Origin of the sequence: Algibacter sp. TI.3.09, from assembly GCF_038154905.1 — a bacterium.
In the GTDB taxonomy this organism is placed as follows: Bacteria; Bacteroidota; Bacteroidia; order Flavobacteriales; family Flavobacteriaceae; genus Algibacter.
In genome coordinates, this window is the sequence record NZ_JBAKAN010000004.1 from 173015 (window position 1) to 230685 (window position 57671).

Sequence of the window (57671 nt, forward strand, 5' to 3'; positions counted from 1 at the left end):
CTGGAAGTTATGAGTATTTCGATAGCACTTCCCCAATTATAACTTCAGGTACTATCACAAACACCATGCGTGCTAACCCCGAGGAGACTCTTAAATTTAATGTTTTTGAAGAAGTTGCAGGTGCACAAACCTATAATCAGACGGAGGTTGTAGAATTAACCATGTATGATGGAGCAATCAGTTCTACTGAATTTCAAAATGAATATAATAGATTGTCTACAGAATATGCAGATCTTGTTCAATCGGAATTTTCAGTAAGTGATGTATTGCCTTTAGAACGCACAGCTTTACCTAAAGACTCTGATGTTGTTATCAATTTTTCTCAAAACATAGATAGTAACTCAGAGTATCCTAAAATATTCATTGATAAAAGTGAAATTGAAGCTTCGGGTACGTGGAGTTTATCATCAGTAAGTTCACTTACTTTTAGTCCTTCAGGTAATTGGCCAGCCAATGCTTTGGTGTCTTTGCAAATTCAAGAAGGATTAAAGTCTACCGACGGTGTTGCTATTGGTTTAGCAAAAGGAGATACCTATAATTATATAGTTGAAGGTGATGTGGTTTATCAGTATGAAACTATTGAGTTTGCAGAAATGGCGACTGTAGATTTTCCGATAGTAGGTCATAAATTGCCATTAAAATTAACCACGCCAATAGTAGATGAGAATACAACCGAAAAGTTTCCTGTGCATATTTGGGTGCATGGTGGCGGTTGGTCTGGAGGTTCTGCCGAAACATCAAATGCAGCGGCTTCTCCTCATAAAGATTATCTCGCCGAAAATTTAGGTATGGTAACCTTATCAATTGCTTATCGATGTTCGGGGTCTAGTGGTACTTTTTCTTTGGCGCGCGAAGATGTGGCGACAGCATATCAATGGGCTTTAGATAATGCCGATACATATAATTTTGATATGACTAAAGTGTTTTTTAGTGGAGGTTCTGCAGGTACGCCATTAGCGGCTTTAGCAGCACAAGATCATGAAGGTGTACTTGGGTTTATTGGTTTTAACGGAATCTACGATTTTGTAAACGATGCTGGCGATTTTGGAGCAGGAAATTGGTACAAACAAGATGTGCCAAGCGAAAATGAGAACTCAGCAATTTTTCAATTAAGTAACAATCCGCCAGCAACAATTATGATGCATGGAGATGCCGATACAACAATTTCATATACGCAAAGTACTTTGTTTGCCGATGCTATTAATGCTACTGGAGGTAATGCAGAGGCTGTAATATATCCAGGAGAAGTGCATGCGTTTTTCAATCCGGGAAAACCCGCTTACGAAGATGTTTTAATCGAAATGGTTAATTTTATGTCCAATTTACTTAGAAACGACATAACTTTAAGTACTGAGGTTTTAAATAAAGCTTCTAAAATAATGATTTATCCTAACCCTGTTAAGCAAGGTGATACGCTTAATATTCATTTAAATTCTAGTTTTAATGATGAAGAAGTACAGGTTCAAATCATTAATCAATTAGGTCAAATTGTTTTTGAAAAAGGGTTGCTTCCAGATTGGGATACAAAAAACCTTTCTATAGAAACTAATGGTTTATCAAGCGGATGCTACATTCTTAAAACTTCAGGTAATTTGGTTTTGGAAAACATCAGATTCATGATTGAATAATTAGAGCATTCAATTCTTGTTGCTCCGTTTTCCTTCATTCACCATAGCATTGCAACATATTGATTCCTTAATTGAGAATTTTAAATTCATAAAAGACCTTAGATTTGGTTTTAGTAGAAAGTGCTTATTTCATTTAAATTATATTTTTTGAAATAAGCGCTTTTAAATCAACTAAATAAACCAAACTAAACTTTAAATTATGAGGATAAAAAATTACTCAAAAAACATTAAAACACTACTAATAGCCATATTGGTTTGCTGCTCCAGCATCACGGTGTTTGGCCAGAGTATTTACACCAACGATATGGATTATGTAATAGGTGATGTAAAACAGCGATTTATTACTAAAGATATTACTACAGAAACAGAAGCCGATAATTTGTTAATTGGTTTTACAACAATGAAAGTGAATGGTATTCGTATTCCTATTTTTCCTGCAGGTTGGGATTATGATGAAGAGATTATGACGTACTTTTTTGAAGAAGCAAAAGCACAAGGTTTTCTTGTTTTAGCCAACCCAGCTCAAGATTCTGGTGCACGAAGAATTGCTAGTGGAACACTCCTTAGTGCAGATCTTATTGCTACTAACAATAATCCTGAAGCTACAGCTACTGTAATCAGTACGGTTTCTCAATTTGTTTTAGATTATCCAGGGCTTAAGTGGATTAATCCATTTAATGAAGACGGAAGACCAGGTGGCGCATGGACTGCCGCTCAAATTAATGAGATATATAGCGGCGTTAAAACAAATATGGAGACGTATTATGCCAATGGAGATATTCCAAATGTTCCTGAATTAATTGGTCCATGTTCTTGGGGAATTCCCGCTTCAATAGATATGCTTACCGGTACCAATATGGGAGAATATATTACCGTAGCAACAAGTCATAATTTAGGATCTAATGATGCTTCTTGGTCAACTTTTATTGCGGCTGCAAATAATAATACTACGGGAGGAGTTTCTAATCCGTTACCAGTTTGGGATTCCGAAGTTAATAATAGTATTGGTCGAGATGGCAATACAACCACTCGAATAGATGCAGCTTTAGCGAATAATGTAGATGGTTTAGTGATATACAATTCCGGAAATAATATATTTAAAGGTAGTGGAGAATTGACGGCTCTTAACGAACTGTATATGTCTAAGTATTTAAAGGAAGAAACGGTTGATGACCTTGGAGTTAATATAGCTCCAAACGGAACTGCTTCACAATCGTCAGTTGGATATTCTGGAGCTACTGCCGATAAGTCTATAGATGGTATTACAGATGGTAAGCTTAGTGACAATTCTTTGTCTATTATTAGCGGAAACGACTCGCCTCCTTATTGGCAAGTCGATTTAGGTTCTAATAAAAACATACAATATATTAGAGTGTTTAATAGAACAGATAATTGCTGTAAAAATAGGCTAGAGAATTTTACAGTGTCTATTATTAATAGTGATGGAATAACAACTTACTCTAAATCATATACTAGTTATCCAGACCCTTTTGTGCTTATGGAAGCCAATGAAGCAGGGCAAATAGTTAGAGTTGAATCGGATTCTACAGATGGTACAGCATTAAATATAGCTGAGGTTGAAGTTTATGAGCAGGCTCAATTATCGATAGATAATCTTTCCAGTTCATCTCAAGTTTTAATTTCTAATACCGTTGTAAGCAATGGTGTTTTAAATGTAATTTATTCCGAAGATCTTAAAAATAAACCTATCGAATTAGATGTTTATTCCATTACAGGGAAGCTTCTCAAACATGAATCAAAATTAAGCGAAAACATCGATGTTAGTCATCTTTCAAAAGGTGTTTATATTCTTAAAGTAAAGTCTTATAAAAATCATTTTACAGAAAAATTCATCATTAAATAAGATGCTTTTTTGATATACGTATATAGAATAAAACGAGTGTTATTGTGAAAGCAAATACACTCGTTTTTTTAATAAAATCTAAATAATTTATGCTTTTTCTATTTTAGAAACAGGTCTTTTTTATCTTGTTTAATTTAAGTGAATTCATTCTTGTTCTCTTGTTTTCCTTCATTCACGCTCATATTGCAACATATTGGTTCCTTAATTGAGAATTTTAAATTTCTAAAAGACCTTAGATTTGATTTTAGAGGGAACGGTGTATTTCAACCTTATTGAAATTTTTCGAAATAGTCATTTTTAAATCAACTAAATAAACCTAACTAAACTTTAAATTATGAGAATAAAAAATTACTCAAAAAACATTAAAACATTATGCATTGCTTTATTGATTTGCTGTTCCAGTTTTACGGTATTTAGCCAAACTATTTACACCAACGATATGGAGTATGTGTTAGCTGATGTAAAACAAGTTTTTATTACCAATAAAGTGTTGACAGAAGCTCATGCCGATAATTTATTAACAGCATTTACCGAAATGAAAGTAAACGGAATTCGTATTCCGCTTTTTGGTAGAGATACAAATGGTGTAGATCTTAACCCGAATAAACCCATGTTCGATTATTTTTACACACAAGCATTAGCGCAAGGTTTTGTGATTTTTGCAAATCCAGCTCAAGGTGGAGGTGGTGCGCGTGTAGCTAACAATATGCTTAATGGTACTGTGCCTTCAGTTAACGGTGTGCAAGCGGCAACAGATGAATTAATAGCAAGAGTTTTAGAATTTTCAGCGGAATACCCTGATTGTAAATGGTTAAATCCTTTTAATGAAGATGGACGTGCAACTAGTAGTACTTGGAGCGTAGACCAAATACATGAAATTTATTCAACACTTTATAATAATGTAAATGGCGCGGAACTTATTGGGCCTTGTACTTGGGGGCTTCCTGCGGCTATCGATATGTTTAATAATACCAATATAGAAGATTATATTACGGTTGCTGCATCTCATAATTTAGGTTTTAATCATGGGCAATGGTCTACGTTTATCAACTTAGCAAAAACTAAAAATTTACCAGTTTGGGATTCTGAAGTAAACCATAATGATGCTAAAGGCACAGGAACGCGTTTGGAGAAGGCCATAGAAAATAAAGTAGATGGGTTAGTGTTGTATAATGCTGCAAATGCCATAAACTTAAATAATGGCACTTTAACTAATGCGGTTTATACTTGGATGGATTTGTATTTAAAAGATGAGGCGCAACCTGTTAATATTGCTCCAACTGGTATCGCTACGCAATCTTCAACCAATCCTTCATTCAATAAAGGGCCCGAATTAGCAATAGATGGCGATACCAATGGAAACTTTGGTGGAGGTTCTGTTACCGTTACAAATGGTGAAGCAAACCCATGGTGGCAAGTCGATTTTGGTTCAGATAAAGGTATTGGAGATATTAAGGTGTTTAATAGAACAGATGGTTGTTGTAAGGCTAGAATGTCCAATTTTACAGTATCTGTTATAAATAGCAATAATGAAACGGTGTTTAGTAAAACCTATGCCGATTATCCAGATCAATATATTATAGTAGAAACAGGGGGTGTTATAGGGCAAGTTGTTCGCATAGATCTAGACAACGGAACCAATGCCTTAACTCTAGCCGAAGTTGAAGTTTATACAGCAGATGTTAGCTTATCTACCAGCGATGCAGAAAAGGTAGAGGTTAAAATTTATCCAAACCCAGTATCAGAGAAGTTAATGATATCTACACCTAGTGCTATCTTTAAAAATTACACATTATATACTGTTAACGGACAAGTTGTTTTAACTGACGAAATAAATACTAAAGATGTTGAGGTTAACGTAAGTGCCCTTTCTAAAGGTCTTTATTTATTAAAATTAGAGGCCCTTAATGGTTCTAAAATGTTAAAAGTAGTTAAGGATTAACTTTCGACACATAATTTTTTACCTTAGCGAATAAACACAGTGGTTTCAACATATTTAATTTCAAATAGTACGATTAAAAGATTCTAATACAATGATAAAAACGTCAAGCACACTCTTAGTTTTAATGTCTGTTTCATGTCTTGTTTTTTTAAGTTTTTCAGATGAAACAAGACAGCAGAATAAAATAAGTTCTGATACGGAGTTAATGAAACCTAAAAAGCCAAACATCATCTATATTCTAGCAGACGATTTAGGATATGGTGATTTAGAATGCTTTAATCCTAACGGAAAAATACCAACGCCAAATCTTAATAATATGGCTGGTAATGGTGTTATGTTTACGGATGCGCATACATCGTCTGCTGTTTGTACACCAACACGATATGGTATTCTTACGGGGCGCTATAATTGGAGAAGCCGTTTAAAAAGTGGTGTGCTTGGAGGGTATTCTAAATCGTTAATTAAAGAAGATCGTGTTACTGTAGCGACCATGTTGCAAACGCAAGGTTACAGCACGGCTTACATTGGTAAATGGCATATGGGTTGGGATTGGTCTTTTGAGAATGAAGAAACAGAGGCTACGCTTAGTAAGTTACATAGCACTCCAGAAGTAGATTTTTCAGCACCTATTAAAAATGGACCGTCAACACATGGATTTGATTATTCATTTGGGTTTTGCGGATCTTTAGATATGGCACCTTATGTATTTGTTGAAAATGATATACCAACTATGGTGCCTACAAAAACTACTATTTCGGTAGACGAAAAAGGTGTTTGGAGAAAAGGACCAACGTCCGATGATTTTGTTCACGCTAATATTTTGCAAGATTTAACAGATAGGGCTGTAAATTACATAGAAGAAAAATCAACTGAGAAAGATCCGTTTTTCTTGTATTTTCCTTTGCCTGCACCGCATACACCAATTTTGCCAACTACAGAGTTTTTAGGAAGAAGTAATACCAATATGTATGGCGATTTTGTAATGCAGGTTGATGATGTGGTTCGTCAAATACGAGAAACATTAAAGAAACAAGGCATTTCAGAAAACACATTAATTGTATTTACTAGTGATAATGGGTGTTCGCCAAAAGCAGATTTTGAAGAATTGGCAAAAGTAAAACACGACCCAAGTTATGTGTTTAGAGGCATGAAAGCCGATATTTACGAAGGCGGACATCACGTACCACTTATTGTAGAATGGCCAAGCAAAGGTTTAAAAAACTCTAAAACAGATAGAACTATTTCTACTGTCGATTTTTTTGCAACTTGTGCTGAGGTTTCTGGCTATAACATTAAAGACACCGAAGCGGAAGATAGCTATAGTATGCTACCTTTAATTGTAGGAGCTAGTCAAGATGATATTAGAGAATATACGGTTTATCACTCTATAAACGGGTCGTTTGCTATAAAACAAGGTGATTGGAAGTTGTGTTTAACCAACGGTTCTGCTGGTTGGAGTTACCCACGACCAAACGAAATAAAAAGTCAGAAATTAGATTTACCCGAGATGCAACTTTTCAATTTAAAAAATGATATTGAAGAAACTAAAAACTTAATAGCGGAGAACCCAGAAAAAGCTGTCGAGTTAAAAACTGCGCTTAAAAAAATAATATTAGATGGGAGAAGTACAGCAGGGGAAAAACAGCAAAACGAAGGCATGGAAGGCTGGAAACAAATTGAAAGTATAATTAATTAGGACGAAAATTAAATTAAAATCTACAAAATGAAACAAGTTTCTCTAACGTTTTCAATGCTTCTGTTTATTGCGTTTTTCAATGCTTGTAGCGTTAAACCAAATATAAAGGTAAGCTCTCCCGATAAAAAGGTAGAGTTAACTTTTGAGAATAATGAGCAAGGTTTAACATATCAATTAAACCAGAATAACGAGGTCTTGGTAGGTGTGTCTAGTATTTCGATACTGCCTAACATTCCTGTAAAAATATTAAATACAGAAATTAACTCAGTCGATACCAAATGGAATCCGGTTTGGGGGCAGTTTAGTGAAATTAGAGATTTTTATAATGAAATTGTAATTCATATTGAAGTTGGCGGAAAAACAGGGAAGTTACTCTCTCGTGTTTATAACGATGGTGTTGGTTTTAGATTTGAACTGGATAATGTTACCGCAGAAGATCAATTAGATTTTTATGCTGAATATAATTTAGAAACTAATGATGAATTCTATTATACAGCCGGAGAACACCCACCTGTAGGGCCTGTTGCTATAGGTAGTTTATCTGATGAGCAAGCAAAATTGTCAAAAATGTTGCTTCCTGTTGTTGTAGAAAAATCGAATAAGAATCATTTATCTTTTTTAGAATCCGATCTGTATTCATCTAAAGGTTTTAGCACCATGACGATGAATTTTAATAAAAAATCAGGAACGTTAGTATCTAGTAGTAAACCAAAATATATAAGCGAAAAAGTGGTTACGCCATGGAAAGTTATTTTGTTTGGAGACTCGGCAGGCGATTTAGTAACCAGTACTGTTACTGTAAATTTGGCGGCACCTTGTGAAATAGAAAACACCGATTGGATTAAGCCTGGTAAAACCATGTGGGATTGGCGTGTGCATGGCTATACGGCGCCCGATGGTTTTGTGTATGGTATTAACACAGAAAGCTACAAACGTTTTATAGATTTTGCAGATAAAAAAGGGATTGAGTATTTTTTAATTGATGCATCTTGGTATAAACGTGCTACTAAAGGGCATTTTGAGTTAACTCCCGAGTTAGATTTAGAAGCTGTTATAGCTTACGCTGAAGATAAAGATGTTGGACTTATTTTGTATTACGATCGTAAATTTGGCGAATATGGAGATAAGGAGTTGTTTCCTTATTTTCAATCTTTAGGTATGCATGGTATTAAATATGGTTTTATGGGGAACAATGTTCAGTTTTCTCGTGATGCTATTAGCCAAAGTGCTGCTAGTGAATTACTAATCGATTTCCATGATAGTCCAGTGCCTTTTACGGGTGTTAGGCGTACATTTCCAAACGCTATTACCCGCGAGTATTGCCATGCACAGCAAGATTCTCGTAAAGCGTTTACTCCCGAAACTTTTATTAAAATGGCTTTAGTTAATGCTATACAAGGGCCTTTGGATATGAATAATGGTAATTTTGATATCACCGGAATTAACGCCGGAAAACGACAAAAAGGCCCAAAGAAATTAAACTCTTATTTATCTACAGTGGTGTCTGAGGTAGCTAGAACTCTAGTTGTTTTTAGTGGTTTAGTTTGTATTCCCGATGCTCCAGAAGCTTATGAGGCTAAAGCCGATTTATTCGAGTTTATTCAAAAAATGCCTGTTGGTAAATGGGATGAGTCTCGAATTCTAAATTCAAAAATGGGAGAATATATTACTTCAGCACGACGATCTAAAAACGATTGGTTTGTTGGTAGTGTTATGAATCAAAAAGGAGGTGTTTTGGATATTGACTTAAATTTTCTTGAAGAAGGAAAAAACTATGAGGTTACATTTTACGAAGATACACCCGAAACCGATTGTAAAACAAACCCAGAAGCTTACCAAATAAGAAAGGCTAAAGTGAGAAAAGGAGATGTTATTAAAGCTAATATAGCTCCAGGTGGTGGACATTGTATGTGGATAAAATCAGAATAAAAAAGTATATTTAACGCTCAAACCTATTCTAAATGAAAAATCAACCACCCTATTTATTACTATGTGCTTTTACATTGTTATCAATGAGTTTATTTGCGCAAAAAATAAGAATTACAGAAGCTCCCGAAGATTATCAGTTATATGCTCGCGATAGCAGTAATACCGCTGAGGTTTTAATCTCTGGTAATATTAAGGGAACTCCAGATTTTAAAGAGTTTTCATTAAAAGTATTTAAAGATAATGTGCTTTATAATACACAAAAGGACAGTCTAGTTGATAAGCAGTTTTCAGTTTCAACTAAAATAAATTCAGGCTTACACGAGTATCGATTTGAGTTTTATATCAAAAAAAATAATGCTGATAGCCTATACTTTTTTGCCGATCATGTAGTCTGTGGTGATGCTTATATTATAACAGGGCAATCTAACTCTCATGCAAGTAGTAGCTTGTCGACTTACAGTAATCCGTATTGCAGAAGTTTTGGCGTTAAAACAGGTTACGAAACTTACAACGACGACGATAGAAAAGTACGTTGGGGTATGGCTACAGGAAATTTAGAAGGTCTTGATGGTGTTGGAGGATGGTTTAAAAAGAACCCATTTGCTGTTGGTGCTTGGGGTATGGAATTAATGCGGTTAATTGTCGAAAAACATCAGGTGCCTGTTTGTATTATTAACGGTGGTAGCGGTTCATCTTCAATAGAAAAAAACATGTTATATCCAGAGCAACCATCTTTAGAAACTAGCTTTGGTCGTTTAGCATATCGTGTCGATCAAGCAGGATTGAAAGATAAAATTAAAGCCATTTTTTGGCATCAAGGCGAGTCTAATTCAGTAAGCACAGAAAGTTATCAGGCGTATGCAGCTAATTTCGATATGCTTTTGAATGATTGGAAACGTGTTTATACAAGTTTAGAAAAAGTTTATTTATTTCAAATTCATCCCGGTTGTGGTCGTAATCCCGAGAGTTATCTTTCTGAAATGCGCGAAGTTCAAAACAAAATAGATGATAAGTACGAGATGGTAAATATTATGTCCACACTAGGCGTTACAGGTCATGATGGTTGTCACTTTTCTTACGATGGTTATTTAGAATTTGCCAAACGTATTTACCCTTTATTGGCACGCGATTATTATAACGAAAAATTTGATTTCATTATAACACCTCCGAAATTATTAAGTGCGAATTACACAGGTTCTAAACAGATTATACTAAACTTCGATCAGGCTATACTTCTAGAAGAAAAGCGTGAAGTAAATGGTGCAGTTCATTATTTAAAAGATCAGTTTTTTGCTTCGGAAGATTCAAATTTAGAACAAATGCCTCTTGAAGTTAAAAAAGCGGAAGTTAAAGATAATTCACTTATTCTTACATTAAAAAAAGCGTCTAACTATAAATTTATAACCTATTTACCAAGTAAGTTTTATGTCGGTACTAGCGATATTTATAATGGTCCGTGGCTATCTGGAAGTGAAAATAATATTGGTGCTTTAAGTTTTGATAGAAGGCCAATTACTCAACTTTAAGATTAAAATCTACTAAAATAATCTTCATTCATAGAGTAATAATTGGTACTGTTTCTATAATTCTCATGTTATGGTTAGGTCGTTCTTTGTGGAATTTGGCTTAAATCATGAGATTTCATGTATATTTATGATTGTTAGTTTGTTGTGTTTGTGTTGAAACTGTTTTTATAGTTTTTTATGTATTCAAATTCAACATTTATACCCCCTAATTGATAATTATAAGTTTTTGTTTTATACTAACTTTGGTAATTGCCGAACATACACACAGAACTGAATAGTTCTGTGCGTATGTTTTCAAACAAAACAAACTAAAAGAAAATCCATAACTGTCTTTATACCTTTTACTAATGAAAAATATTTTTGTAATTATAGTAATGCTCTTTTTAGGAATGGGTACTGTTTTTTCTCAATCGAACATTAAATCCGTAACAGCATCATATTCTCCAATTGAAGCATTAGGTTTTGAAGAGGGCATAAAACGAGGTGACCCAAGTGATGTTATAAAAGTAGGGGCTTTGTATTATGTTTGGTATTGGAAAGTAGGAGATCATGTTAGGTGGGCAACATGGTATGCAACCTCACCAGATGGATTTGTTTGGACAGAGAAAGGAGAAGTTTTACCTCCGGGAAAAGATGGCAGTTGGGATGATGAAGGTTGTTTTACACCTGGTATTTTAGTTGCTAACAATAAATATTATCTTTTTTACTCGGGAGTTAATAATCCGTATAGAACTAAGGATCTTGAAAAATCTAAAACAAGAATAGGTATAGCTGTTTCAGATTCTCCTGATGGTCCTTGGGCAAAACTTCCAACTAATCCTATAATGGTTCCTAGTGATAATGTTACTGAATTTGATAGTCACAGAATTGATGATGCTAGTTTAATTGTTCGTAACGGAAAGTATTGGCTGTATTACAAAGGGCGCCAATGGGGTAAATCTCCACGTGAAACCAAAATGGGTGTTGCTATAGCCGATAATCCTGAAGGACCATATGTGAAATACGAAAACAATCCTGTTGTAAAAGGCGGTCATGAAGTTTTAGTTTGGCCTCAAGGCAAAGGTGTTGCCACACTTATAGGAAAAGAAGGTCCAGAGGATGTACGTAAATCTATTATGTATGCCGAAGATGGATTAAATTTTAAAAAAACACACGATTTTACAAATAAAAATGTGCCGCTTGCTCCTGGGGCATATCGTCCTGAAGCGTTTACTGATAATGGTAATGGGAAGTTGATAGAATGGGGTGTACAGAGAGTTATTAATAAAAAGGGACAGTTTCTTGAAAGATTCGATTTAAAGGAGGCTCCAGAGAATCCTCAGTAAAAAAATAAAGTGTTTTATCAATCGGATATATAATTTGAATTGTTACGAAATTAAAATGATAAAAAGTTTAATGGATTTTAAAACACCTATTTTAATAGGAATATTATATTTTGTAGTCACAAGTTTTAGTTATGCTCAAAGCAATGAGAACATATCATTAAATGGCAAATGGTCTTTTAAAACAGATCCTTATGCGAAAGGAGAATCTTCTCAATGGTTTGCAAATGATTTAGATACGGCGTCTTGGGGTACTATGGCTGTTCCTGGTAATTGGGATTTGGTAAACGAATATTCTGAATATGTTGGAGATGCGTGGTACACTAGAACTTTTACTGTTAAAGAAATACAAAGCACAGAGCAATTGCGTTTGGTGTTTCAATCTGTTTACAACAATTCCAAAGTTTGGGTAAACGGGCATTTAGTTGGAGAACACGATTTTGGCTTCTTACCTTTTCATTTTAATATTTCGGAATATATAAACCCTGGAAAAGAAAATAGGTTAACCGTATTGGTTAATAACGTTTTTAAGAGCGGTGCTATGTGGAATTGGGGTGGTATCAGAAGGCCAGTTTGGTTAGAGTTAACACCTAAAACACGTATTGAGTTTCAACATATAGATGCAGTGCCAAACTTAAAAAAAGGAACGGCTCAATTAGATGTGAAAATTGTGAGTAGCAATGCTAATAATACGCCTAGAAACGTACTATTTAATATAGACATTAAAAGTAACGGAAAGATTGTAGCTAAAGGTGAGGTGAAAACAATAATTCCTGCGAATACCAATAAACATATTATAAACTGGGCTTATCACTTACCAAAATCTAAAGTGAATTTATGGCATTTTGATTTCCCTAATTTATATGAATCTACTGTTGCCTTATCCGAAAACAAGGAAATTTTACATACAAATTCAGATAGATTTGGTATTCGAAAATTAGAAATAAATGGTTTAAAATTACTATTAAATGGAGAAAGTATAAGGCCGGTTGGGTTCAATGTAGTGCCAGAAGATCGATTTACAGGAAATACATTACCTATAGAACGTATTAAAGAAGATGTTGATTTAATGAAAAGTTTGGGAGCCAATATGGCTCGATTGAGTCATGTAAATTTACCCAAAGAATACATCGATTATTTGGATGAAAAAGGAATTATGATTTTTGAAGAAGTTGGGCTTTGGGGAAAAGATGTTTTGGTAGATCCAGAACATCCAAAACCAAAAGAATGGTTGCAAAGAATCATCGAAAATAATTATAATCATCCAGCAGTTATAGGCTGGAGTGTAGGTAATGAATTGGGTATGGCATCTAAAAACCCAAAAGTAGATGCTTATATAAAGGGTGCTATAGAGATGGCTGAAAAATTAGATCCAAATAGAATAGCTGTTTCCGTGTCTAATTCGGCTAATAATTCGCCTAAAGAAGCAACTATGTACTCCGATTTAGCAATGTTAAATGGATATCAGAATTGGGGTAAAAAGGCAGATGGAACCTGGAAAAACCATAAGAAACCAATTTTTATGTCTGAGTTTGGGTACGAATTAAACTCTGAAGATCCGAGTTTAGGTGATGTTCCTGCAGAAAAAATATTGAATCAATTACGAAATAAAGAATATGTTTTGGGTGCTTCCTTATGGACGTTTAATGATTATAGAAGTACATATCATGGTAAAGATGGATGGAAAACACCAGCTTCGCAAAATAGAGCGTGGGGAATTGTAACTTCTTTTAGAGATAAGAAAAAAGGCTTTTATAGCGTTCAAAAGGAATTTAGTCCCATTAAAAACCTAACAGTATCCAATATAAACATCGTAAAAGGACATGCAAAAGTCACTCTTCAACCAAGAGAAAAGTTAGATATACCTGCAAATATATTGAGAGGTTATAAAGTAAAGTATACGCTTTTTGATTTGGATTTTAAACCTGTAGAAACAAAAACAGAAATTATTAAAACTATTTTTCCAGGAGATAACACATTTGATGTTTTATTAAAGTGGAATACCAAAAACAACTTAAGCATGATAGAAGTTAGTTTCTTAGATCCGCAAGGTTACAAAGTTTACACAGATGTTGTTAAGTTTCAAGTTCCAAAACAGCCTGTTATAACATTTGCCAATACAGCTAACAATGGTATTCGTGTTTTTTTCGAAAAAAGTAAAGATGCCGAGGCGTATTATGTTAGATATGAGAAAGATGGTTTGATTTTCAATACTAAGAAAACAACAAATAATTTTATTGATATTGAGGACAAAAAAATAAAGCAAGGTGATGTTTTGCAATATCAACTCATTGCTGTCAATAATAAAGGAGAAAGCGTATCTTCAGAAGTAAAAGAACTTATAAAAGATGAAGATGAACTTCCACCAATTATTTGGAATACAAAACGCACCGAAAATGGCGTTTTTATTGCTTATAGTGTAAGTCCTTATGATTATTTATATGAAGTCCGTTATGGTACCAATCCTAATAAGTATAATCAAAAATTAACAACAAAAGTAAGAGGAGTGCTTAACATTCCTAATATTAAAAAAGGAATTCCTATTTATTACAAAATGCGAGTTATCAAACAATGGGGATTTGCTAGCGAATGGACACAAGAATTAAAGAGTGAATAAAAGCTTTAAGTAAAATGAATTATAATAAAAAAGTAAAAATGAAAACACAACAAATATTATTAACTGCATTGCTATTTGTTTTTCTTAGCTGTAACACCCAAGCTCAAAAAATGAAAATAGAGTATGTTGGTAATGCTGCATCACAAAAAGATATGCATGTTTGGGGATCTTCGCCAGTGCAAGATAAAAATGGTAAAACACATTTGTTTGCCGCACAATGGTCTACCGCTTCGCAACCCGGAAATTTTAGTGGTTGGTTTAAAGATTGTGAAATTGGGCATTACGTGGGCGATAGTCCAGAAGGGCCTTTTGAGTATGTAGGTATCGCTGTGCCAGATAAAGATGGTTTGTTTAATTCGCCACACAACCCAACGGTTAGTAATATTGATGGGCAATATCAGCTTTGTTTTATTGTTAACGAAAACAACGATTTAAAAACACAACGTATTGTGATGTATGTTGCCGATGATTTGAATGATACTTGGCGACCAGCAAAAGGAGCAGAAGCCGATGGTACTATTTTACGCCAAACTAAAAACCCAGAAGTGTGGAATTATACAGCAAGGTTAGGGGTTTCTAATCCATCATTAATAAAATACAATGGCAAGTACTTTTTATATCATAAATCCGTAGTTAGAAAAGAACCTAAAGGCTATGTGTACTCTTATGGTGTTGTGGTTGCAGATCATGTTGAAGGTCCATATATACAGCAACCAACAAGAGTAACCGAAGAAAAAATGCCGCTTGAGGATGCTTACGCGTTTACTATGAAAGATTCTGTATACATGATTAGTCGTGATTTTAGAGCATCTTTAGGAAATAGCGGAGGTGGTTTATTATGGAAATCGGGTGATGGTTTTTCGTTTCCTGCTGAAAAAACAGAACGTGCTTACGAAGATTTACAACACTATGTAGGAGAAGAATATCTAAAAGATGCTGTGTCATACCGAGGTAAAAAAGATGGCCATTTAGAGCGCGCACAAATCCTTTTTATAGACGATAAACCAGCCTATTTATATTTAGCAACAGGAGTTCAGGTAAAGCCAGGTTATGGTAGTAGTTCTCATGTTTTTAAAATAAATTTTGAGTAAAACTAGTACAAAGCAATAAGCTTGAGTTTACATGTTTTTTTTTGATGCGTTTACACGGAAAGGTTTCGGAGCCATTAATTTCAAAGTAGAAAAAACATTCAAGAAAAACGAACCTGTTATTTTAAAAATTCATAATAATATCAAATAATTAATACATGCGTTATATAAACTTTCAAAAAGGGCAGTTCAAAATTATTATAGCTATTATAATTACTGTTTTTTCGGTAGGATGTAAATCAAAAACATCGAAAGAGAAAGAAGTTGAATTCGTACAAGAAACGGATTATGTTTCTTTTGCAGACGATGTGAGTTTCATGAAAGATTATATTGATATTATTCAACTTTCCGATGCATCGGGAAAATCAAAAATTGCGGTATCACCAGCTTTGCAAGGTCGCGTCATGACGAGTAGTTCGTCAAGTGCAGCAGGTAGAAGTTACGGTTGGATTAATCGGGAACTCTTCAAATCTAAAGACACGCTAGATCATATTAATGTTTTTGGAGGAGAAGAACGTTTTTGGATAGGCCCAGAAGGTGGGCAGTTTTCAATATTTTTTAAAAAAGGAAGCAGTTTCACTTTAGACGACTGGTATACCCCAAAACTAATAGATCTTGAGCCTTTTACTATTGAAAAATCATCTGCTAATTCAATTACATTTTCTAAAAAAGCATCATTAGTTAATTATTCGGGGTTTAAGTTCGATTTCGATATTGAACGTGAGGTTAAAGTTTTATCAACTCAAGAAACTTTTCAGGAACTAGGTATTCCAGATGAAGATAAAGTAAACGTTGTGGCTTATAAAACCATAAATTCTTTAACCAACACAGGTGAAGCGCATTGGGAAAAGGAAACCGGCTTGTTGTCTATTTGGTTGTTGGGTATGTTTAATCCATCGCCAGAAACAACTATTGTTATTCCATATAATTCAGGAGATGAAGTAGATCTTGGCGCACCGGTAAACGATGAGTATTTCGGTAAAGTACCTGCAGAACGCTTAATAGTAAAAGAAAATACCATGTTTTTTCAAGGTGATGGCGAATTTAGAAGTAAAATTGGTTTATCACCAAAACGTGCTAAACAAGTTTTCGGGTCTTATGATGCTTTGAGCCATACATTAACTATTGTAAAATACAACAAACCCAAAGATGCTACAGATTATGTAAACTCTCTATGGGAACTTCAAGATAAACCATATTCGGGCGATGTTATTAATTCGTATAACGACGGTGCGCCAAAACCAGGCGAAAAACCATTGGGGCCATTTTACGAATTAGAAACCTCTTCACCGGCATTACATTTAAAGGTTGGTGAGCGCGGTACACATATTCAAACAACTATACATTTTGAAGGTTCTGCGGAACAATTAACCAAAATTTCTAAAAAAGTATTAGGGGTTTCAATTTCAGAAATTGTAAATGTTTTTAGTAATAAATAATTAAGGAGAAATTAAATATGAGAAAAATAACATCGGGATTAATTATTGTTTCATTCATGGCATTTTTTATGATGTCTTGTAATTCTTCAAAAAAAAACAAAGTTGAGGTTGCAGAAGTTAAAACAGAAACATCTTCAGTTAAATTTACCTATCAAGATATTACCGGTATCGGTAAAGATTCGCTTTATAATAGACGCGATAATAGCGATATTATTAAAGTCGATGGCACGTATTACGTTTGGTACAGCCGTATGGATAGCCCTGTTACATCGGGATATTGGGCTACTATTTGGTATGCAACGTCTCAAGATGAAGGTCGTACTTGGGAAGAGCAAGGCATGGCTCTTGGTTTAGGAGCAGAAGGTGCGTTTGATAGCCATTCCGTTTTTACTCCTAATATATTAGTACGTAATAATAAATACTACATGTATTATACAGGTGTAAAACCAACTCCTGGGAATAAAAATAAGGTTTTCGAAGGCAATTCTACTACCGATATCACGGCAATAGGCTTAGCAGTTTCCGATAATCCAAACGGACCATTTAAACGTGTAGCAAACAATCCGGTTTTGGAGATTAGCGATGTCGATTCAGATTTTGATAGCTTTCGTATAGACGATGCGAGTTTGTTGGTTCGAGACAATAAAGTTTGGTTGTTTTACAAAGGCAGGTCTATTGCCGATGGTAAAGCCGGACCAAGTAAAACAAAAATGAGTGTGGCTTATGCAAATCAGCCAGAAGGCCCGTTTAAAAAGCACGATGGCCCATTGTTAGATAAAAGTCACGAGGTGCTTATTTGGGGTAAAGATGGAGGCATAGTGTCGTTGGCATCAATCAATAAGACTTTAAATATTTCTGCCGATGGTGAGTATTTTACTGTCTTGCAAGATAGCTTGAAAAACATTCCAAAAGCTCCAGGATTATATCGTCCGCATTTAGAAAATGGAAATCCGGAAATTAATGTGCCAGGTTGGGGCATTGCAATGATTCAGAAAAAAGGATGGGCTTATTTAGTGAGATTCGAAATGAATAATTAAGCTTTTTATAGATAAAACTAACCTTTGCTTTACCTATTTCTGTTTTGGAGTGTAAAGCCAAATAAAACACATATGAAATATATAGTCGCATTCTTTTGTTTTTTGATGCTTTTTAATTGTTCTGAAAAAAAAGAGGAATCACCAAAAACACCTTTGAAAATATGGTTTAATCAACCTACCGAAAAATGGAATCAGGGGCTGCCGATAGGTAATGGTAGTTTAGGCGCCATGATTTATGGGAACCCGAAAAATGAAATTATTTGTTTAAATGAAGAAACCATTTGGACAGGCGGAAAAGACTATAATCGAGATAAAAAAGATGCCGGAAAATATATAGATACCATCCAAAAACTTCTTTTTGATGAGGCGTATATGGATGCAGAAACATTGGTTCAGGATAAAATTCTGAACGATCGTTTACCATGGGGTGAAAACACGTATCAAATGCTTGCCAATTTATTTATTGAAACTCCGGGTTTAGATTCTATATCAAATTACAAACGCGAGCTGGATATTAATACATCTGTGGTAACCACATCTTTCAATAATAATGATGTTTATTTTAAACGTGATTATTTTTCTAGTTTTCCAGACCAGGTGATGGTTTATAAATATACGGCAGATAAAAAAGGAGAAATTAATATGTCGGCTTGGGTAAAAAGAAATGCTCAAACTAAAATATCTGTATCTGAAAATAAAATTGAATTTTCGGAACATGTAGGTAATGGCCATGGTGTGAAGTTTCATGCTACCCTTCATTTTGAAACAGTAGGTGGTACATCCGAAGTATTAGAAGGAAAGTTATTGATTTCTAATGCCGATGAGGTTATTGTAAAAGTAATTGCAGCGAGTGATTATCGCGGTTCTAATCCTGAAATAGACTGCGAACAGATTTATAGAAACATAGCTTCTTCTTCATATAAAAACATTTTAGATAGGCATACAGAAGATTATCAATCATTATTCCATAGACTCGCTTTTAAACTATCTGATAATACAGGAGAAGGTTTACCAACCGATGAGCGTTTAAAGCAAGTTAAAGCAGGAGCAGAAGATAATTACTTAACACAGTTACAATATCAGTTTGGTCGATATTTGCTAATTAGTAGCTCACGCCCGGGGACTTTACCAGCCAATTTACAAGGCATTTGGGCAGACGGGTTTACGCCGCCTTGGAATTCTGATTATCATATTAACATCAATGTGCAAATGAATTATTGGATGGCCGAAATGACAAACCTTGCCGAATGTCACGAGCCATTTTTAGAATTTATTGGAAACTTAAGAGAAATGGGGCGTATTACGGCTCAAAAAACATATAACGCTAGAGGTTTTGTAGCACACCACACAAGTGATGCTTGGCATTCTACAGCAGCTTTCGGGAAAGCGAGACATGGTATGTGGCCTATGGGTGCGGCTTGGTGTTGCCAACATTTGTTTACGCATTATGAATATACTGAGGATAAAGATTATTTAAAAAATGAGGCGTATCCAATAATGAAAGAAGCCGCTTTGTTTTTTATCGATTTTATGGTTAAAGATCCAAAAACAGGACTTTTAGTTACGGGACCGTCTATTTCACCGGAAAATAATTTTTTAACTAAAGATGGTGAAAAAGCAACCTTGAATATGAGTCCGACGATGGACAGAGAAATAGTGTTCGAACTCTTTAATAACTGTATTGCTTCCGCAGAAATTTTAAATATTGATAAAGAGTTCAGCGATTTGCTTAAAAGTAAAATAGCACAAATGCCACCGCTTAAAATTGGTAAAGATGGTCGCTTGTTGGAATGGGTTGATGAGGTTGAAGAAGCGATGCCAGGACACCGACATATTTCGCATCTGTATGGTTTACATCCGTCAAATCAAATTTCAAAAACTAAAACACCCGAACTTTTTGAGGCAGCTAAAAAAACTATTGCAGGTCGTTTATCTAAAGGTGGCGGACATACAGGTTGGAGTCGCGCTTGGATTATCAATTTTTACGCACGTTTGTTAGAAGGCGATAAAGCTTATGAAAATATTTTGACATTACAGCGAAAATCTACTTTGCCGAATTTATTAGATGTGCATCCGCCATTTCAAATTGATGGAAATTTTGGTGTGGTTTCAGGTATTACAGAAATGTTAATGCAAAGCCAGAATGGTGAAGTGCATATACTGCCGGCTTTACCTAAAGCTTGGGCCTCGGGAAGTATAAAAGGTCTTGTTGCCAGAAAAGGTTTTGAAATCGACATGACTTGGGAGTTAGGTAAACTGAAAACATTAGTGATAACTTCTAAATTGGGGAATACTTTAAACTTGCGTTATCAAGATGAAGTAAAACAAATTGAGACTAAAAAAGGAGAAGTTTTAGAGTTTAATTATTAAAAGCAAGATGGAAGCAATTACCCATCCAAATGCCATTAAAATAGTACTAATGAAAAGCATAAAAATAACAGTTTTGGCCGTTGCCGCTTTATCTATTTGTCTATGTTCTTGTAAAGAAATTGATAAAAAAAATGAAACGGTTAAAATCGAAAGCATAAAAGATAGCGTGCAAGTGCCGACTGCAATGTCCGATCATTGGAAGTTTATAGGAGAATCTATAAATGAACCGGGTTACGATGTTTGGGGAAGTTCGCCAATAAGAGACGAAGCAGGAAACGTGCATCTTTTTAGTGCCAGATGGTCTTCTGCTACGCCGTTTAAAAAGGCGTGGAGATATAATAGTGAAATTGCTCATTATGTCTCTAAAAGTCCTGAAGGACCATTTAAGTTTGTGGAAGTTGTAGCGCAAGGCAAAGGAGATAACACCTGGAACGCTGCTGGTTTTCATAACCCAAGTATTAAAAAAATTGATAATCAATATGTATTAGTGTTTATAGCTAACGATGGTGATGAAAACCATGGTCCGAGCCAAAGAATAGGCATGCTTGTGAGCAATAGTCTTAATGGACCTTGGGTAGAGAAACCAAATAAAGACGAACCTTTGTTGAGTCCGCCTAATGATGACTCTATTTGGTGTTTTGATAGTGGTCTTGGTGTAAATAACCCGGGACTTATAAAACACCCAAACGGAAAATATTATCTGTATTTTAAGGCCATGGCTGGTCCAAAAGGTAAAGGCGGAAAGGTGAGTATGGGACTTGCTATTGCAGAAAAATTAGAAGGCCCGTATGTTATTCAATCCAAACCTATTACAACAAACGAGGTTAGAATAGAAGATGGATATGCCTTTATCTGGAAAGGTAAAATTTGTTTGTTAACTACAGATAATCACGGCATTTTAGAAAAAGGTGGCGGTTTACTTTGGGTGTCCGATGATGGACTTCAATTTAAATCAGAACCACTTTCTGGGTTTCATAATTTTCAAAGTTTTTATTTAAATGGAAATGTTCCAGAAGGAGCAAATCCGCGTTATGGAAAGCATGTTAAATTAGAACGTCCACAATTGCTTATGGATGCAAATAATGAGCCTGAATATTTGTTCTGTCCAAGTGGTGTTGCGCTCGATGGTAGTGATGGTACGAATAACTACGTTCTTAAATATCAGAGGTAAAACGTAATCAAGAAAGAATAAGTTATATCTAATAAAAAAAGTCCGATTCACTAGAATCGGACTTTTTTGTGCTTAAATGATTATTAAGGTTTTCTTATTGCTTAGCGATACGCTTTACAAATTCGCCTGTATCTGTTTTAACTTGAAATAAATAAATGCCGGTGTTTAAGTTTGATATATTAATTTCAGACTGCACATTATTAATAGTTTTATTCAATAAAATTCTACCGTTTAAATCGAAGACTGTAATGTCTGCATGTTGCGATTGTGTGTTTTGTATAGTCACAACATCTTTTGCTGGGTTTGGGTAAAAATCCCATCCTTGTGCAGCTTCATGAGTGTTTACATTTAAAACAGGGGCACCAAAATCTTTCCATACATCTCCTGTAGTATAATCGGCAGCATTAACAGTAGAAGGAATTGTTAAAGTCGCTCCAAATACATCTGCAAATATTGATGTGTTTACAGAAGCGCCGTCTGGGTTATATTCAAGTGGTATAAATGTGGTGTATTCTACAATTATATTGGCTAAACTTGTACAGCTTTTAAACATATTATAGTTGTTTTCGGTAAGCGAAGTTAATGTAGCAGGAAAAGTAATAGACTCAAGTGATGAACATGAGTTAAAAGCACCCGTATTAATCACTTCAACCACAGGGAAATCTATAGTTTTAAGATCGCTTGCCTGCCAAAATACTAATCCCGAAGTAGGATCTGATGCATTACCTACATGAGTTAACGAAGGAAAACTTAAAGCTACTGCAGCCGTTTTTCTAAAAGTTTGCGCTCCAAGAGAAACTAAACTGCTAAAATCGGCATTTGTTAGTTTACCCGTGTTTTCAAAGGTATTGTTTCCGGCAATAGTTGCGCCACTCACGTTTAGAGAGGTTAAAGTGGTACAGTTTTTAAACGTATTGTTGCCAAGAGTACCTGTAACGCCACTAATGTCTACAGTAGTTAATGCAGAACAATTTAAAAAAGCACTATTACCAATAGAAATGGCATTTGGCAAACTCACCGTTTCAAGACCAGAACATGCATTAAAAGCTTGCAAACCAATAGCGACTGCAGCCGTACTTGTTATCGATGTAATGTTGGTATCGGTATTAAATACGCCAGAAGGAAGTAATGTTACATTGTAATTATACGTGCCATCGGTAACTGTAGCAGGTATATTTAAATTGGTTACAGTATAGCCTATAACTTTTACTTCGGTAGTTGTTGCCGTAACCTCATAGGTGTAATCGCCTGCTGTAAATGTTGCACCTTCTGTTTGTGCATAAGTGAATGTTATACTTAGTAACGTAATAAATAATAGTAATGTTTTTTTCATCTTAAAAAGTTTTAAATGTTTAGTTATTGGATAATAGCTAAGTTATTTAAAGCTTTAGGATTCAAATGGTGTGTTTTGTAGCAAGTAAGTGGCGAAAATGTTGCGGTTTACCCTTAATGTAATATTTTATTTACGTATTGAACGCGTTAATTCTATTGTGGTAAATAAAACTTTGTTATTTAGTTTTGAGCATTATAGCTTTTTTTTCGCTTTCAAACTCCGGATTGTAATCTGGGTTTTGCTTGTTTGGTATGGGCGCATTGGTTTCAATTCTCCAAGTGTCTAGTTTTTTGTAAAGCGCATTGGCTTTTTCGGGGTTTATATCTGCAAGATTATGTTGTTCGCCAAGGTCGTTTTCTAAGTTGTATAATTCTAAAGCGTTATCTTCAAAATAATGATGCAGTTTCCATGAGCCAGAAATAATTACCGAACCAGGTCGTGTTCTAAACAAAGGGTCTCGACTGCCATCGTTCCCTTTACTATAGTTTTGTAAATACACAGGGAAATGAAAAAACAAATCTCTTTGCGTTGCAGCTTCTCCGTGTAAAACAGGATTTAAATCTATACCGTCTAGTAGAATATTAGGTTTTTGTGGATTCGCAATAGTTTGCAGTGTTGGGTAAAAATCTAAATTAGAAACAATTTGGTTAGAGACGGTATTGGGCGCAATATGCTTGGGCCACTTGATTATTAAAGGCACACGAATACCACCTTCATAATACGATCCTTTTCCAGCTCTTAAAGGATCTTGATGCGAGACTTGGCGAATGCCACCATTATCCGAAGTGAAGATAATAAGCGTGTTTTCTTCTAAATTATTTTCTTTTAAAGCATCTAATAATCTACCCACATTCTCGTCCATAGAAGCTACCATAGCAGCGTACTTGGGATTGTTTTGTCCGTTACTCCCTTTTTTCTTTTTAAACTTTTCAACTAAGGCTTCTTTTCCCATTAAAGGAGTGTGCACGGTGTAGTAAGGTAGGTAAACAAAGAAACTGGTGTCTTTGGCTTTTTCTACAAAAGCTATGGCTTCGTTGGTTAATCTATCGGTTAAGTATTCCCCTTCTGGGCCGTTTTTTATAAAATCGATATTATAAGGTGAAAAATAACCATCTTTTCCGGGGTTGCCTTTGCTGCTGCCTCCAACGTTGTAATCTATACCTTGATCTAGCGGATTATTGCCAACATGCCATTTTCCGAAGTTAGCAGTTAAATAACCGCCCGATTTCATCATTTCAGGTAGTGTGTAAACCGTGTTTTTAAGGTGTTGTGTATTTTTTATAGGTATTAGTTTTCTTGTTTTTTTATGACCTCTGTCCGATGGGCTAACAGTAAACACACCGTGTTTTGGTGTATTTAGTCCCGAAATTAAACAAGCACGACTTGGGGCGCAATTTGCGGCACCAGCATAGGCATTATTAAAAACGAGGCCAGCTTTGGCTAGGGCGTCAATATTTGGGGTTTCGTAATAAGTACTTCCTGTAAAACCTAAATCTTTCCATCCTAAATCGTCAATATTAATTAAAATAATGTTTGGCTTTTGTGGTTGTGTTTTTTGAGCATACCCACAGCTAGTAATCATTAATAAAAAAAAGGTGAATACTATTTTTTGAGTATGTGAAAACATTGATTTCGGTTTTAGTTGGTGTTTATTTTACTTATATATTCTAGTAAATAAATAGAGTTTTGAGTTGCAAAACGTAGATAACAAGGTCTTTCTTTTTTTTGAAATGGACAGGTTTTATATAGGTAAAGATGTTGTATATATTGAGTTAAAATGTTGCTGGATAGCGTGTTTTGTTCAGTAAATCAGCCTTTTGCAACATTTGTAGGTGGTATACGAGAATTTTTGTAATCATTTTTATACGACATTTGAAATAGTGCTGCAGTATTTCTTTGCAGTGCAAACAACTATAACTAAACTATATAATTTATGAAGAACATGAAAAAGCTGATTGCTCTAGTTTTATTGTGTTACAGTTTCAATCCATTGGCCGCGCAGGTGGTAAGTGGTACTGTAACAGATAAAACCAACCAGCCATTACCAGGAGTCAACATTATTGTTGAAGGCGCAAACAGAGGCGCAACCACAGATTTTGACGGAAATTATTCCCTTAATGTCGCATCGACAGATGTTTTACAATTCTCTTACGTTGGGTTTGTAACCCAAAGTATTACCGTAGGAAATAAAAAAGTACTTAATATTGTTTTAGAAGAAGATGCCCAGCAGCTTAACGAAGTCGTTGTTATTGGCTATGGCACAAGTACCAAAAAAGATTTGGTATCATCGGTATCTCAAATTAAAGCCGATGCTATCGAAAACCAACCTGTAGCCCGACTAGATCAAGCCTTGCAAGGTAGAGCTTCGGGCGTAGATGTGGTTTCTAATAACGGTACGCCAGGTGCAGGAACAACCATTCGTATTCGTGGTAATAGTTCTATTGAAGGGAACAATAACCCGCTTTATGTTATCGATGGTTTTATTGTAGGTTCTGGTTTTAACCTGAACACTATTAATAGTAACGATGTAAAATCTATCGAGATTTTAAAAGATGCCACAGCCTTATCTATTTATGGTGTTCGTGGTGCTGCCGGTGTTATTTTAATTACTACAAAAGACGGTAAAGGTATGCCAGCAGGTAAGCCAAGAGTATCTTTAAATCATTACACAAGTATTCAGCAAACGGCTAATGTTATCGATATTTTAGGCGGACAAGACTATGTGGATTATATTAATGAGTCGGGGCAGTTTTCTCCAAATTTAAACAATGGTTTTGGTGGCACAGATACCACATTGCCTTTAACATATGCTAACCCAGGAGAAATACCAACAACAGATTGGTTAGATTTAATAAGCCAAACGGGTGTGGTTAGAAACACCGATTTATCCATTTCAGGAAATTCTGATAATTCAAACTATTACATTTCTGTAAATCATTTTGATCAAGAAGGTATTGTTCGTGGTTCTGGCTTAGAGCGTGTTGTTTTTAGAACCAATGTAGATGTTAACGTTAGCGATAAGCTTAAAACAGGTGTGCGTTTAAATTTAACAAATTATAAAATTGAAAACAATAAGGTCGATTATGCAGGTATTGTTTCGTCGGTTTTACCAATACGAACGGTTTATGATGACGACGGAAATTATACAGGTGAAAACCCAATAAGTTCTTCGGCACAAAGAAATCCAGAAGCCGATATTCAATTAAGAACCGATCATGATATTATTACCAAGTTAATTACAAACGGTTATGTGGAGTATGAAATATTAAAGAATTTCAAATTCAGATCTTCAATAGGAGCCGAGTTAACTTATAATAAAGAAAACAACTATGTGCCTGGTGCATTACCAGAGCAATTTAATGGTGGTTTTGCACGTGTAAATACAAATTTCCAGAAAAGTGTTTTGAATGAAAACACCTTCTTGTATAATTTCGATTTAGATAAGCATGCTTTTAAGTTTTTAGGTGGTTTTACATGGCAAAAAATGAATAATGAGTCTGTAAGAACCGAAGCTGGCGGCTTTGCCAACGATGCTTCAACCTTTAATAACTTAGAAGCCGGAGATCCCGATCAATACTTTGTAGATTCTGGGTATAGCCAACGTACACTACGCTCTTATTTAGGTCGTATAGAATATGGTTTTGATAGTAAATATTTGGTGACTTTAGTAGGTAGATATGATGAGTCTTCTGTGTTCGAAGCCGGCAATAAAGGCAAGTTTTTCCCTTCTATTGGTGCAGCTTGGAATGTAGACGAAGAAAGCTTTTTAAGCGATTCAGATGTTATTAATAAATTCAAACTTAGAGTCAGTTATGGTTTAGTGGGCGAACAAGGTGTAGATCCTTACAACTCATTAAGCTTTTACAACCAAACCCAAACCGTATTTGGTGAAACTATTGTAAACGGTGTGCAAGTTGGCCGTTTAGCTTCCGATGGTTTAGAATGGGAAACCACTAAGCAATTAGATTTAGGTGTGGAGTTGGCGTTCTTAAATAATAAAATTTCATTAGAAGTCGATTATTACAACAAGCGTACAGAAAACTTATTATTATCTGTGCCAATTTCCGGGCAAACCGGTGTAGCGAGTACCTCGCAACTTCAAAATTTAGGTGCTATTGAAAATAAAGGATTGGAGTTTTCATTAAATACTACCAACATTCAAAACGATAATTTTAGCTGGAAATCTACAGTATCATTATCACTCAACAGAAGTAAAATATTAGAACTTAACGGGCAAGGCTATATCGATTTACAAACCACAGGAAACCAAGGTGGTACTTCGGCGCGATTAATTGTTGGCGAAAGACTTCCGGTTTATGTTGGTTTAAATTATTTAGGAACTTATAAAACTTCCGATGAAATTATTGCCGATGGTCGCGAAGGTTTATCATTTGTTGGTGGGCCGCGTTTTGAAAATTTAGACGATAATCCAACTTGGAATAATGAAGATCTACAAATTCTGGGCAGTCCAGAAGCCGATTTCTATGGAGGTATTAGAAACTCATTCACTTATAAAGATTTGTCTTTAGATGTCTTTTTTCAAGGAAGTTACGGTAACGATATTTTCAACATCCGGTCGCAATCTTCGTTCTACGGTAGAGGAGATGAAAATTTAGACTCTAGAGTTATTAACCGTTGGATAGAAGGCGAAAATGAAACGTCGGATATTCCAAGAGCAGGTGCTTCAACAAGTTTATTTAACCCAAACAGTCAGGTTAACATCGAAGACGGGTCGTATTTAAGACTTAAAACCATGTCGTTGGCTTACAATGTGCCCTTAGAAAGTTTAGGCTTGTCTAACATGCTAAGTAAATTGAATGTTTACGTTACCGGAACCAATTTAGCGTTATTCTCTTCATTTAAATTAGGAGATCCTGAAGTAAATAATTTTACAGCAGGTAGCGGTACAGGTTCTGTTTCTCAAGGTTTTGCTTCTGGGCAATATCCTTATGCACGCTCGATTACAATGGGCTTAAAAGTTGAATTTTAAAACATACACACAATGAAAAATATATATAGTTTTAAACTTAAATACGGCTTGTTGGCTTTTGCAATATTATTGCTTACCGCATGTGGTAAAGAGTTTTTAGAAGAAGAAGTAAGAACGGAAACCTCGCCAACCAACTTTTTTAATAACGATGCCGAAGGCGAATTGGCGGTTAATGGTGTGTATCAACTTTTACACGATAATAATTTGTACAGACAACGTGGTTTAGACGATTATTACACCCATGGTGCCGATGTTGTTGGACCAAGTAGAAATGTAAACGGAACGATCCATAATTATTTAATTGCCGAAGGTGTAGCCGACGGAAATGGCCCATGGACGCAGCTTTACCGTATTGTAAATAATGCTACAGAGTTTTTAGAAAACATAGACGGCAACGAAAAAATAGATACTCGCGATCGTTATGTAGGCGAACTGCTTTTTTTAAGAGCTTTAGCCTATTATCATTTAACCAATTTATGGGGCGACGTGCCTTATTACAGAGATGTAATTCCTGCGATAGAACGATCTAATTTAGGACGTTTTGATAAAGACGTGATTAGAACCGACATGAAAACCGATTTAGAACGTGCCATTACTTTACTGCCTGCCGAGTTGTATTCTGGGTCAGATTCTGGGCGCGCTACCAAATGGGCGGCATTAGCCTTAAAAGCAAAGTTTCATTTATTTGATAAAGAATGGCAAGATTGTAAAGATGCCTGCGATGAAATTCTAGACTTTTCGCCACACCAATTGGTGCAAGATTTAGACGATTTATTTGCACCACGCAACGAGTTTAACATCGAATCTATTTGGGAAGTCGATTTTGTCTCTCTACAAGGTGGGCCATTAAACACAACCAGAACAGACGATTACAATCCGCGTATTAGAGACGAGCCAGCACGTAGAAATAACGATACCATTATAGATGGCAATACGGTAACACGTGTAGATTATTTTCAAACGGAAGTATTACAAGCAGACAATGAAGACATGACGGGTTACGGATGGTCTGTGCCTTTACCAGAAATTGCAAGACGCGAAAATTGGCAAACCGGCGATTTACGTTACGATGCTAGTATTGTAACCAAATACAAAGGTTGGGAACTTTCTTTTCCATATTACAAAAAGAACTGGAACTTAGATCAGGCGGAATCCTTAAGAGGCGATCATCCAGAAAACTTTATTGTGTTTCGTTTAGCCGATATTTATTTAATGGCAGCCGAAGCAGAAAACGAATTAAACGGCCCAACAAACGCTTACGATTATGTAAACAAAGTGAGAGAGCGTGCTTTCGAGCCCGACCAACCTTGGAGTGGTTTAACTCAAGATAGTTTTAGAGAAGCCATGTACGATGAGCGTAAGTTCGAGCTATGTGCAGAAGGGCACAGGCGTATGGATTTAATTCGTTGGGGTATTTTGCTCGATGTGGTTAAAACCGTAGAGCATCGCTCTTTTAATAATCCGGCGGCAAACATACAAGCGCACCATGTGCTTTTGCCTATCCCGCAGCAACAATTGGAACTTAATTCTAATTTATTAGAATCCGATCCAACCAATAATAACTACCGCTAATTTGTAATAGTTATAACAGTAAATATTAAAAAGGGAATTGAGTTAATCAATTCCCTTTTTTCATGCCAAAATATATCTCAAGTTTAGAAGAAGAACCACAGCTCTAAGCAACCCTAAATATGTTAAAAATGAATTTTAAAGCGCTTTACGTTAACAGGTTTGCAAAATATATTTATATTTAGCCTGCAATACACCTTAAGCTAGTGTTTTGCCATTCTTCCCTAAAGAATATACATAGAAAATATAATCACCAAGTTTAGCATATTAGACTAAACCTTGTTTGCACGTTCCGTTGTTTTAATGTGAATGGGGTGGGCTCTGTTTTGGGTTTTGTGCTGATTTAATTAGTGATTTTATGAGAGGTAATATCTTTGTTTTTTACTCCTTGGTATTTTTAAATTAATAAAAAAAAACACAAAATGTACATAAAGAAGTTGAAATTTCAGAATTATGGACCAATATCTAATTTAGACATAATACCAAAGTTTAAGGAAAACGGAAATCCAAAACCTATTGTTTTTATTGGTAAAAATGGTTCTGGAAAAACTCTTTTATTGGGCAATATTTTAGATGGACTAATTGAATTAAAAAGACAGAAATTCAACGACCTTTTAGAAGTTGAACAAAACAAATATCTTAAAGTTGGCAAAAAAGACTATATAAAGTATGGAGAGGATTATTCGAATATAGAAATCATATTTGAAGATGATGATAGAAATGCAAATTATATAGATTTAATGTCTCGAATTGATAATGCTGATTTTGTGGAAAAATATTCCGGTTTAAATTTAAAAGGTACAACGGACCCGAAATTTGTTAAAAATGGATTTTATAAAAGCCTAAATATTAGTAATGTTGAGTTGTTAGATACTTTTAGTAATAATATAATTTCGTTTTTTCCTCATAGTAGATATGATCATCCTGCTTGGTTAAACAAAGATACTAATATTGGATTTTCATTTAAAGAGAAATTTCTTGAACGGTCGCATAAAAGTATTATTAAACACAATGTAATAAAAGAAATAGAAACTTGGATTCTTGATTGTTTACTTGATAGGGAGATTTATGAAAAAGCATTTGCTAGTGGAAATAAGGGAGTGAAAATATTTCTGGGATATCGAGGGAAAAATAATGATATACTTAACCTGATTAATGAATTGTTGAGAATAATTTATAAAAGTAAATTTCCAAATATTCAAAGAGCAAGAATTGGAATTGGAGCAAAAGATAGAAGAAGTATATCTATTCACATTGAAGAATCTGATGGAGAAGAATTGACAGTCTCACCTTCCTTTTCGCATATTTCTTCAGGAGAAGCAATGTTGCTTGCGTTATTTACGTCATTATTGAAAGAATATGATGATCTAGGAGCACAAGTCAGAAATTTGAATGACGTAAAAGGTATTGTGATTGTAGATGAGATTGATTTGCATTTGCATATTGAATTTCAAAAAACAATCTTACCAGAATTAATTAAACAGTTTTCAGGAGTTCAGTTTATCTTAACAACACACTCGCCATTCTTCCTTTATGGAATGGAAGAATTATTTAAAAAAGAATGGGAGTTAATCAATCTACCATTTGGTAATAGTATTTCTTTAAATGATTTTTCAGAGATGAAAAGTGCGTACAATATTTTTGTAAAAGGATTTAACGAATTGCAAATAACGCTAAACACTGTAAATGAAAAGTTGAAAAATTTAACCAAACCTTTAATAATCACAGAAGGTAAGACAGATTGGAAACATCTTAAAAATGCGTTAAGAAAATTAAATGCTGAATCTAAATTCTTAGATTTAGATTTTGATTTTTTAGAATATGAAGAAGAAATTCAAATGGGAGATAGTCATCTAAAGCAGTTATGTGAACAAACGTCTAAACTGGATAATGATAGGAAAGTTATATGCATTTTTGATCGTGATGATAATAATATAATTAGAGATATGAATTGTGGTAATACGTTTAAAGATTGGGGGAATTCTGTTTATTCATTTTGTATACCAAAACCAACACATCGAGAAGATTATAATAAAATTTCTATCGAATTCTATTATACTGATGATGAAATAAGGGCTTTAGAACCTTCAAATAGCACAAGGTTATTCTTTACTAATGAAGTTGAAGAGGTGATGATAAAAAGTAAAACAAATCATAAGAAAGTTAAATCAGAAATCAGAATATTAGCAATACCAAAGCCAGAGGAAGAAAAGGAGAAGAGGATATATTGTGAAGATGTTAAGTTAATCATTAATACTGCTGGAGAACAAGTAGCGCATTCTAAAAATCTTTTTGCAGAAAAAATATTGAATCAAGAGGACGGCTTTAATGAATTTAATATTACGGAGTTTGAAAAAATATTTGAAGTAATTGAGGATATCCTAAATTAAAAAAGACAGTTTGATACACTATAAATTTATTGAAGGATTAGTATTATTAACTAATAAAGTGGGGCGTAAATTTATTGTAATTTGATAAAGATTTTAAGAATGAAGTATTTAAAAAGAATAATAGCAAATAATAAAAAGTTTTTTGTTGATACAATCTCATTTTATTATCCATTTTCGGAAGTTTTTTTAATACAACATTCGGATAAAATAAACTGGAAAAACCTATCACGTAATGATAATGTGTTATGGTCTGAGAATTTACTTAAGTTACAAAGTAATCAAATTGATTGGTTAGAGCTTTCAGAATCCTTGTGCATAAAATGGGATCAAGAATTAATTGATGATAATATAGAGAAATGGAATTGGAATAATAAAAAGGATTTTTGGTTATTCGGACTCTCTGGAAATGAAAGTTTACCTTTTTCAGAAAGCTTGATAGATAAATATTCAGAGAAATTTGATTGGACTATATTGTCATTCAATAAGAGTGTTCCTTTTTCAGAGGAATTAATTGAAAAATATATAGATAAGTGGAACTGGTCAGTCCTTTCGCGTAATTCTGGATTAAATTTATCTGAAAAGTTAATTGAAAAATATATAGAGAAATGGAATTGGGGAAATCTTTCACGAAATGAAGGTTTACCGCTAAATGAAGACTTAATTAAGAAGTATAGTGATAAAATAAATTGGTCTGAACTGTCAAAAAACTCTTCTTTATCTAATTCAGAAAATTTTATTAATCTTTATTTAGAAAATTGGGATTGGGTTGAGTTATCAGCTTGTATTTCGCTGAATGAATCCTTAATTCGACAATTTGAAAGTTATTGGGAATGGAATGAGCTTTCGTGTAATGAGACACTGAATCTATCATCAAGCCTTTTAAAAGACTTTGAAAAAAAATGGAATTGGGAATATCTTTCTCAAAATTCCTCTTTATCTATCTCAATAAAACTTATCGAAAGTAATATAGATAAATGGGATTGGGAAGGTTTGTCCTTAAATCATAATAAAAATTGGACTAAAGAATTGATAGAGTATTTTAGGGATAAATGGCATTGGGTTCGGCTTTCTGAGAATGAAAGCTTGCCTTGGTCTAATTTGTTGCTTGAAAAGTTTAAAGAAAATTGGTTTTGGGTTTCAGAAATAAATAACAGTAATTTAAACGATTATGGAAACTATTTTGGCTTGTCAACCAATTTAAGTGTTTATCAATTATTATTTGAAAACCTTAGTGAAGTTCAGATATGCGAATTGTTGAATTCGGAAATAGTTAGTGCAAATGCTTTTGATAACTATGATAGTCGTAAATCAGAAGAATATTTTTCTTATTTGAAATATGAAGATAATAATGAAAATTTTTATAATTATTCTATCGATGATCCTAATTATAATGATGATTTTGATATTGACCAACAAGGTCCTAATTTTAGTTTTTAAATGAGACTCCTGAAATAACTGTTTGCAACACTAAACTAAAAAGCACAAGCTCAAAACCCCACACAACCTCATAATTCTAGTTGTACTTGTTTTCAGCTGCTGTTCTCAACAAAAGCATCTGTTTTCAAAAGAAGACTGTACAGCCAGATTATACAGTGCATAAATATATTCAGTTGTAAAAACATTAGTTTTAAGATAAGCTAAAGTGAGTGATATTTATTTTTAATAGTTACTTTGGCTTTAAAACAAATGAGGAACAAATGAAAAAGTTAATACTGATTGCTATATGCGTTGTTTTTGTAACATCTTGCAAAGACGAAGCAAAACAAAATTCTAATATTGAAACCACCCCAATTGAAGGTTTAACACAAGGGCCAGTAGTGCATAAGGCTTTAACCGACGAACAATTGGCGAAAATTAAAGATATACAAGAAACTTTTAATGAGGTTTACCCAGTTTCTCTAGATGAAACTATTACAAATTTTAAGCGCGACCAAAACCCAGATAACGAAATAAATATTTGGCAGAATATGGCTAATGCTTACAAACCGTATGCCTTAAACAACGGAGGAGAAGAAAAGCTTGATGCTAGAAGAGAGGCTTTTAGATTAATTTTAATGCGCTCTATGATGCCTGATAACGAAGCTATAAGCAGTTCGGATTTAAAAATACTGAGTGAGAAAGAAGCTCTTGAGGTTTTAAAAAATTATACATTAGAAGCTAAGCCTGTTAAAGTGGAAAAGCGATAAGCACTTTAGTTTAGATACCATATTACAATGCAAATAAAACCAATAACCTTATTAATTTTTAGTGCCTTTATAGCGTTTTCGTGTAAGGAATACGTGGATAAAGATGTTACTAACTATCGGTATTTTGATGTCGCCTTGGCAGATACTATTTCGAACAGTAAATTGAAAGCGGTTACAAACACGGAACATCTAGAATATGGTGTAAGTGTTGCTTATGTAAACGAAAATAATGATACTATAATTCCGTTTGGTAAATACGCATACTACGGCACAGATACTTTAGAGTTTTATGCCAATGTTATGGAGCATCCTAACGATAGTACGTATGGACGCCAAATGGCGATAGACAAAAACGAGAATATTCTATTCGATCTTGTGATGTATGATAATGGTTTAGAACCATTTAATGATGGGTTAACGCGAGTAATCCGAAACGGTAAAATGGGATATGCTAACAGATTCGGACAGGTTGTAATTGCTTGCGAATACGACTATGTAAAATGGTTTGAAAACGGAAAAGCCGAAGTAACTTACAGCGCTAAAGAATATTTTGATTTAGATGAACACCGCGTTGTGGAAAGTGACAATTGGTTCTCTATTGATAAAAAAGGAAATCGGGTAGACTAACCTTAATCAATAACTATGACTGATACCACTGTAATTATAGCATTAGTTATTATTTTAATCTGTCATTTAGCAGTGATTTCCATTGGGTATAAAACAAAAAAGACCGCATTATCTATTGCTTATGTAAATGCAGTTTTTGTAATCGGAATGCTTATTTTTTGGGCTGTCGATACCGTGAATATAAAAACGCATCACTTCGAAACGAGAGAATGGTTTGTACTCGGTTTTGAGGTTTGTGTTTTGTTATGCGCTATATCTTCTATTACAAAATGCTATAATAAAACCTTTGTAAAGGTGATAACCTATATTGGGTTTTGGCTGCATGTATTGGCTTTAGTGGGGATGCTTGTTTTTATGTGGTGGTTTAAACTAGAGCGCTTGTATTAAGCAGAATATAAATTTACTCAAGTTGTAGCTAGCTATACTTAAAAAAAGAGAGTGGTTTACTTTAAGGCGTGTTTGCCAAATAACAAGAATAAAATTCCGCTAGTTTTACTGCCTATATTTTTTCTAATGATAGAGAAGGCTTTTGTAATTTGAGCTTCTACCGTTTTAATAGATACCTTTTGATATTCTGCAATTTCAACGTTAGTTAAGCCTTCTTGTCTACTTAAAATAAAGGTTTGTTTACATTTTGGAGGCAGGTTTTGTATTTCTTGTTTTACTAGGGAAATTAAGTTTTCTATGTTGTTATCCTGATCTTCAACTACAGTATCTAAGGCCTCTATATATTTTTTTTCTAAAGCTATAGTTGCTTTTTCTTTTCTGTAAAGGTCAATAAACTGGTTGTATATAGATTTGTATAAATAATTTTTCAGGTTAAAATCATCTTTTAATTTCTCTCGCTTTTGCCAAATACTCACAAATACATTTTGTACAATATCTTCTGCTGTACTATGGTCGTGAGTTAAGCTATAAGCATAAACGCAAAGTTTTTGATGAAATAGGTCTACCAACTGGGTGTAAGCCGCTGTGCTGCCCTTTTTTAACCCTTTGATTAGTGTTGCGTTATTTATTGAGAAATCAGTCATTCAGTGAATTTTCTTCTGCTAATTTAAAAAAATGTTGATAAAAAGTTAGGGTATTGGAAATTTACTTCGTTATAATATAAAACAGAAGGAAATAATGGTTTCTAAAGAAATAGAAAATATTATAGTAAAATACTTTACTAATCAGGCATCGTTAAGCGAATTAGACCAATTAAATCAATGGCTTAAAGCACCAGGGCATGGACCATTGTTTGATAACTACGTAAAAACAAATTACGCTATTAACCATACTATTAAGGAGTACAACGCTATGCAAACAAAAAAGCATTTGTTGGATGTTATTTGTAAAGATAAAAAGGCAGAAAAAGTATTTAAAATTAAACGTATCGTTTTTAGGTATGCCGCTGTTTTAATACTGTTTTTAGGGTTAGGCTATGTATTGATGCAAGGTTTTTTTGGTACGCCTAAAACCTTAGAGTTAGTAGAAGAGCAAATAGAACTTCTATTAGAAAATGATAAAGCCGTAGTTGTTATTAATAAAGATGATGTACAAGAAATTATAGGTAGCGATGGTAAGGTGATAGGGACGCAACGAGGAGATAAACTAGTTTATAATACTGACGTCGTAGATGGTAAATTGATATATAATACCTTAAGTGTACCGTATGGAAAACGTTTTGAGCTTAAACTATCCGACGGGACTGTTGTTACTTTAAATGCCGGCTCGTCATTAAAATATCCTGTTAATTTTATTAGTGGTCAAAACAGGCAAGTGTTTTTAAAAGGGGAAGCTTTTTTTAATGTAACTAAGGATGAAAATCATCCTTTTATAGTGAACGCGAATAATATTGATGTTAAGGTGTTGGGTACAAAGTTTAATGTATCATCTTATTCTGAAGATGAAAATATAAGTACTGTTTTAGTAGAAGGCTCTGTAGATGTGTCTAGAAATGGAACGCAAAACAAAGAGTCTGTTATTCTAAAGCCAGGTTTTAAAGCTGCCTGGAACAAGTATAGCAATGCTATTGATGTAGAACAGGTAGATGTGGAACCACATGTGGCTTGGCTCGATGGCCGATTAATTTTACATGAAGTTGCTTTTACCGATATATTAAAAAAACTAGAAAGGCAGTATAATGTTAGTTTTATTAATAAAGATAAAAAGCTAGAACAGCGCTATTTTACAGCTAAATTTGATACAGAAGATATTTATGAGGTATTAGAAAGTTTAAGCACCTCCGGAAATTTTGAATATGAATTTAATAAAGACAACATTATAATTAATCCATAAAAACAATAAAATTAATGATTGAAAACTGACAAATTAAAACACAATTTCAAAGAAAATTAAAGTTGCTATTTTACAGTTTACTACAACAGCAATTGTAGTATAACATAAAAAAAAATCGGAAAATGCAGCAACACGTTCCGATTTAGTAAAAAGTGATTCCAATGTCTAACACATTAAATCAAACCAAAAGTATGAAAAAATTCATTATTGAGATGGGTGAAGTACTATCTCTCTCTAAAATTAGTTTAAAAATGAAGCTAACCTCTCTATTGCTCTTTTTTACGTTGTTACAAATTCATGCCAATACGTTTTCTCAAAATGTAAAAATTACATTGACATGCGAAAATATGCATGTTGAAGATGTTTTAAGTGAAATTGAAAGAAAAACAGATTTTAAATTTCTTTACGAAAAGAACGTTTTTGTGAAAAGTGAAATCACAAGTATTACTTCTGATAAAGAAAAACTAGAACACGTTTTAAAAAGACTTTTTAAAAGCTTAAATGTTGATTACAAGGTTGTAAATAAACAAATTGTTATAGTAAAAAAAGAAGAAAGTAAACCGCTTATACATACTATAAAAGAAGCAGTAAACAAGTTTGTACAGCAAAATTTACAAGGTAAAGTTACCGATGAAAATGGTGCGCCTCTACCAGGAGCTACAATTGTCTATAAGGGACTTAGAAATGGTACCAGTACAGATTTTGATGGTAATTTTAAATTACCTTATGTTAAAGGCGCTACAGCAATTGTGGTATCGTACGTGGGTTATGAAACTCAAGAAGTACAAATTAATAGTAGAGCCAATATTGATATTAAGTTACAAAGTTCTGTAACAGGTTTAGAAGAAACGGTAATTGTTGCATATGGTAAAGTTAAAAAAGAAGCTTTAACGGGTGCTGTTGGTGTTATCGATGTGTCTGCATTAGCACAACAAGGAACCATAATTAATGTAGATCAGGCTTTGCAAGGTCAGGTAGCAGGTGTTCAGGTAAGTAGTCCAAGTGGAAAACCCGGTGCTGCGGCTCGAGTTCGTATTCGTGGTAGTTCGTCTCTTTTAGGAACTAACCAACCGTTATTTGTTGTAGATGGTATTCCTATTACGCCAAATACAGAAACTCCCGGATATGCTGGTTTTATTGATAGTATTAGTAATAATGAATCTACTACGTTAGAAAATGAAGGTTTTAATAACGATTTAGGTTTTATCGATTTTAATAATATAGAAGCCATAACCATTTTAAAAGATGCGACAGCTACTTCAATTTATGGGTCTCGTGCTGCAAATGGTGTTGTTATTATTACTTCAAAAACAGGAAGAGGAGCCAGAAAACCGGAGTTTCAACTTTCTATCACACAAAGAGCAAATCTAATTCAAAAAACAGATGTGCTTAATTCGGCTCAGTATCAAACACTTTATTCTGAGGCTATTAATAATTATGTAAATTCTGGAGGTACTGTACCAACTACAGATTCTTTTGGGCAAGGTATTTTAGCAGGAACAGAAGTCGATTTAACCACTAATACCGATTGGCAAGATTTATCTGTGAAAACATTTACAAACACCTCCAATTATGCTTTAAGTGTTAGAGGTGGTGGCGATAATGGTTCATACTATTCATCATTAAGTTTGCAAAATGATAATGGGGCTATTATTGGTGATAAATTAACGAGGTATGCTTTTGGTTTGTCTTTAAATCAAAAAATAAAAGATAATTTAAAGTTTACTACTAACATTAGTTTAGGTCGTGTAGAAAGTGATTATGCTTTAAACAGCCTTAACTCAACTTTAGAAGCAGCAACTTATTTACGACCAGATGTAACACCTTATGATGAAGATGGAAATCTTGTATCTCGTTTTGGAGATATTTACAACCCGCTAACTTCTAAAGATAGAAGAGTAACTTCAACTAACTTTTCTATGCTTGCTAATATGGGAATTGAGTTTGAGCCTATTAAAGATTTGTTTATTAAAACTACAGGAATACTTCAGCAAATAGATTCTGAAAGTTATAGCTTCTACCCAAGCTACTCTGTAAGTGGTGCTACTACTAATGGTAAAGGAGCTTTGGTAAATAGAAAAACCATTAACCCTTCTGTAGAAACAACTGCTACTTATGATTTTTCTTTAGGAAAAAGTGATTTTAATGTTTTAGTTGGTAACACCTTTCAAAATGAAAACACGGAGACTGTCAATTTTTATGGTGAAAACTTCCCGAATGATGATACATTAACGGGTATTAGTTATGCTGGTGAAAGTCTTTCTGCACAGGAAGCTGTTACAAAAAGTACTTTAGTGTCGTTCTTCTCTCGTTTTATTTATAATTACGATAATAGGTACATTTTAAATTTTTCAGGAAGAACAGATGGTTCTTCCAAATTTGGTGCAAATAATAGATGGGCAAGCTTTCCTGCTTTAGGTTTAGGTTGGAATATTCACAACGAAAAATTTATGGATAACGCCTATTGGTTAAACTTTTTAAAGATTAGAGGTAGTATTGGGCAATCGGGTAATGTTACCTTTGATCCTAACCAATCTTTTAGTTTATATGGTGCTTTAAACGGAACAAATGGAGTGTATAATGGCGATACAGGTGTTGTGCCATTGCGTATTGGTAATCCTGATTTAAAATGGGAAATTACAACTCAAAAAGATATTGGTATTGAGTTTGCCGTTTTAAACAATAAAATAAAAGGTGAGTTTGGATACTACCAAAAAGATACAAAAGATGTATTGTACCAAACGGAATTAGCGTCTTCTAGCGGCCTGTATACTGTGATTTCTAATTTAGGAAATACACAAAATAATGGGATAGAGTTAACCTTAAACTTTGACCTTATCAATAAAAAAGATTTAAAGTGGAATTTTGGATTTAATGCCGCTACAGCAAACAATAAAATAGTAAAATTAAATAGTAGTTATAAAGATGAGTATGGTGCTGTTTATTTAAACGGTTTGTATTTTAAAGAAGGTGAGTCGCTTGGTTTAATTAGAGGGCATGTGGCAAACGGACTTTTTGAGTCTCAGGAACAAATAGACAATTTAAACGCTGGTGCGCCAAGTGGTTTATATCAGTCATCATTAACGAGTCCTGGAGATGTTTATTATGCCGATTTAGATGGCGATGGCGAAGTGAGTTCTTCTGCATCTGGCCCTGATGTTACAAACATTGGTAGCATTGAACCTGACTTTTTTGGAGGTCTTAATACCAACATAAACTATAAAGGTTTGTCTCTAAATATTTTCGCAAATTATAGTCTTGGTAACGATATTTACTGGAAGGCAGGAGAGAATACTTATAGCTATACGTCACTAAACGACCAAGGGAATAAGCAATTGATAGCCTTAGATCGTTGGACGCCAGAGAACTTAGATGCTGAATACCCAAGAGCGGTTTACCGAACTAATTTAACAGGTGGGAACCAAAATAGCAGACAGTCTAGTTTATATGTGCATAAAGGAGATTACTTGCGTATTAAAACAGTAACATTAGGTTATAACTTAGATAGTCAAGCGTTGAAAAACATCAATTTTCAGGGACTTTATTTATACGTAACGGCAACCAACTTGTTTACTATTACCAATTATCCGGGTGCCGATCCTGAGTTTGCAAATATTGCGAGCTTTAGAACACCAATAGATAGTAACAAGTACCCTGTATCAAAACAGCTTATCGCTGGAGTAAGGTTAACCTTTTAAAAGATTTAAGACAATGAAAAATAACATCATATTATTCACAATTTTAACAGGCATCCTTTTTAGTTCTTGCGATGCGGCGTTAGATGTTCAGCCAGAAAATTATTTATTCGAAGATCAATTAGTTACCGATGATAAAAGTGCGCAAACCTCTTTAGTAGGGGTTTATACACAGCTAAACTGGACTTACTATCAGTATCTGGAAGTTATGTTGCCTTTAATGGATGGTTCGCTAACAACAACAAATTCAACTTGGATTTTTGGCGAAGCTTCAGACAATAGTTTCGATTCTAGCCAAGTTTCTTTAAACACGGTTTACGAGTGGCCGTATTATATTACTAACTCTGCCAATGCTACAATTTCGGCAGTAACTGATAATGCATCAGTTTCCGCAGGCGAACATGATAGAATTCTTAGCGAAGCCTATTTTCTAAGAGCCTTTGGTCACTATGTTGCGCTAAGAAGTTTTGGTCAGTTTTTCGACCTGTCTAGCGACTATGGTATTGTACTTAAAAATACGGTGTCTACTGTTGAAAATAGTAAAATAGCCAGATCTACAGTACAAGAAAGTTACGATTTTATTTTAGACGATTTAGATAAAAGTATTGAGCTTAATGCGGCTTTTACATACAATTATTACGCATCTTCGATAGCAGCAAAGGCTTTTAAAGCAAATGTTCTGCTGTATATGGGTGGTCAGGAAAACTACGAAGCGGCTGTTCTATTAGCCGATGAGGTTATTAACTCTGGCGATGTAGAATTAGAATCTAATTTTGAAGATGTTTTTGAAAATGGTGTAGCAAATAGCGAAGTAATATTTTCTAGAATAAATGGAGAAGGGCAAGCTAGTAAGTTATCATACTATTATCAAAGTTTAGTTAAAGTTTCTCCTTGGCTTCAGGATTTTTTAGTAGACGATCCAAGAAAAGAGGCATCATACAATACGAGTAATTTATTCCTTAAAAAAATATACACGAGTGGTGTAAGCGGTGGACCAGCAAATTATATGCGTTTGGCCGAAGTTTATTTAATAAAAGCAGAATGTCAGGCACGTTTAAATTTACTCGCTCAAGCGGAAGAAACTCTTAATGCTGTGCGTAATAGAGCGTATGGCGGTGCTGCTCCAGATTTAGAGTATACCTCTCAAGAAGAATTACTTGATATCATTTTCGACGAGTATGTAAAAGAACTTTGTTTTGAAACTGGGGCCGTTTGGTTTGCTGCCATTCGCCATGGTAAAATTGAAGAAATTAAAACAAATGTTACCAGCTCCAATCAGTATATTTTTCCAATTCCTATTAGCGAATTAGAAAGTAATACACTCTTCGGGCCACAAAATCCAGGGTACCTGGGTATTTAAAAATTAATTTTTTCAATTATTTAGTCAGTATAGTGCTTCAGGCTATATAACAGTTTGAAGCTCTATTTTACTATTTTTTATTTCCTAAAACATGAACATTAAAAACATAGTTTTTGCAAATATCTTGTGCCTATATAGCATATGCGGTATTTCGCAAAGCAGTAATTTAAATAATAAAATACTGGCCGATGCTACCGTTAAAATGGGTACACTAAGCAACGGACTAAAATATTATATCAAACATAATGCAAAACCTCAAAATAAGGCTGAGTTTAGATTGGTTATTAAAGCCGGATCTATTTTAGAAGACGATGATCAACAAGGTTTAGCTCACTTTGTAGAACATATGGCTTTTAACGGAACCGAAAGCTTTGAGAAAAACAAACTTATAGATTACTTACAAGGTTTAGGTGTGGAGTTTGGAGCAGATTTAAACGCACATACTAGTTTTGATGAAACCGTTTATAAATTATCTGTACCAACCGATACCGAAACATTTAATACCAGTTTGCAAGTTTTAAAAGATTGGGCAAATGGTATCACGTTTGAAAATGACGAAATAGATAAAGAACGTGGTATTGTTGCCGAAGAACTTAGAGCAAGAGGAGGTGCAGGTATGCGAATGTATTACAAGTCTATAGGTGAGTTAACCAATAATTCGCGCTATGCTGAGCGCGCTCCAGCAGGGAAATTAGACGTTATTTTAAATTCGGATTATGATGCCATGAAACGATTTTATAGAGATTGGTATCGTCCAGATTTAATGGCCTTAGTTTTGGTTGGAGATTTTGATGTGCTAGAAGCTGAAAAAAAGGTAAAAGTCCTTTTTAGTACCATTGAAGGTCCCGAAAACCCTAAGGAAAGAATCTATTATAAAATTCCAGAAAACAGTTCTCCTGTAGTATCTGTAATTACGGATGAAGAAACACAAGGCGCTAGTGTTTCTGTTTATATTAAAAAAGAAGAGACGCCAGTAACAACCTTACAAGACTATAAAATAGAATTATTAAAAAGCTTTTATTCTGGTATGCTGCGCCAAAGATTATCCGATGTAGTGCTAGAAGCAAATTCTCCTTTTTTATCTGCAAATGCGGGTATTGGAAACTTTTTAAGCAATATGGATAGCTATTATTTAAATGCTAAACTAAAGGAGGATAAAATTAATGAAGGCATAACGCGCTTGTTGATAGAAAGCTCGAGAGCTAAGCAATTTGGTTTTACAGAAACAGAACTGGAACGTTATAAAAAACTGTTATTGAATAATGCTGATTTACGCCAAAAGGAGACAGGTAAAATTTCTACAAAATATTATGTAGAGCAATATATTGATAACTTTACAGATGCTAAACCTATACCTAGTGATGCATTTGTATATCAGTTTTATACAGAGGTTTTTCCTTCTATTAGAGTGCAAGATGTTAATAACATAGCTACAGAATGGGTAAGAGATGATAATATGACTGTATTGTTAAAAGCTGTAGATAAAAGTGATTTAAAATTGCCAACAGAGCGTGAGATAGAAAGCATATTAACACAGGTAAAAACTAAGTCTATAGAACCTTATAAAGATAAATTAGGTGATATTCAATTAATGCCGGAAAAACCAAAGCCAGGTAAGGTTTTAAAAGAAACATATAATAAAAAGATTAATACAACAACTTGGGAGTTATCCAACGGTATTACAGTGGTTGTAAAACCAACCGAGTTCCAAAATGATTTAATATCACTTAACGGGTTTAGACCAGGAGGAAGTTCTGTGGCTCCAGATTCACTTTATGTTTCGGCTAGAAATGCTAGTAGTATTATTGGCGCTAGTGGTGTTAATGGTATATCAGATGCTGATTTGAAAAAGCTCAATATGGGGAAAACCCTAAAGCTTAAAACCTATATTAATTATTATAACGAATTGGTATCTGGCAATAGCTCGTCTGGAGATTTGGAAAGTATGTTGCAAATGGTAAACCTATATTTTACTAAGCCAAACAAAGATGCTGCTGTATTTGATACAAAAAAAGAAAGTTTAAAGTCGTTGTATAAAGATTCGGATAATAATCCTGGCGGTTTTTTTGAAAAGCGTATAACCGAAGTTATGTCTCAAAATCATTTAAGATCTATACCAGAAACGGTAGAGCAAATAGAGAGAGAATTAGATTTAGACGAGGTTTACAGTTTTTATAAAGAGCGATTTTCATCAGCAAATGGCTTTTTGTTTGTTGTTGTTGGTAATGTTGATTTAGAAGTGCTTAAGCCACTTGTAAGTCAATATTTAGGAAGTTTACCTTCTAATTTAAATGAAAAAAGTACTTGGAAAGATACTGGGCTGCGCTATGCAAAAGGCGGTATTAAAGAAACCATAGTAAAAGGCTTAGATAATAAAAGCCAAGTTGATATGCGTTTTACTGGTACATTTAATTTTTCGTTAGAAGAAAAAGAGAAAATTAGCTTGTTAGCAAAAGTGCTTAAAATTAAATTAACGGAAGAGTTAAGAGAAAAAATGGCAGGTGTTTATGGCGTTAAAGTTTCTGGGTTTGCCTCAGATATTCCATACCAGTGGTTTAGACTTAATATAAGGTTTTCTTGCGATCCTGAAAATATCGAAAAACTAAAGGCTAAAGTTTTTGAAGAAATAGAAAAAATTAAAAAACATGGTCCGTCTCAAGAAGATGTTAATAAAATTAAGGAAGCTGAATTAGCAAATGCTAAGGAGTTTTTAGAAGTAAACACGTTTTGGCTTTATAAACTTAAAACTGCTTATGAATACGATTTAAACCCAGAGTCTATTTTAGATTTTGAAAGTAAAATTAATAAGTTGAACTCTAAAATGTTTAAAGATGCGGCCAATAACTATTTTGATATGAAAGATTATGCCGAGTTTATTTTATTGCCAGAAGAATCCTCTAAAAAAGAGTAAAGATAAATACCCTAACCCTAATTAATAGTTACTTGAAAAGCTTCCTTTATAATTTTAAAGGAAGTTTTTTTTTGTTAAACCCTTGGCGTATTTTCTAAATGAAATTTATTTGATAAATTAGTTACATAAACTACAGCGTTAATTTTTTAGAGTACTAATAAATAGCACAGCATGAGCATAGAGCAAGCTTATAATATTTGGGCCAATCAATACGACACCAACGAAAACCGCACGCGAGATTTAGATAAAAAGTGCACCATTGAAACCTTAAGTAAATATAAGTTTAGCAATGTGCTAGAGTTGGGGTGTGGCACAGGTAAAAATACCGAATGGCTATTAACGCATGCGCAGCAGATTATAGGTTTAGATTTTTCAGAAGAAATGCTGAACAAAGCAAAAGAGAAAATAGTAGACAGCAAGGTTGCTTTCAAAAAAGCAGACTTAACCCAAGATTGGGGTGTTGATAATAATTTTTTCGACCTTATCACTAGTAGTTTAACGCTAGAGCATATAGAGGACTTAGATCATATTTTCAATCAAACATATTTAAAATTAAAAAAGGACGGCCTGTTTTTTGTTAGTGAATTACATCCTTTTAAACAATACTCGGGTAGTAAAGCTAGATACGAAACCGAGGCAGGCACCAAGGAACTAGAGGTTTATATTCATCATGTTTCAGAATATATCGATGAAGCTAAAAAAATGGGTTACAATTATTAGAATTAAAAGAATGGTTTGATGCAGGCGAGGAACATGGATTGCCTAGATTAATTAGTTTTGTCTTTAAAAAATAAAACCCTGATAATATATTTATTATCAGGGTTTTAGTGGAGTCGGAGAGAATCGAACTCTCGTCCAAACAAGTAACCAAAGGGCCTTCTACACGTTTATTCTTTTCTTGGGTTTTCGATTATAAGCTGGTTAAAGACAACCCACTCATAACTTATCTTCTTTAGTTTCGTAAAAGCATCAAAGCAGTGCTCAAACTATATTGACATTTACGATATCTCAAAATGGAACGCCGTCAATCAAGGCTTTCCGGAGACATAAAGCTTGTACACCTTGTGTACCTAGGCAAATTCTACTATAATTCGAATTATGCAGCTAAAGCGTAGTTATTCTCGCCGTTTAAAAGTTGGTCTAGCCTTTTACGTGTTTCAATGCCATTACACGACGTGCTTACCGTTTCGTTAATCTCGCTGTCAAAACCAGTCGACCCCAGATTAAATAAAGTAGTAAAATATATTTTGGCGTTACCACAAGGGTCGGGCTTTCGGCAGTCGCTTTTTTTGAGAAAAACAAAAAAGAGCTTCAACAATGCCTTAATCCCTAACGCACAGTCTGCAAATTTAATTAAAACTTTTAAACTAGGTGGTAATCCGTTAACATAAATCAAAAATTATACCAATATCAATGAGACGCAAATCTGTCACATTAAAAATATTTAAGAGAATGATACAAAAATTTCAATAAATTCCCGAAATTACACCTAAACAATAAGCCATGAAATTTGCCATTATAAAAGAACGTAAAAACCCACCCGATCGCCGCGTGGTATTCTCTCCATCAAAATTAGCCGAAGCCCAAAAACAATTTCCGCAGGCCAATTTTAAAGTAGAAAGTTCCGATATACGTGTATTTCCAGATCAAGACTATAAAAGCGCAGGATTTGAAGTTAGCGAAAACGTGTCAGACTGCGATGTCATGCTTGGCGTAAAAGAAGTGCCCATCGAAGCCTTAATTCCGAATAAAAAATACTTTTTCTTTTCACATACCATAAAAAAACAACCCTATAACCGTAAGTTGTTAAAAGCCGTTTTAGATAAAAATATAGAACTTTACGATCACGAAACTATAGTGAGCGAAAAAGGATTTCGATTAATAGGTTTTGGTCGTTATGCCGGTATCGTTGGCGCTTACAATGGTTTTAGAGCTTGGGGATTAAAATATAACACTTGGCAATTACCAAAAGCTGGACCATTACCAAACCAACAAGCCTTAATAAACGAGCTGAATAACTTAGTATTGCCAAACATAAAAATATTACTAACCGGCAGTGGTAAAGTAGCAAATGGCGCACAAGAAATGCTCGATGCTATGAGTATTAAAAGTGTATCGGTAACCAATTATTTAAACAGCAGCTTTAATGAGCCCGTATATTGTAAAATAGACGTGCTAGATTATAATAAACGTAAAGACGGACAGGTCATCGATAATCAAGATTTTTTCGATAATCCACAAGATTACGAGTCGAGTTTTATGCGTTTCGCAAAAGTAACCGATTATTATATTGCAGGTCATTTTTACGGCGATGGAGCACCATATTTATATACACGCAGCGATGTTAAATCTCCAGATTTTAATATTAAAGTTGTTGCCGATGTAAGTTGTGATGTCGATGGGCCAGTAGCTACAACGCTGCGTGCATCAACCATTGCAGATCCTATTTATGGTTACAATCCAGAAACAGAATCGGAAATCGATTATAAAGACGGCAAAGCCATTGTGGTTATGGCGGTAGATAATTTACCATGCGAACTTCCACAAGATGCAAGCGAAGGTTTTGGAGAGATGTTTTTAAAAGCTGTAATTCCTGCTTTTTTTAATAACGATGCCGATGGTGTTTTACAACGAGCAAAAATGACCGAAAATGGCAAGCTTACCGAAAATTTCGCCTATTTGCAGGGATATGTTGACGGAAACTAATAAGTTTGCAATAATTACAAAATACCTACATTATTAAAACAGCATTAGTAACAGGAGCAGCCTCAGGATTGGGTTATGAGTTAACTTTATTATTAGCAAAAGACGCGTATAAGTTAATACTAGTCGATATTGATTCAGCTAAATTAGCCGATGTGCAAACCGAAGTAGAAACCCAGTTTAATGTTGAGGTTATAACCCTAATTAAGGATTTGAGTTTACCCAACATCTCTCAAGATATTATTAATGATATTGGAGATGCACCTATAGATGTGCTAATAAATAACGCTGGTTTTGGTTTGTTCGGTACCTTTGCCGAAACCAATTGGGAACGCGAATCCGCGATGCTAAATGTACACGTTATTACTACTACGCATTTAACAAAGTTGGTGCTCGAAGGCATGGTAAAACGTGGCTCGGGTAAAATTTTAAATATGGCTTCTTTAGCAGCTTTTCAGCCAGGGCCTTTAATGTCTATTTACTATGCTTCAAAAAGCTATATGCTATCTTTTTCCGAAGCTATTGCAAACGAGTTAAAAGGCACGGGAGTAAGTGTAACTGCGCTTTGTCCTGGACCTACAAAAACTGCGTTTCAAGAAACCGTTTCCGAAGATGCTAACGATAATAAAATCACATTCAACATGGCATGTGCAAAGGAGGTTGCGCTTTACGGTTACAAAGCCATGTTAAAAGGAAAAAGCTATGCTATACCTGGCCGTTTTAATAAGTTTTTAGCTGTTATTCCAAGGTTTATTACACGTAATGCTGCTACATCTATTGTTAGAAAACTTCAGGCTAAAAATAGAGCAGAATAAAGTTTTTTTATTCTTAATCCATATTTTTAGATTCCATATTTATATTGGTAAATATCCAGTATCCTAAAGAGAAAAAAGCACCAAATAATAAAGTAAAAAGCCAAACTTCCTTGTTTCCTAATGGCTGTACAATCATGTTTATTATGTCAATAAATAAAACTTTTGGGTTGGTTAAAATCTCCCAAGAGTTATAGCGTAGAAAGCGACCTAAATACACGCCAAATGCGGATATAAAAAATACAAATGTCAAAATGAAACTAGTCTTTCTTTTGTTTAAGAACTTTAATAAAACAGTTTTCATGTCGGTAACCGAAAAATAGAAAAGCATCATACCATCAAAAGCAAAGGCAGAAATTAATAAAATATCTAACCAAAATATATGTGGTTCGTTATATCTCAAATGCCACATATCGGTCAATATATAAGGCGCATTCGGAAGGAAAAGCAACCATATACCAAACGCTAAAAGCAGTGTTATTTTTTTAAGCTTGGGGATACTTACTAAATAAATTGTGATAGCATATGGAATGGCTGCTAAGAATAGGTTCCAAACTAAAAAAAGGTAGTTGTAGGAGTGCGCGAGTTTCATTCTAATCATAAGTAAAATTAGAGTAGAACCTATTGAAACGCTTAATAGCGCTAGAGATTTATAGCGATAAGATATAAGGTTGTTAATGTAATTCATGAGGTTTAGAGTTTAATTGTTCTATTATTAAAACGGTAATAATACCAAAGGTATAAGCCACTAAATCGCCCACTTGAAACGTACTGCCTAATATGACGGTTAGTAGTTTGTGGTCTTCTAGGTTTAATAATTTTAATAGATTGAAGTATTGAGCAAATTCTATTAAAAAAGCAAAAACTAATACGCCGGCGCCCAGTTTAAAATGATCTATTTTTAAGAAGCTTTTAAAAAAACAGTAAAGTAAAATTACCGATAGAAAATCTCCGACCGTATAGCGTATAAAACCTGTTTTGAGGTAAACAGCAATTAGTATTTCGGTTAATAAAAAGAGGACTGCTAAGACTAAGCAGGTTTTGTTGAGTTTGTATGTCATTTTGTTAAATTCTAATATGACTAAAGGAAATTATGATATAAAAGTATAAAATAGCTATTGGTATGTTTAGTAGAATGATGCCACAGGTTTTTAAGTTTTGGTATCTATCGGTTTCATTAATCAGAAGGGTTAGAAGGTTGGATGCAAGTAGTATTGAATTTAAGACAACAGCTACTATTATGAATTTAAAACCAACTATCGTTGGTATAAAAGTCTCTCCGAAATAAAGAAAAAAAGAAAAGAGCGTAGTGCCAATAATAAAACTAAGAATAGCAACCGCTCTTCCTATGTTAGAAATGCTGTACATAATTTTCGTTTTGTATTAATAATTGAAATAGAAAAAGCGTTACTCCTTTTTTTTAGAAGTAACGCTTCATTGAATTACCCGTTATTCCAATCTATTTTTCTCGATACGTACATCACGATAGTAAGTATTAAAAATAGACCAACACTACCAACAAGAAGTGCATAGTTTTCTAATTGAATAATAACATAAATAAAGGCGTATAATGCGGACAACGATAAGCCAATAAATAGAGGGAACTTTAATGTTTTAAGTATAGATTTTGAGTACAAAGTAATTAACACAATAACGGAACTTCCAGCTATTAAATAAGCTTTTAGAAAATTACTATGCTCAGATATAGAAACTAGTAAAGTGTAAAACATAATGAGAGCCAACCCAATCATTAAGTACTGAAATGGATGAATATTAATTTTACTCAAGGTTTGTATTAAAAAGAATATTAAAAAGGTAAGACCTATGACTAGGAAACCATATTTGGCAGATCGTTCACTTTTTTGATACTCATCTACCATGACCATAAATTTAGTCCCGAATGCAAATTTGTTAAGGTTTGGTATTTTATTTAAATGTTGTTGAGAAAAAGCACGGTTGATGTGAAGTACTTTCCATTCAGCATTAAAGCTATCTTTTGTTATTGTTTTAGTTTCATCGTTAGGTAGGTAATTACCAATAAAACTTGGGTCGGCCCAATTAGAAGCCATTTTCATGGTAGTCGTTTTTCCGATAGGAATAAGTTCTATTTGCTTGCTACCATTAAATGCCATAGATAAACTAAACGGTGCATTGTTTTTACTCGATAAATCTGTTGGATTTATAAAACCAGATTCTAGCACATCTAAGTAGTCACTGTTTTGTGTTGAGTTTTCATTAAAGTTTGTTTGAAAAGAGTAGGTGTTTTGATTTAGTTTTAAAAGCATTTCACTTTTGATACCTTTTAGGTTAGAGGTTTTTAAAATCACGGTGGCCTTATCCCAAATTATATCTTCATCTTTAATGCCTTTAGAAGTTAAGTCGGTTGGGATATAATGTCCAGAAAAATCCATGGTTGTTGTAAATACAGCCGATTCAAAATTACCACGGTTTAAAGTTTTAGAATCTACATTTACATCTGCATTTAAAGATTCAGGGAAAATGTATGCGTTTTTTATATGCGTTTCTACTTCAGTGAAAAAGGTTTTTGTTTTTTCGTTATACGTTTTTGTTTCTATATATGTTTTGTATGGAATCTTTAAAATAGGACCGTAAACAAGCACATTTTCGCCCCACTTTTCGTTAATCTCGTTTACTACATCACTTTGCCTATAGGCGCGTTCGGTAATTAAGGTGTTAATAAAAGATAGAGGTATGAGTAAGATAATGACTAAAAAACCTACCATAAGCATTCTTGCTGTGATTGATGTTTTTACCCAATTTCCGAATTTGTTTTGCTGTGGTTTGTTTGTGTTTTCCATAACGATAATTTAAAGTACTTTGAATTTCAAAGTAAAAGATTAAAAAAAAGATTTTGTTGTTTTCGTGAGACTAAAGTCTAGCTTTTATTAATTAATTTTTCGAGTGCATTAATGTGTTTTTTAAACTCGGCACGACCTAAATCGGTGGTGGAGTAGCGGGTGTTCGGTTTGCGGCCTATAAATTGTTTTTCAACCTTTATATATTCAACTTTTTCTAGAGCTTTGGCATGGCTAGCAATGTTGCCATCGGTAGCGCCTAAAAGTTCTTTTAGCATATTAAAATCGGCAAATTCGTTCACCATTAAAATAGACATAATACCTAGCCTAATTCTATGATCGAATGCTTTATTTATATTGGTTATTATGCTCATAGATCTAAGCCTGTTTGCTTTTTGATTTGATTATTTCGTTGTCATTAATGGTTTTAATTTTACCAAAAAGAAACGTTACTGCAAATGCAAAAGCACCAATAAATAATGAAAATGGAATTAAAACAATAGCACCTTCTTTTATAGTTTTACGCTTCGCGCCTTGAGCTGTAATATTTTGAGATTCTAATGTGAGTTCTTCTTTATCTATAACACCATTTTTATTGACGTCGTAAAGTGCAAACTCTTGCTCGTAACTTTCATTAGAATAATATAAGTATGCCAATCCGAGGCCGTAAATAATAACCGAAGTCATTATTGCAATTATGATTGCTTTATTCATTTTGTATCGTATTTAAAGTGCATAATACTACCGTATATTATGTGCATTACTCCAAAGCCTAAAACCCAAAGCCAAAACCCATAACCAGGTAGTAGCGTGGCAATTAAACCTAAAACTATTTCTATATAACCTAAGTAGCGAATATCGCCAATACTATATTTTGATGCGTTTACTAGTGCTAAGCCATAAAAAATAAGCATTAAGCCTCCTGTTTGTCCGTATTTGCCATTGCTTAAAATAATTAGGATGTATAAACCGCCTGCAATTAACGGAATTAAAAAATTAATTACTAATCGTTTTGATGTGGCGTCCCACATTTTTGCTCCTGTTTTTTTTGCTTTTTTTGCTGAAAGTATATAGCCTGTTAGCGCACTAAAACCAGCAACTAGCGCTAAAATAAGCATAACCATTCTAAAAATTTTGCCATCTAGAATTAATGTACCATAGCTATATTGGTTAACAAGCCAATAGGCTGCTGCTGCACCAATAAGGGCATATGTTCCTGCTAAAATTCCAGATAAACCACTTAAGGAAATAAATCGGGAAGACTTATTCATTAAATCTTTAATATCCGATATGTCTTTTAAATAATCTTTTGGCTCCATGTAAAAGTACTTTGAATTGCAAAGTAAATAAATATTTCTGAATTTTCGACTACTTATTTTTATTAAATTTGAAAATAAACTTTTTAATGTGAATCCGATAGATAATTATTTTTTAAGTCAGAAAGAACCTTATCAGGCGATTATGTTATTTGTACGAAGCGTAATTTTGAATACATTACCTGAGGTAGAAGAGCGTTATAGTTATAAAATTCCGTTTTATAATTGCCATAAAAAGCCTATGATTTATCTGAATATTTTAAAAGGAACGAATTATGTTGATGTGGCTTTTGTGCAAGGTGTTTTGCTAGAAAAAGAATTTCCTATTTTGAAAAATGATAATAAACGAAAGCAAGTGCGCTCCATTCAATTAAAAACTTTGGAAGATTTGGATTATGATGTTTTTGTTGAATTACTGCACGCAGCCTCGAAGTTATTAAGCGAAAGTAAACGCGCTTGGTTTATTAATTGATGCTTTTGGGGTAGTCTTTAATTTGCAAATAGGCTAGCTCATTCTGTTTGTATTATGCTTAACTGGTAAGTGCGGGAGCGATAGTAGCGGCATCCTTTTTGTAAAATAAAAATGCCATAAACCTCAGTTTTAACTATGGTTTATGGCATGTAAATACTTTTAATGTATGGCTATAACTTTACAAAAAGATATAGCGGATAGCGCGGTTTTTATTTTTCTTAAAAACCCGCCCAAATATTTTAAATTCTAAAAATACCTCCGAAAGAAACAATGCGTTGCAAGTAAGTGAAATGTTGCGATGCGCGATCGGCTGGGTCTGGTGTGGTGCGGATATTTGGCATATTTATGTAACCACCTTTTATGTCGAGTTGCATAAAAAAGTGCTTAAAAAAAGTGAAATTAATACCTGCTCGTGCCGAAACACCATAGCCTGCTAGGTGAAACTCGTCGTTTCTTTCTTTTATTAATAGTGTGCTGTTTGTTTTTGGTAACAAAAAACCACCGCCTATACCTTCGGTTAAATTTATTTGAAATTTATCGGTATTTGGTAGGTTAAATAATGCCGAAATATCGTCGTGTCTAGCAATTTCTGTGTAGATATAATTTAATCCATCGGTATGCTCGAAACCTAGAAAATCTTCTGGTAAAAAGGTAGCCTCGTTGTTGTATATACCGTTAAATTTTGACCCTTCTTCCGTGGTTGGTAAATCGATATAACCACTTAAAGTTCGGGTTTTTTCGTTTTCCATAACGTATTTCATATGGTCTAAGCCAAGAGAAATGGAATATTTATCTGAAATGAAATACCCCATTTTGAAATTGGTTTGTGGTATCGTCATTCTAGTTGGGTTTATATAATCTAAGTGCCAACCTTTAGGCTTATCGCGCGCCGTGGCATCTTTTATGGTGAAATTATAATTGTCTCCTTCAAAATGAATATCCGATTTACTAAAGGAATCTCTATTGCCACCCCAGCTTACAAAGAATTTTCCTTTGCTTGATGCGGTGTATTTTACAGCGTTGGTGTCTTGGGCAAAAGCGCTGAAATTAATAATACTTAAAAAAAGCACTATTAGGTGTAGGTTTGATTTCATTATTATTTGGTTTAACTCGTTTTACAGAGCTTGTATTGTTTTTCTTATTTTAACGAGGTTGCTTAGTAAGTTTTCTAGGTTATCTAGGTGAAGCATATTGGCACCATCACTTTTAGCATTTGCTGGATCGAAATGCGTTTCGATGAATAAACCATCTACGTTGTTTACAATACCTGCGCGTGCAATGGTTTCTATCATATCTGGGCGACCACCTGTAACGCCTGCAGATTGATTGGGTTGCTGTAGAGAATGTGTAACATCTAAAACGGTTGGTGCAAATTGACGCATGGTTGGAATGCCACGGAAATCTACAATCATGTCTTGGTAGCCAAACATGGTACCACGATCTGTAATCCAAGCTTTATCGCTACCAGCATCTTTTACTTTTTGCACAGCATGTTTCATGGCCTCCGGACTCATAAATTGTCCTTTTTTAAGGTTAACTACTTTACCTGTTTTTGCAGCAGCCACAACTAAGTCGGTTTGGCGTACTAAAAAAGCAGGAATTTGTAGCACATCTACATATTGTGCGGCTAAAGCAGCATCGGATATTTCATGAATATCGGTTACAGTTGGTACATCGAAAGTTTCTGATACTTTTGCTAAAATTTCTAGTGCTTTCTCGTCGCCAATGCCCGTAAAGCTATCAATTCTACTACGGTTTGCTTTTTTAAAACTACCTTTAAATATGTAAGGAATTTCTAGTTTATTAGTAATGGTAATTACTTTTTCGGCAATACGCATAGCCATATCTTCGCCTTCTATAGCGCAAGGGCCACAAAGAAGAAAGAAATTGTTTGAATTAGCGTGCTTTATTTTTGGAATATCTTGAAGTATCATCGACTTAAATTTAGGCGACAAAGATAATCAAATTAAAAACGACTTCTAAGGCTGTTTTTTATTATCCACATGGCCATTATAAAGTTTGTAACCACAAATAATCCGGCAGTAAGCATTACACTATTTGAATTAAAGGCTAAATGACTGAAATCGATAATTTTAGACAAGTAAGCAATAATTAAATAGGATGATAAACACACGAATGTGATGCCTAGGGCGAAATTTAATTTTTTATTAGGCTTTATTATTTGCCATAAAAAAGGAATTCCGAAGAGTAAAATAGGGTATGCCGTTAAACCTTCGGTACGGTTAATTGTAGTGAACCAATACGCGGCAATGGCAATAAAATATAGGTAAGGGATGCTTTTAGTGATTCTATTAATTATGTACATAGCAATTTGTTTTTGATGTTTATTTTGAGAGAATATTTCTTATAAAAATAACGAAAACAGACGTTTAAAATTATATTTGATTTTAATTATAACAAATTTTTAACTATATATGAAAATAACCCGTACCTTTGCAGGCTTAAAATAAGGCACTATAATATGGCTACTATTAAAAACATTGCAATTATTGCACACGTTGACCACGGTAAAACTACGTTGGTTGATAAAATTATGTATCACTGTCAATTGTTTCGTGAAAACGAAAACACAGGTGATCTAATTCTTGATAATAACGATTTAGAGCGTGAAAGAGGTATTACAATTACTTCTAAGAACGTTTCGGTTGTATATAAAGGCACAAAAATCAATATAATTGATACACCTGGTCACGCCGATTTCGGAGGTGAAGTAGAGCGTGTATTAAATATGGCTGATGGTGTTGTATTATTAGTTGATGCATTTGAAGGGCCAATGCCACAAACTCGTTTTGTATTACAAAAAGCTATCGATTTAGGTTTAAAACCATGTGTGGTTGTAAACAAAGTTGATAAAGAAAACTGTACTCCTGATGAAGTACATGAAAAAGTTTTCGATTTAATGTTTGAACTAGGTGCTGAAGAATGGCAGTTAGATTTTCCAACAGTTTACGGTTCGGCTAAGAATAACTGGATGAGTGATGATTGGAGAAATGAAACTGATAACATTGAGCCATTATTAGATATGGTTATCGAGCATGTTCCTACTCCTGTATTTCCAGAGGGAACAACTCAAATGTTAATTACATCTTTAGATTTCTCTTCTTTTACAGGTCGTATCGCGATTGGTAGAGTGCAAAGAGGAAACATTGTAGAAGGACAACAAATCGCTTTAGTAAAAAGAGACGGTACTATTACAAAAAGTAAAATTAAAGAAGTATTTATATTCGAAGGTTTAGGACGTAAACGTGTAGAGAGCGTTCAAACTGGTGATATTTGTGCTCTTGTTGGTGTAGAAGGTTTTGAAATTGGAGATACTGTTTCTGATTTAGAAAATCCTGAAGGATTAAAATCTATTGCTATCGATGAGCCTACAATGAGTATGTTGTTTACTATTAACGATTCTCCTTTCTTCGGAAAAGATGGAAAGTATGTAACATCTCGTCATATCAAAGATCGTTTAGAAAAAGAATTAGAGAAAAACTTAGCACTTAAACTAGGTGAAACTGGTAGTGCAGATAAATTCATGGTTTTTGGTCGTGGTGTATTACACTTATCGGTTTTAATTGAAACTATGCGTCGTGAAGGTTACGAGCTTCAAATTGGACAACCACAAGTAATCATTAGAGAAATCGATGGTGTTAAATGTGAGCCAATTGAAGAGTTAACTATTGACCTTCCTGAAACTGTTTCTGGTAGAGCTGTAGAGTTTGTAACTTTACGTAAAGGTGAAATGTTAAGTATGGAAGCTAAAGGAGATCGTATGGTTTGCGAATTCTTAATTCCTTCTCGTGGTATTATTGGTTTACGTAACCAATTATTAACTGCAACTGCTGGTGAGGCTATTATGGCACACCGTTTTAAAGAATACCAACCATTAAAAGGTGCTATTCCAGGACGTATTTCAGGATCTTTAGTGTCTATGGAAAACGGAACAGCAATTCCTTATTCTATTGATAAATTACAAGATAGAGGTAAGTTTTTCGTAGAGCCAGGTGAGAATATATATGAAGGCCAAGTAATTGGTGAAAACTCTCGTCAGGATGATATGAATATCAACATTACTAAAGCTAAAAAGCAAAGTAATGTACGTTCTTCTGGAGCAGATGATAAAGCGAAAATTGTACCAGCAATTAAATTCTCTTTAGAAGAAGCTTTAGAATACATACAAAAAGATGAGTACGTTGAAGTAACACCAAACCACTTACGTTTACGTAAAATTTGGTTAAATGAAGCGGACCGTAAGAGAAATAAATCTATATAACATAAATGGAATTCTTAGGAATTTCAATTACAGATTGGGTAGGGTATGCCGCTATGGCTATCGTTTTAATATCCTTTTTAATGTCATCTGTAAATAAATTACGAATAGTAAACTCCGCAGGGTGTTTACTATTCGTGTTTTATGGCATTATGTTATCTCCATTGTCAAAGCCCATTGTTATTACAAATGGCGCTATAATTTGTGTTAATTTATTTTACTTACTAAAAGCTAAAAAATAATATTGTATTAGTGCTTAGCGAATTACTATGGTAAATTAAATGATTTTGTATATTTGAAATG

42 protein-coding genes and 1 other RNA gene (1 of these 43 cut by a window edge) are annotated in these 57671 nt (G+C 34.1%); 30 read left to right on the forward strand and 13 right to left on the reverse strand.

Annotated elements, in window-relative coordinates; genetic code table 11:
* From V6246_RS14135 to V6246_RS14195, 13 genes are all read left to right on the forward strand, one after another.
* Positions 1 to 1628, forward strand: partial view of an alpha/beta hydrolase fold domain-containing protein gene (locus V6246_RS14135; protein WP_341561070.1) — the 3' portion only. It extends 526 nt beyond the left edge of the window; 1628 of the gene's 2154 nt are visible here — the last part of the coding sequence; the start codon falls outside the window, past its left edge; it ends in the stop codon at positions 1626 to 1628.
* A 199-nt stretch (positions 1629 to 1827) separates the two neighbouring features.
* Positions 1828 to 3492: a galactose-binding domain-containing protein gene (locus V6246_RS14140; RefSeq protein ID WP_341561071.1), complete on the forward strand. Its 1665-nt coding sequence runs from the start codon at positions 1828 to 1830 to the stop codon at positions 3490 to 3492.
* A gap of 334 nt (positions 3493 to 3826) precedes the next feature.
* The gene (locus tag V6246_RS14145) at positions 3827 to 5434 is read left to right on the forward strand and encodes a galactose-binding domain-containing protein (RefSeq protein ID WP_341561072.1); all 1608 of its coding nucleotides are present in this window, start codon (positions 3827 to 3829) and stop codon (positions 5432 to 5434) included.
* 91 nt (positions 5435 to 5525) lie between these two features.
* The gene (locus tag V6246_RS14150; RefSeq protein WP_341561073.1) at positions 5526 to 7130 is read left to right on the forward strand and encodes a sulfatase family protein; all 1605 of its coding nucleotides are present in this window, start codon (positions 5526 to 5528) and stop codon (positions 7128 to 7130) included.
* Between the two features lie 27 nt (positions 7131 to 7157).
* Positions 7158 to 9059 carry a glycoside hydrolase family 97 protein gene (locus V6246_RS14155; RefSeq protein WP_341561074.1) on the forward strand — a complete coding sequence of 634 codons (1902 nt, stop codon included), beginning with the start codon at positions 7158 to 7160 and terminating at the stop codon, positions 9057 to 9059.
* Positions 9060 to 9091: 32 nt separating this feature from the next.
* Positions 9092 to 10585: a sialate O-acetylesterase gene (locus tag V6246_RS14160; protein WP_341561075.1), complete on the forward strand. Its 1494-nt coding sequence runs from the start codon at positions 9092 to 9094 to the stop codon at positions 10583 to 10585.
* A gap of 347 nt (positions 10586 to 10932) precedes the next feature.
* On the forward strand, positions 10933 to 11910 hold the full coding sequence (locus tag V6246_RS14165; RefSeq protein WP_341561076.1) for a family 43 glycosylhydrolase: 978 nt from the start codon (positions 10933 to 10935) through the stop codon (positions 11908 to 11910).
* Positions 11911 to 11980: 70 nt separating this feature from the next.
* Complete coding sequence (locus tag V6246_RS14170) at positions 11981 to 14524, forward strand: glycoside hydrolase family 2 protein (RefSeq protein ID WP_341561077.1); 2544 nt, start codon at positions 11981 to 11983, stop codon at positions 14522 to 14524.
* A 38-nt stretch (positions 14525 to 14562) separates the two neighbouring features.
* Positions 14563 to 15615: a glycoside hydrolase family protein gene (locus tag V6246_RS14175; RefSeq protein WP_341561078.1), complete on the forward strand. Its 1053-nt coding sequence runs from the start codon at positions 14563 to 14565 to the stop codon at positions 15613 to 15615.
* A 155-nt stretch (positions 15616 to 15770) separates the two neighbouring features.
* Positions 15771 to 17051 (forward strand): DUF6786 family protein, encoded by a 1281-nt coding sequence (locus V6246_RS14180; protein ID WP_341561079.1) that lies wholly within the window; start codon positions 15771 to 15773, stop codon positions 17049 to 17051.
* Between the two features lie 17 nt (positions 17052 to 17068).
* Entirely contained in the window at positions 17069 to 18088 is a 1020-nt protein-coding gene (locus V6246_RS14185; protein ID WP_341561080.1) for a family 43 glycosylhydrolase, read from the forward strand.
* Between the two features lie 72 nt (positions 18089 to 18160).
* Entirely contained in the window at positions 18161 to 20458 is a 2298-nt protein-coding gene (locus V6246_RS14190) for a glycoside hydrolase family 95 protein (RefSeq protein ID WP_341561081.1), read from the forward strand.
* Positions 20459 to 20465: 7 nt separating this feature from the next.
* Positions 20466 to 21629 (forward strand): glycoside hydrolase family protein, encoded by a 1164-nt coding sequence (locus V6246_RS14195; protein WP_341561082.1) that lies wholly within the window; start codon positions 20466 to 20468, stop codon positions 21627 to 21629.
* Between the two features lie 94 nt (positions 21630 to 21723).
* Here V6246_RS14195 and V6246_RS14200 read toward each other — a convergent pair whose 3' ends face one another.
* Both V6246_RS14200 and V6246_RS14205 read right to left on the reverse strand, forming a co-directional pair.
* Complete coding sequence (locus tag V6246_RS14200; protein WP_341561083.1) at positions 21724 to 22962, reverse strand: leucine-rich repeat protein; 1239 nt, start codon at positions 22960 to 22962, stop codon at positions 21724 to 21726.
* A 175-nt stretch (positions 22963 to 23137) separates the two neighbouring features.
* Positions 23138 to 24589, reverse strand: a complete 1452-nt coding sequence (locus tag V6246_RS14205) for a sulfatase (RefSeq protein ID WP_341561084.1) — start codon at positions 24587 to 24589, stop codon at positions 23138 to 23140.
* Positions 24590 to 24895: 306 nt separating this feature from the next.
* On the opposite strand from V6246_RS14205, the gene V6246_RS14210 reads away from it, so the two are divergent.
* From V6246_RS14210 to V6246_RS14240, 7 genes are all read left to right on the forward strand, one after another.
* The gene (locus V6246_RS14210; protein WP_341561085.1) at positions 24896 to 27952 is read left to right on the forward strand and encodes a SusC/RagA family TonB-linked outer membrane protein; all 3057 of its coding nucleotides are present in this window, start codon (positions 24896 to 24898) and stop codon (positions 27950 to 27952) included.
* 12 nt (positions 27953 to 27964) lie between these two features.
* Positions 27965 to 29524, forward strand: a complete 1560-nt coding sequence (locus V6246_RS14215; RefSeq protein ID WP_341561086.1) for a RagB/SusD family nutrient uptake outer membrane protein — start codon at positions 27965 to 27967, stop codon at positions 29522 to 29524.
* A 419-nt stretch (positions 29525 to 29943) separates the two neighbouring features.
* On the forward strand, positions 29944 to 31911 hold the full coding sequence (locus V6246_RS14220; RefSeq protein ID WP_341561087.1) for an AAA family ATPase: 1968 nt from the start codon (positions 29944 to 29946) through the stop codon (positions 31909 to 31911).
* Positions 31912 to 32010: 99 nt separating this feature from the next.
* Positions 32011 to 33348 carry a hypothetical protein gene (locus V6246_RS14225; protein ID WP_341561088.1) on the forward strand — a complete coding sequence of 446 codons (1338 nt, stop codon included), beginning with the start codon at positions 32011 to 32013 and terminating at the stop codon, positions 33346 to 33348.
* A 260-nt stretch (positions 33349 to 33608) separates the two neighbouring features.
* Positions 33609 to 34097 (forward strand): hypothetical protein, encoded by a 489-nt coding sequence (locus tag V6246_RS14230; protein ID WP_341561089.1) that lies wholly within the window; start codon positions 33609 to 33611, stop codon positions 34095 to 34097.
* 27 nt (positions 34098 to 34124) lie between these two features.
* Positions 34125 to 34724: a WG repeat-containing protein gene (locus V6246_RS14235; RefSeq protein ID WP_341561090.1), complete on the forward strand. Its 600-nt coding sequence runs from the start codon at positions 34125 to 34127 to the stop codon at positions 34722 to 34724.
* Between the two features lie 15 nt (positions 34725 to 34739).
* Entirely contained in the window at positions 34740 to 35111 is a 372-nt protein-coding gene (locus V6246_RS14240; protein WP_341561091.1) for a hypothetical protein, read from the forward strand.
* A 56-nt stretch (positions 35112 to 35167) separates the two neighbouring features.
* Here V6246_RS14240 and V6246_RS14245 read toward each other — a convergent pair whose 3' ends face one another.
* A complete protein-coding gene (locus V6246_RS14245) occupies positions 35168 to 35755 on the reverse strand; it encodes an RNA polymerase sigma factor (protein ID WP_042499411.1) in 588 nt (195 codons plus the stop codon).
* A gap of 94 nt (positions 35756 to 35849) precedes the next feature.
* Between V6246_RS14245 and V6246_RS14250 the strand changes: the two genes are divergently transcribed.
* From V6246_RS14250 to V6246_RS14270, 5 genes are all read left to right on the forward strand, one after another.
* Positions 35850 to 37004, forward strand: a complete 1155-nt coding sequence (locus tag V6246_RS14250) for a FecR family protein (RefSeq protein WP_341561092.1) — start codon at positions 35850 to 35852, stop codon at positions 37002 to 37004.
* Positions 37005 to 37195: 191 nt separating this feature from the next.
* Positions 37196 to 40702: a SusC/RagA family TonB-linked outer membrane protein gene (locus tag V6246_RS14255; RefSeq protein ID WP_341561094.1), complete on the forward strand. Its 3507-nt coding sequence runs from the start codon at positions 37196 to 37198 to the stop codon at positions 40700 to 40702.
* Positions 40703 to 40715: 13 nt separating this feature from the next.
* On the forward strand, positions 40716 to 42059 hold the full coding sequence (locus V6246_RS14260) for a RagB/SusD family nutrient uptake outer membrane protein (protein WP_341561095.1): 1344 nt from the start codon (positions 40716 to 40718) through the stop codon (positions 42057 to 42059).
* A 91-nt stretch (positions 42060 to 42150) separates the two neighbouring features.
* Positions 42151 to 44970, forward strand: coding sequence for a M16 family metallopeptidase (locus V6246_RS14265; protein WP_341561096.1), 2820 nt, complete (start codon positions 42151 to 42153; stop codon positions 44968 to 44970).
* 171 nt (positions 44971 to 45141) lie between these two features.
* Positions 45142 to 45690, forward strand: coding sequence for a class I SAM-dependent DNA methyltransferase (locus tag V6246_RS14270; RefSeq protein WP_341561097.1), 549 nt, complete (start codon positions 45142 to 45144; stop codon positions 45688 to 45690).
* Positions 45691 to 45795: 105 nt separating this feature from the next.
* Here V6246_RS14270 and ssrA read toward each other — a convergent pair.
* Positions 45796 to 46190, reverse strand: a transfer-messenger RNA (tmRNA) gene (gene ssrA, locus V6246_RS14275).
* 283 nt (positions 46191 to 46473) lie between these two features.
* Here ssrA and V6246_RS14280 point away from each other — a divergent pair.
* Positions 46474 to 47676, forward strand: coding sequence for an NAD(P)-dependent oxidoreductase (locus V6246_RS14280; RefSeq protein ID WP_341561098.1), 1203 nt, complete (start codon positions 46474 to 46476; stop codon positions 47674 to 47676).
* 32 nt (positions 47677 to 47708) lie between these two features.
* Positions 47709 to 48488: an SDR family NAD(P)-dependent oxidoreductase gene (locus V6246_RS14285; protein WP_341561187.1), complete on the forward strand. Its 780-nt coding sequence runs from the start codon at positions 47709 to 47711 to the stop codon at positions 48486 to 48488.
* Between the two features lie 13 nt (positions 48489 to 48501).
* On the opposite strand, the gene V6246_RS14290 is transcribed toward V6246_RS14285, so the two are convergent.
* The 6 genes from V6246_RS14290 to V6246_RS14315 form a co-directional block, all read right to left on the reverse strand.
* Positions 48502 to 49173, reverse strand: a complete 672-nt coding sequence (locus V6246_RS14290; protein WP_341561100.1) for a DUF1361 domain-containing protein — start codon at positions 49171 to 49173, stop codon at positions 48502 to 48504.
* Positions 49160 to 49546: a ribosomal maturation YjgA family protein gene (locus V6246_RS14295; RefSeq protein ID WP_341561101.1), complete on the reverse strand. Its 387-nt coding sequence runs from the start codon at positions 49544 to 49546 to the stop codon at positions 49160 to 49162. Before V6246_RS14295 ends, V6246_RS14290 begins: the two co-directional genes overlap by 14 nt.
* A 381-nt stretch (positions 49547 to 49927) precedes the next feature.
* Complete coding sequence (creD, locus tag V6246_RS14300; RefSeq protein ID WP_341561103.1) at positions 49928 to 51304, reverse strand: cell envelope integrity protein CreD; 1377 nt, start codon at positions 51302 to 51304, stop codon at positions 49928 to 49930.
* A 77-nt stretch (positions 51305 to 51381) separates the two neighbouring features.
* A complete protein-coding gene (locus V6246_RS14305) occupies positions 51382 to 51675 on the reverse strand; it encodes a winged helix-turn-helix domain-containing protein (protein ID WP_042499358.1) in 294 nt (97 codons plus the stop codon).
* A gap of 4 nt (positions 51676 to 51679) precedes the next feature.
* On the reverse strand, positions 51680 to 52015 hold the full coding sequence (locus tag V6246_RS14310; protein ID WP_341561104.1) for a hypothetical protein: 336 nt from the start codon (positions 52013 to 52015) through the stop codon (positions 51680 to 51682).
* A complete protein-coding gene (locus V6246_RS14315) occupies positions 52012 to 52620 on the reverse strand; it encodes a hypothetical protein (RefSeq protein ID WP_341561105.1) in 609 nt (202 codons plus the stop codon). The genes V6246_RS14310 and V6246_RS14315 overlap by 4 nt, the downstream gene beginning before the upstream one ends.
* A gap of 88 nt (positions 52621 to 52708) precedes the next feature.
* Between V6246_RS14315 and V6246_RS14320 the strand changes: the two genes are divergently transcribed.
* Complete coding sequence (locus V6246_RS14320) at positions 52709 to 53089, forward strand: DUF1801 domain-containing protein (RefSeq protein WP_341561106.1); 381 nt, start codon at positions 52709 to 52711, stop codon at positions 53087 to 53089.
* Positions 53090 to 53328: 239 nt separating this feature from the next.
* Here the strand turns inward: V6246_RS14320 and V6246_RS14325 are convergent, their stop codons facing one another.
* From V6246_RS14325 to V6246_RS14335, 3 genes are read right to left on the reverse strand one after another with little or no spacing between them, the layout of a single operon-like run.
* Complete coding sequence (locus tag V6246_RS14325) at positions 53329 to 54183, reverse strand: hypothetical protein (RefSeq protein WP_341561107.1); 855 nt, start codon at positions 54181 to 54183, stop codon at positions 53329 to 53331.
* Between the two features lie 21 nt (positions 54184 to 54204).
* Positions 54205 to 55023: a 3-deoxy-8-phosphooctulonate synthase gene (gene kdsA, locus V6246_RS14330; protein WP_159018226.1), complete on the reverse strand. Its 819-nt coding sequence runs from the start codon at positions 55021 to 55023 to the stop codon at positions 54205 to 54207.
* Positions 55024 to 55055: 32 nt separating this feature from the next.
* The gene (locus V6246_RS14335; protein WP_341561109.1) at positions 55056 to 55415 is read right to left on the reverse strand and encodes a hypothetical protein; all 360 of its coding nucleotides are present in this window, start codon (positions 55413 to 55415) and stop codon (positions 55056 to 55058) included.
* A 156-nt stretch (positions 55416 to 55571) separates the two neighbouring features.
* Here V6246_RS14335 and typA point away from each other — a divergent pair, with 156 nt between their 5' ends.
* Both typA and V6246_RS14345 read left to right on the forward strand, forming a co-directional pair.
* Complete coding sequence (gene typA, locus V6246_RS14340; RefSeq protein ID WP_341561110.1) at positions 55572 to 57371, forward strand: translational GTPase TypA; 1800 nt, start codon at positions 55572 to 55574, stop codon at positions 57369 to 57371.
* Positions 57372 to 57376: 5 nt separating this feature from the next.
* Positions 57377 to 57610 carry a uroporphyrinogen decarboxylase gene (locus tag V6246_RS14345; RefSeq protein ID WP_341561112.1) on the forward strand — a complete coding sequence of 78 codons (234 nt, stop codon included), beginning with the start codon at positions 57377 to 57379 and terminating at the stop codon, positions 57608 to 57610.
* Positions 57611 to 57671 lie beyond the last annotated feature (61 nt).

What these genes read in the sequence shown, in the direction of transcription:
- V6246_RS14265 (WP_341561096.1), top strand. Translation starts at nt 42,151, where the DNA reads ATGAACATTAAAAACATAGTTTTTGCAAATATCTTGTGCCTATATAGC.
- V6246_RS14250 (WP_341561092.1), top strand. Translation starts at nt 35,850, where the DNA reads ATGGTTTCTAAAGAAATAGAAAATATTATAGTAAAATACTTTACTAAT.
- V6246_RS14175 (WP_341561078.1), top strand. Translation starts at nt 14,563, where the DNA reads ATGAAAACACAACAAATATTATTAACTGCATTGCTATTTGTTTTTCTT.
- V6246_RS14140 (WP_341561071.1), top strand. Translation starts at nt 1,828, where the DNA reads ATGAGGATAAAAAATTACTCAAAAAACATTAAAACACTACTAATAGCC.
- V6246_RS14150 (WP_341561073.1), top strand. Translation starts at nt 5,526, where the DNA reads ATGATAAAAACGTCAAGCACACTCTTAGTTTTAATGTCTGTTTCATGT.
- V6246_RS14345 (WP_341561112.1), top strand. Translation starts at nt 57,377, where the DNA reads ATGGAATTCTTAGGAATTTCAATTACAGATTGGGTAGGGTATGCCGCT.
- V6246_RS14295 (WP_341561101.1), bottom strand. Translation starts at nt 49,546, where the DNA reads ATGACATACAAACTCAACAAAACCTGCTTAGTCTTAGCAGTCCTCTTT.
- V6246_RS14335 (WP_341561109.1), bottom strand. Translation starts at nt 55,415, where the DNA reads ATGTACATAATTAATAGAATCACTAAAAGCATCCCTTACCTATATTTT.
- V6246_RS14215 (WP_341561086.1), top strand. Translation starts at nt 27,965, where the DNA reads ATGAAAAATATATATAGTTTTAAACTTAAATACGGCTTGTTGGCTTTT.
- V6246_RS14245 (WP_042499411.1), bottom strand. Translation starts at nt 35,755, where the DNA reads ATGACTGATTTCTCAATAAATAACGCAACACTAATCAAAGGGTTAAAA.
- V6246_RS14305 (WP_042499358.1), bottom strand. Translation starts at nt 51,675, where the DNA reads ATGAGCATAATAACCAATATAAATAAAGCATTCGATCATAGAATTAGG.
- V6246_RS14155 (WP_341561074.1), top strand. Translation starts at nt 7,158, where the DNA reads ATGAAACAAGTTTCTCTAACGTTTTCAATGCTTCTGTTTATTGCGTTT.
- V6246_RS14195 (WP_341561082.1), top strand. Translation starts at nt 20,466, where the DNA reads ATGGAAGCAATTACCCATCCAAATGCCATTAAAATAGTACTAATGAAA.
- V6246_RS14200 (WP_341561083.1), bottom strand. Translation starts at nt 22,962, where the DNA reads ATGAAAAAAACATTACTATTATTTATTACGTTACTAAGTATAACATTC.
- V6246_RS14220 (WP_341561087.1), top strand. Translation starts at nt 29,944, where the DNA reads ATGTACATAAAGAAGTTGAAATTTCAGAATTATGGACCAATATCTAAT.
- V6246_RS14190 (WP_341561081.1), top strand. Translation starts at nt 18,161, where the DNA reads ATGAAATATATAGTCGCATTCTTTTGTTTTTTGATGCTTTTTAATTGT.
- V6246_RS14315 (WP_341561105.1), bottom strand. Translation starts at nt 52,620, where the DNA reads ATGGAGCCAAAAGATTATTTAAAAGACATATCGGATATTAAAGATTTA.
- V6246_RS14145 (WP_341561072.1), top strand. Translation starts at nt 3,827, where the DNA reads ATGAGAATAAAAAATTACTCAAAAAACATTAAAACATTATGCATTGCT.
- V6246_RS14210 (WP_341561085.1), top strand. Translation starts at nt 24,896, where the DNA reads ATGAAGAACATGAAAAAGCTGATTGCTCTAGTTTTATTGTGTTACAGT.
- V6246_RS14225 (WP_341561088.1), top strand. Translation starts at nt 32,011, where the DNA reads ATGAAGTATTTAAAAAGAATAATAGCAAATAATAAAAAGTTTTTTGTT.
- V6246_RS14270 (WP_341561097.1), top strand. Translation starts at nt 45,142, where the DNA reads ATGAGCATAGAGCAAGCTTATAATATTTGGGCCAATCAATACGACACC.
- V6246_RS14290 (WP_341561100.1), bottom strand. Translation starts at nt 49,173, where the DNA reads ATGAATTACATTAACAACCTTATATCTTATCGCTATAAATCTCTAGCG.
- V6246_RS14180 (WP_341561079.1), top strand. Translation starts at nt 15,771, where the DNA reads ATGCGTTATATAAACTTTCAAAAAGGGCAGTTCAAAATTATTATAGCT.
- V6246_RS14260 (WP_341561095.1), top strand. Translation starts at nt 40,716, where the DNA reads ATGAAAAATAACATCATATTATTCACAATTTTAACAGGCATCCTTTTT.
- V6246_RS14165 (WP_341561076.1), top strand. Translation starts at nt 10,933, where the DNA reads ATGAAAAATATTTTTGTAATTATAGTAATGCTCTTTTTAGGAATGGGT.
- V6246_RS14235 (WP_341561090.1), top strand. Translation starts at nt 34,125, where the DNA reads ATGCAAATAAAACCAATAACCTTATTAATTTTTAGTGCCTTTATAGCG.
- V6246_RS14160 (WP_341561075.1), top strand. Translation starts at nt 9,092, where the DNA reads ATGAAAAATCAACCACCCTATTTATTACTATGTGCTTTTACATTGTTA.
- V6246_RS14170 (WP_341561077.1), top strand. Translation starts at nt 11,981, where the DNA reads ATGGATTTTAAAACACCTATTTTAATAGGAATATTATATTTTGTAGTC.
- creD (WP_341561103.1), bottom strand. Translation starts at nt 51,304, where the DNA reads ATGGAAAACACAAACAAACCACAGCAAAACAAATTCGGAAATTGGGTA.
- V6246_RS14230 (WP_341561089.1), top strand. Translation starts at nt 33,609, where the DNA reads ATGAAAAAGTTAATACTGATTGCTATATGCGTTGTTTTTGTAACATCT.
- V6246_RS14325 (WP_341561107.1), bottom strand. Translation starts at nt 54,183, where the DNA reads ATGAAATCAAACCTACACCTAATAGTGCTTTTTTTAAGTATTATTAAT.
- V6246_RS14280 (WP_341561098.1), top strand. Translation starts at nt 46,474, where the DNA reads ATGAAATTTGCCATTATAAAAGAACGTAAAAACCCACCCGATCGCCGC.
- V6246_RS14240 (WP_341561091.1), top strand. Translation starts at nt 34,740, where the DNA reads ATGACTGATACCACTGTAATTATAGCATTAGTTATTATTTTAATCTGT.
- V6246_RS14310 (WP_341561104.1), bottom strand. Translation starts at nt 52,015, where the DNA reads ATGAATAAAGCAATCATAATTGCAATAATGACTTCGGTTATTATTTAC.
- V6246_RS14185 (WP_341561080.1), top strand. Translation starts at nt 17,069, where the DNA reads ATGAGAAAAATAACATCGGGATTAATTATTGTTTCATTCATGGCATTT.
- V6246_RS14205 (WP_341561084.1), bottom strand. Translation starts at nt 24,589, where the DNA reads ATGTTTTCACATACTCAAAAAATAGTATTCACCTTTTTTTTATTAATG.
- kdsA (WP_159018226.1), bottom strand. Translation starts at nt 55,023, where the DNA reads ATGATACTTCAAGATATTCCAAAAATAAAGCACGCTAATTCAAACAAT.
- typA (WP_341561110.1), top strand. Translation starts at nt 55,572, where the DNA reads ATGGCTACTATTAAAAACATTGCAATTATTGCACACGTTGACCACGGT.
- V6246_RS14255 (WP_341561094.1), top strand. Translation starts at nt 37,196, where the DNA reads ATGAAAAAATTCATTATTGAGATGGGTGAAGTACTATCTCTCTCTAAA.